This window comes from Deinococcus depolymerans, from assembly GCF_039522025.1.
GTDB lineage: Bacteria > Deinococcota > Deinococci > Deinococcales > Deinococcaceae > Deinococcus > Deinococcus depolymerans.
Map to the genome: position 1 here is coordinate 1 of NZ_BAAADB010000008.1, position 57284 is coordinate 57284.

Annotated in this window: 50 protein-coding genes (1 of these 50 running past the window's edge); 30 read left to right on the forward strand and 20 right to left on the reverse strand. The window is 70.2% G+C overall.

The annotated features are described in order from the left end of the window. Positions 1-134: 134 nt before the first annotated feature. Both ABDZ66_RS05220 and ABDZ66_RS05225 read right to left on the reverse strand, forming a co-directional pair. Positions 135-2189: a M3 family metallopeptidase gene (locus ABDZ66_RS05220; protein WP_343756868.1), complete on the reverse strand. Its 2055-nt coding sequence runs from the start codon at positions 2187-2189 to the stop codon at positions 135-137. A 118-nt stretch (positions 2190-2307) separates the two neighbouring features. After that, the gene (locus ABDZ66_RS05225) at positions 2308-2565 is read right to left on the reverse strand and encodes a cold-shock protein (protein ID WP_189063788.1); all 258 of its coding nucleotides are present in this window, start codon (positions 2563-2565) and stop codon (positions 2308-2310) included. Positions 2566-2755: 190 nt separating this feature from the next. Between ABDZ66_RS05225 and ABDZ66_RS05230 the strand changes: the two genes are divergently transcribed. From ABDZ66_RS05230 to ABDZ66_RS05255, 6 genes are all read left to right on the forward strand, one after another. Next, on the forward strand, positions 2756-3253 hold the full coding sequence (locus tag ABDZ66_RS05230) for an MgtC/SapB family protein (RefSeq protein WP_343756872.1): 498 nt from the start codon (positions 2756-2758) through the stop codon (positions 3251-3253). 59 nt (positions 3254-3312) lie between these two features. Beyond that, positions 3313-3972 (forward strand): GntR family transcriptional regulator, encoded by a 660-nt coding sequence (locus tag ABDZ66_RS05235; protein ID WP_343756874.1) that lies wholly within the window; start codon positions 3313-3315, stop codon positions 3970-3972. After that, positions 3969-4901 (forward strand): proline dehydrogenase family protein, encoded by a 933-nt coding sequence (locus tag ABDZ66_RS05240; protein ID WP_343756876.1) that lies wholly within the window; start codon positions 3969-3971, stop codon positions 4899-4901. The genes ABDZ66_RS05235 and ABDZ66_RS05240 overlap by 4 nt, the downstream gene beginning before the upstream one ends. A 6-nt stretch (positions 4902-4907) precedes the next feature. Beyond that, the gene (locus ABDZ66_RS05245) at positions 4908-5378 is read left to right on the forward strand and encodes a hypothetical protein (RefSeq protein WP_343756878.1); all 471 of its coding nucleotides are present in this window, start codon (positions 4908-4910) and stop codon (positions 5376-5378) included. Positions 5379-5389: 11 nt separating this feature from the next. Next, positions 5390-6961 carry an L-glutamate gamma-semialdehyde dehydrogenase gene (gene pruA / locus ABDZ66_RS05250; RefSeq protein ID WP_343756880.1) on the forward strand — a complete coding sequence of 524 codons (1572 nt, stop codon included), beginning with the start codon at positions 5390-5392 and terminating at the stop codon, positions 6959-6961. 432 nt (positions 6962-7393) lie between these two features. Then, positions 7394-9160 (forward strand): S8 family serine peptidase, encoded by a 1767-nt coding sequence (locus ABDZ66_RS05255; RefSeq protein WP_343756882.1) that lies wholly within the window; start codon positions 7394-7396, stop codon positions 9158-9160. A 370-nt stretch (positions 9161-9530) separates the two neighbouring features. On the opposite strand, the gene ABDZ66_RS05260 is transcribed toward ABDZ66_RS05255, so the two are convergent. Beyond that, complete coding sequence (locus ABDZ66_RS05260; RefSeq protein ID WP_343756884.1) at positions 9531-10874, reverse strand: phytoene desaturase family protein; 1344 nt, start codon at positions 10872-10874, stop codon at positions 9531-9533. Position 10875: 1 nt separating this feature from the next. Further along, positions 10876-11766 (reverse strand): UbiA family prenyltransferase, encoded by an 891-nt coding sequence (locus ABDZ66_RS05265; RefSeq protein WP_343756886.1) that lies wholly within the window; start codon positions 11764-11766, stop codon positions 10876-10878. Positions 11767-11865: 99 nt separating this feature from the next. Between ABDZ66_RS05265 and ABDZ66_RS05270 the strand changes: the two genes are divergently transcribed. Continuing rightward, on the forward strand, positions 11866-12843 hold the full coding sequence (locus ABDZ66_RS05270; protein ID WP_343756888.1) for a MerR family transcriptional regulator: 978 nt from the start codon (positions 11866-11868) through the stop codon (positions 12841-12843). After that, the gene (locus tag ABDZ66_RS05275) at positions 12840-13721 is read left to right on the forward strand and encodes a complex I NDUFA9 subunit family protein (RefSeq protein WP_343756891.1); all 882 of its coding nucleotides are present in this window, start codon (positions 12840-12842) and stop codon (positions 13719-13721) included. The genes ABDZ66_RS05270 and ABDZ66_RS05275 overlap by 4 nt, the downstream gene beginning before the upstream one ends. 181 nt (positions 13722-13902) lie before the next feature. Here the strand turns inward: ABDZ66_RS05275 and ABDZ66_RS05280 are convergent, their stop codons facing one another. Continuing rightward, a complete protein-coding gene (locus ABDZ66_RS05280) occupies positions 13903-14442 on the reverse strand; it encodes a phosphoribosyltransferase family protein (protein WP_343756893.1) in 540 nt (179 codons plus the stop codon). A gap of 449 nt (positions 14443-14891) precedes the next feature. Beyond that, complete coding sequence (locus tag ABDZ66_RS05285; protein WP_343756895.1) at positions 14892-15425, reverse strand: phosphoribosyltransferase family protein; 534 nt, start codon at positions 15423-15425, stop codon at positions 14892-14894. Positions 15426-15594: 169 nt separating this feature from the next. Between ABDZ66_RS05285 and ABDZ66_RS05290 the strand changes: the two genes are divergently transcribed. The 9 genes from ABDZ66_RS05290 to ABDZ66_RS05330 all read left to right on the forward strand — a co-directional run bounded on the left by ABDZ66_RS05290 (position 15595) and on the right by ABDZ66_RS05330 (position 24095). Next, positions 15595-16626, forward strand: a complete 1032-nt coding sequence (locus ABDZ66_RS05290) for an excalibur calcium-binding domain-containing protein (protein WP_343756897.1) — start codon at positions 15595-15597, stop codon at positions 16624-16626. 94 nt (positions 16627-16720) lie between these two features. Further along, a complete protein-coding gene (locus ABDZ66_RS05295; RefSeq protein ID WP_343756899.1) occupies positions 16721-17173 on the forward strand; it encodes a DUF4395 domain-containing protein in 453 nt (150 codons plus the stop codon). Positions 17174-17227: 54 nt separating this feature from the next. Beyond that, the gene (locus ABDZ66_RS05300) at positions 17228-18799 is read left to right on the forward strand and encodes a nitrite/sulfite reductase (RefSeq protein WP_343756901.1); all 1572 of its coding nucleotides are present in this window, start codon (positions 17228-17230) and stop codon (positions 18797-18799) included. Beyond that, positions 18796-19335 (forward strand): adenylyl-sulfate kinase, encoded by a 540-nt coding sequence (gene cysC, locus ABDZ66_RS05305; protein WP_343756903.1) that lies wholly within the window; start codon positions 18796-18798, stop codon positions 19333-19335. Before ABDZ66_RS05300 ends, cysC begins: the two co-directional genes overlap by 4 nt. A gap of 133 nt (positions 19336-19468) precedes the next feature. Then, on the forward strand, positions 19469-20152 hold the full coding sequence (locus ABDZ66_RS05310) for a phosphoadenylyl-sulfate reductase (RefSeq protein WP_343756905.1): 684 nt from the start codon (positions 19469-19471) through the stop codon (positions 20150-20152). Positions 20153-20251: 99 nt separating this feature from the next. Beyond that, on the forward strand, positions 20252-21418 hold the full coding sequence (sat, locus tag ABDZ66_RS05315; RefSeq protein WP_343756907.1) for a sulfate adenylyltransferase: 1167 nt from the start codon (positions 20252-20254) through the stop codon (positions 21416-21418). 97 nt (positions 21419-21515) lie between these two features. Continuing rightward, a complete protein-coding gene (locus ABDZ66_RS05320; RefSeq protein WP_343756909.1) occupies positions 21516-22466 on the forward strand; it encodes an ABC transporter substrate-binding protein in 951 nt (316 codons plus the stop codon). A 40-nt stretch (positions 22467-22506) separates the two neighbouring features. Continuing rightward, positions 22507-23340 carry an ABC transporter permease gene (locus tag ABDZ66_RS05325; RefSeq protein WP_343756911.1) on the forward strand — a complete coding sequence of 278 codons (834 nt, stop codon included), beginning with the start codon at positions 22507-22509 and terminating at the stop codon, positions 23338-23340. Beyond that, entirely contained in the window at positions 23337-24095 is a 759-nt protein-coding gene (locus ABDZ66_RS05330; protein WP_425544404.1) for an ABC transporter ATP-binding protein, read from the forward strand. The genes ABDZ66_RS05325 and ABDZ66_RS05330 overlap by 4 nt, the downstream gene beginning before the upstream one ends. Positions 24096-24170: 75 nt before the next feature. Here the strand turns inward: ABDZ66_RS05330 and ABDZ66_RS05335 are convergent, their stop codons facing one another. Beyond that, positions 24171-25574 (reverse strand): MATE family efflux transporter, encoded by a 1404-nt coding sequence (locus ABDZ66_RS05335; RefSeq protein ID WP_343756913.1) that lies wholly within the window; start codon positions 25572-25574, stop codon positions 24171-24173. Between the two features lie 179 nt (positions 25575-25753). Here ABDZ66_RS05335 and lysS point away from each other — a divergent pair, with 179 nt between their 5' ends. The 8 genes from lysS (at position 25754) to ABDZ66_RS05375 (ending at position 38395) form a co-directional block, all read left to right on the forward strand. Then, positions 25754-26941 (forward strand): homocitrate synthase, encoded by a 1188-nt coding sequence (gene lysS / locus ABDZ66_RS05340; protein WP_343756915.1) that lies wholly within the window; start codon positions 25754-25756, stop codon positions 26939-26941. Between the two features lie 58 nt (positions 26942-26999). Beyond that, the gene (locus ABDZ66_RS05345) at positions 27000-27869 is read left to right on the forward strand and encodes a PhzF family phenazine biosynthesis protein (protein WP_343756917.1); all 870 of its coding nucleotides are present in this window, start codon (positions 27000-27002) and stop codon (positions 27867-27869) included. Between the two features lie 94 nt (positions 27870-27963). Then, positions 27964-29019, forward strand: coding sequence for a dual-specificity RNA methyltransferase RlmN (gene rlmN / locus ABDZ66_RS05350; protein ID WP_343756919.1), 1056 nt, complete (start codon positions 27964-27966; stop codon positions 29017-29019). Between the two features lie 113 nt (positions 29020-29132). Further along, positions 29133-30746, forward strand: coding sequence for a tetratricopeptide repeat protein (locus tag ABDZ66_RS05355; protein WP_343756921.1), 1614 nt, complete (start codon positions 29133-29135; stop codon positions 30744-30746). Continuing rightward, the gene (locus ABDZ66_RS05360; RefSeq protein ID WP_343756923.1) at positions 30743-31771 is read left to right on the forward strand and encodes an SPOR domain-containing protein; all 1029 of its coding nucleotides are present in this window, start codon (positions 30743-30745) and stop codon (positions 31769-31771) included. The genes ABDZ66_RS05355 and ABDZ66_RS05360 overlap by 4 nt, the downstream gene beginning before the upstream one ends. A 1-nt stretch (position 31772) precedes the next feature. After that, complete coding sequence (locus ABDZ66_RS05365) at positions 31773-32471, forward strand: redox-sensing transcriptional repressor Rex (protein ID WP_343756925.1); 699 nt, start codon at positions 31773-31775, stop codon at positions 32469-32471. After that, positions 32468-33118, forward strand: a complete 651-nt coding sequence (locus ABDZ66_RS05370) for a hypothetical protein (RefSeq protein WP_343756927.1) — start codon at positions 32468-32470, stop codon at positions 33116-33118. Before ABDZ66_RS05365 ends, ABDZ66_RS05370 begins: the two co-directional genes overlap by 4 nt. Further along, on the forward strand, positions 33119-38395 hold the full coding sequence (locus ABDZ66_RS05375) for a beta strand repeat-containing protein (protein WP_343756929.1): 5277 nt from the start codon (positions 33119-33121) through the stop codon (positions 38393-38395). A gap of 323 nt (positions 38396-38718) precedes the next feature. Here the strand turns inward: ABDZ66_RS05375 and cpdB are convergent, their stop codons facing one another. The 4 genes from cpdB to glcF form a co-directional block, all read right to left on the reverse strand. Next, positions 38719-40605, reverse strand: coding sequence for a 2',3'-cyclic-nucleotide 2'-phosphodiesterase (cpdB, locus tag ABDZ66_RS05380; RefSeq protein WP_343757130.1), 1887 nt, complete (start codon positions 40603-40605; stop codon positions 38719-38721). 194 nt (positions 40606-40799) lie between these two features. Then, a complete protein-coding gene (locus ABDZ66_RS05385; RefSeq protein ID WP_343756931.1) occupies positions 40800-41447 on the reverse strand; it encodes an FAD-binding oxidoreductase in 648 nt (215 codons plus the stop codon). Positions 41448-41529: 82 nt separating this feature from the next. Beyond that, positions 41530-42963, reverse strand: a complete 1434-nt coding sequence (locus ABDZ66_RS05390) for an FAD-binding oxidoreductase (RefSeq protein ID WP_343756933.1) — start codon at positions 42961-42963, stop codon at positions 41530-41532. 43 nt (positions 42964-43006) lie between these two features. Beyond that, positions 43007-44284 (reverse strand): glycolate oxidase subunit GlcF, encoded by a 1278-nt coding sequence (glcF, locus tag ABDZ66_RS05395; protein WP_343756935.1) that lies wholly within the window; start codon positions 44282-44284, stop codon positions 43007-43009. 136 nt (positions 44285-44420) lie between these two features. Here glcF and ABDZ66_RS05400 point away from each other — a divergent pair, with 136 nt between their 5' ends. After that, positions 44421-45470, forward strand: coding sequence for an LLM class flavin-dependent oxidoreductase (locus ABDZ66_RS05400; protein ID WP_343756937.1), 1050 nt, complete (start codon positions 44421-44423; stop codon positions 45468-45470). An 86-nt stretch (positions 45471-45556) separates the two neighbouring features. Here the strand turns inward: ABDZ66_RS05400 and ABDZ66_RS05405 are convergent, their stop codons facing one another. Further along, positions 45557-46723 (reverse strand): MFS transporter, encoded by a 1167-nt coding sequence (locus ABDZ66_RS05405; protein WP_343756940.1) that lies wholly within the window; start codon positions 46721-46723, stop codon positions 45557-45559. A gap of 336 nt (positions 46724-47059) precedes the next feature. On the opposite strand from ABDZ66_RS05405, the gene ABDZ66_RS05410 reads away from it, so the two are divergent. After that, complete coding sequence (locus ABDZ66_RS05410; protein ID WP_343756942.1) at positions 47060-47596, forward strand: hypothetical protein; 537 nt, start codon at positions 47060-47062, stop codon at positions 47594-47596. Here ABDZ66_RS05410 and ABDZ66_RS05415 read toward each other — a convergent pair. The 7 genes from ABDZ66_RS05415 to trpC all read right to left on the reverse strand — a co-directional run bounded on the left by ABDZ66_RS05415 (position 47584) and on the right by trpC (position 53451). Then, positions 47584-48117 carry an isoprenylcysteine carboxylmethyltransferase family protein gene (locus tag ABDZ66_RS05415; protein WP_343756944.1) on the reverse strand — a complete coding sequence of 178 codons (534 nt, stop codon included), beginning with the start codon at positions 48115-48117 and terminating at the stop codon, positions 47584-47586. The two genes, ABDZ66_RS05410 and ABDZ66_RS05415, sit on opposite strands and share 13 nt — an antisense overlap. Continuing rightward, positions 48114-49079 carry a methylmalonyl Co-A mutase-associated GTPase MeaB gene (gene meaB, locus ABDZ66_RS05420; protein ID WP_343756945.1) on the reverse strand — a complete coding sequence of 322 codons (966 nt, stop codon included), beginning with the start codon at positions 49077-49079 and terminating at the stop codon, positions 48114-48116. The genes ABDZ66_RS05415 and meaB overlap by 4 nt, the downstream gene beginning before the upstream one ends. 113 nt (positions 49080-49192) lie before the next feature. After that, positions 49193-49906 (reverse strand): histidine phosphatase family protein, encoded by a 714-nt coding sequence (locus ABDZ66_RS05425; protein WP_343756947.1) that lies wholly within the window; start codon positions 49904-49906, stop codon positions 49193-49195. Continuing rightward, the gene (gene purM, locus ABDZ66_RS05430) at positions 49903-50958 is read right to left on the reverse strand and encodes a phosphoribosylformylglycinamidine cyclo-ligase (RefSeq protein WP_343756949.1); all 1056 of its coding nucleotides are present in this window, start codon (positions 50956-50958) and stop codon (positions 49903-49905) included. Before purM ends, ABDZ66_RS05425 begins: the two co-directional genes overlap by 4 nt. A gap of 84 nt (positions 50959-51042) precedes the next feature. Beyond that, a complete protein-coding gene (locus ABDZ66_RS05435) occupies positions 51043-51732 on the reverse strand; it encodes a TVP38/TMEM64 family protein (RefSeq protein ID WP_343756951.1) in 690 nt (229 codons plus the stop codon). A gap of 40 nt (positions 51733-51772) precedes the next feature. Continuing rightward, a complete protein-coding gene (locus ABDZ66_RS05440) occupies positions 51773-52666 on the reverse strand; it encodes an MBL fold metallo-hydrolase (protein ID WP_343756953.1) in 894 nt (297 codons plus the stop codon). Continuing rightward, positions 52663-53451 carry an indole-3-glycerol phosphate synthase TrpC gene (gene trpC, locus ABDZ66_RS05445; protein ID WP_343756955.1) on the reverse strand — a complete coding sequence of 263 codons (789 nt, stop codon included), beginning with the start codon at positions 53449-53451 and terminating at the stop codon, positions 52663-52665. The genes ABDZ66_RS05440 and trpC overlap by 4 nt, the downstream gene beginning before the upstream one ends. An 84-nt stretch (positions 53452-53535) precedes the next feature. On the opposite strand from trpC, the gene hpt reads away from it, so the two are divergent. Beyond that, the gene (gene hpt, locus ABDZ66_RS05450; RefSeq protein ID WP_343756957.1) at positions 53536-54063 is read left to right on the forward strand and encodes a hypoxanthine phosphoribosyltransferase; all 528 of its coding nucleotides are present in this window, start codon (positions 53536-53538) and stop codon (positions 54061-54063) included. 349 nt (positions 54064-54412) lie between these two features. Here hpt and ABDZ66_RS05455 read toward each other — a convergent pair whose 3' ends face one another. After that, positions 54413-55489, reverse strand: coding sequence for an endonuclease/exonuclease/phosphatase family protein (locus tag ABDZ66_RS05455; RefSeq protein ID WP_343756959.1), 1077 nt, complete (start codon positions 55487-55489; stop codon positions 54413-54415). A gap of 75 nt (positions 55490-55564) precedes the next feature. Here ABDZ66_RS05455 and ABDZ66_RS05460 point away from each other — a divergent pair, with 75 nt between their 5' ends. After that, positions 55565-56233 carry an ABC transporter ATP-binding protein gene (locus ABDZ66_RS05460; protein WP_343756961.1) on the forward strand — a complete coding sequence of 223 codons (669 nt, stop codon included), beginning with the start codon at positions 55565-55567 and terminating at the stop codon, positions 56231-56233. Next, positions 56230-57284: the 5' portion of a hypothetical protein gene (locus tag ABDZ66_RS05465; protein ID WP_343756963.1), read on the forward strand. 229 nt of this gene lie beyond the right edge of the window; only the first 1055 of its 1284 coding nucleotides appear in the window; its start codon is at positions 56230-56232; its stop codon lies off the right edge, out of view. The genes ABDZ66_RS05460 and ABDZ66_RS05465 overlap by 4 nt, the downstream gene beginning before the upstream one ends.

Here is a 57284-nt window from a genome sequence, read left to right on the forward strand (position 1 = left end):
CCTCCAGCGCACACCGGCGATGGCGATTGGGCTGACCGATCGCGTTTGGACGCTGCGAGCGTGGCTGTCACGGCCTCAAGGCGTTCCCTGTCGGGCATAGTTCCAGCCAACTACCCCTTTCGCCTGTCGGCGCTTTACTCCAGCAGGCCGCTGCGGCGCAGCAGGGCGTCCGCGTCGGGGTCGCGGCCCATGAATTCACGGTACAGGTGGGCGGGGTCGGCGCTGTTGCCGCGGCTGAGGATGCTGTCCACGTAGGCGCGGCCGGTGTCGCGGTTGAAGATGCCCTCGGCGGCGAAACGGCTGAACGCGTCGGCGTCGAGAACCTCGGCCCACTTGTAGCTGTAGTACCCGGCGCCGTAGCCGACGGGACTGCTGAACAGGTGGTTGAACGCGGCGATCATCGCGTAGTGCGCGGGCAGCGGGGTGGGGTTGAAGCGGGCCATCAGGTCGCGGGCGTACGCGATGTGGTCCGTGTCGCCTTCGGGGTCGAATTCGACGTGCAGGCTCAGGTCGGTCAGGCCGAAGGAGTACTGGCGCATGGCGGCGTTCGCGGCGCGGTAGTTGCGGGCGGCGATCATGCGCTCGAACAGCGCCTGCGGGATGGGCTCGCCGGTCTGGTAGTGGCGGGCGAACAGGTCGAGCGCCTCGCGTTCCATGACCCAGTTCTCCATGATCTGGCTGGGGAGTTCCACGAAGTCCCACGGGACGTTGGTGCCGCTCAGGCTGCGGACTTCCACGCGGCTCATGGCGTGGTGCAGCAGGTGTCCGAACTCGTGGAAGACGGTCTCGACCTCACGGATGGACAGCAGGGCGGGCGTCTGGGCGTCGGGGGGCGTCATGTTGCCGCACATCAGGCCCAGGTGGGGTGCCACGCCGCGCTCGCGGGGGCCGCCGGTGATGAAGGCGTTCATCCACGCGCCGGCGCGTTTGCTGTCACGGGGGAACCAGTCGGTGTAGAAGCTCGCGACGTGGGTGCCGGTCTCGTCGTGAATGGTGTAGTAGCGGACCTCGGGGTGCCAGCCGGGGGCGGCGCTCTCGGTGACGGTGATGCCGAACACGCGCTTCGTGATCTCGAACAGGCCTTTCAGGACGCCGTCCATGGGGAAGTAGGGCCTGAGGGCTTCCTCGTCGAAGTCGTACTTCGCCTGACGCTGCTTCTCGGCCCAGTACGCGACGTCCCAGGCTTCCAGTTCGGGGGCGTCTGCGCCGACCTGCGCGCGGTGGAAGGCGCGCAGTTCCTCGTTCTCGCGTTCGAAGGCGGGGCGGGTGCGGGCGTCCAGGTCCCGTTCGAAGGCCAGGGCGCGCTCGCCGCTGCCTGCCATGCGGTCTTGCAGCACGTAGTCCGCGAAGTTCTGGAAGCCCAGCAGCTGGGCCTTCTCGCGGCGGAGTTTCAGGATCTCGCGGATCAGGGGGCGGTTGTCCCGGCCGTCCTGCTGGCCGACCCGGCTGTTGGCGAGCCACAGGTCGCGGCGCAGGTCGCGGTCGTCGGCGTACGTCAGGACCGGCAGCAGCACCGGGGCGTGCAGGGTCAGGCGGTGGCCCTCCTTCCCTCTGGCCTCCGCGTCGCGGCGGGTGGCGTCCTGCACGCGCTGCGGCACGCCCGAGAGGCGCCCGGTGGGCACGTACAGTTCGAAGGCGGCCGTCTCGTCGAGCACGTTCTTGCTGAACTGGCTGGTCACCTCGGCCAGGCGGGTGTTCAGGGCCAGCAGGCGTTCCTGCTCGGCACCCTGAAGGTCAGCGCCCTCGCGGCGGAATTCGTCGATGGTGAGCTTCAGGTGCCGGGCGCGCACGGGGTCGAGCGCGGCGGCCGCGGGCGTGGCGGCGAAGGCTTTCAGCGCGGCCCACAGGCCGGGGTGCAGGCTGAGTTTGGTGTAGAACTCGCTGGTCCTGGGCAGGATCGCCATCTTCGCGGCGTGCCATTCGGGGCTGCTGTTCACGCTGTCGAGGTGGTGGACGATGGTGTTCACGGTATCCAGCTGCTCGGTCAGGGTGTCCAGGTCGGCCATGAAGGTCGCAAAGCCGCGCTCGCCGCTGCGGGCCAGCTCCTCGAGTTTCGCCTGTGTCTGCGCGAGCAGGGTGTCCACGGCGGCCTCGGCGTGTTCGGGCGCGATGCGGTCGAAGGGAATGCGGAAGCCGACGTTCAGCAGCGGGTTGCTGACGCCGGTCGGCTCGGTCTGGGTTGCAGTCATCACTGACGAGTATAGAAGGGTGGCGTGCGGCGAATGTAGGCACATTGGCGCAGGTGCGGAGGAGATGAAAAAACCGGAGGTGCCCAGGTGGGCGCCTCCGGTCAGGGATGGTGTGGGATTACCAGCGGTCGTCGCGGCGGCCACCGCCGTACTCGCTGACGGGCGCGGCCTTGGTGACCACGATGTTCTTGGCCTGCGGGCCCTTGCCGCGCTGACCTTCTTCCACTTCGAACTCGACTTCATCGCCCTCGTTGAGCTTCTTGAAGCCGGTGCTCTGGATGGCGCTGAAGTGCGCGAACACGTCGGGGCTCCCTTCCGTCTGAATGAAACCGAAGCCCTTCTCCGCGTTAAACCATTTCACTTTACCTACAGCCATGTTCAACTCCTTAGTCTCCAAAGGCACGAAGAGACGCACAGAAACCTTGTGCGCCCCTTACTCACTGCGTACCCAGGAAAACTATGGGGTCAGTGTAGGCCCCCGCCCCCCTCTCAATTGAAAGCCGCTTCACAGTTGATAGGGGTGGTGATGGGGGGCCGGGATCAGGCTGGGGCTTAGGCTGTGTTGCATGGGTGTTCTGAGCGAGTCGCTGAGCCTGCAGCTGCAGCTGCTGTTTCCCCTGCTGGTCGCCGCGCTGCTGGGAGGGCTGGTCGGCTGGGAGCGCGAGGGACCTCGGCGCGGCGCGGGCCTGCGCACCCACATGCTGGTCGGCGTGAGCGCCGCGCTGTTCGTGGAGCTGGCCGGGCAGATGATCCGGCTGTACCTGTCGGTGGGTGGGGGCGTGCGATTCGATCTGGCCGGGGTGCTGGGCGCGGTGGTGAGTGGCGTGAGTTTCCTGGGGGCCGGCACGATCTTCTTCGCGGGGCCGGAACGGGGAACGCGCGGCCTCACCACGGCCGCGAGCCTGCTCTCGACCGCCGGGGTGGGAGTCGCCTGCGGTCTGGAGCTGTTCGTGCTGGCGGGCGGCGCGACCCTGCTCTTCCTGTTCATCCTGCGCCCGCTGCACGCCGTGGAGCGCCGCTGGCTCGCGCGGGTCCGCGACGATGGTCCGGGCATGCCGGACTGAGCGGCGGGGCAGGCCGGTCCTGCCTTGCACCGCCCACAATATTGTATACAATATCCACAATGACCTCCTTCGAGCGTCCCACCCTGGTCCGCGACGGCGTCTACGAACACCTGCGCCGCGCCGTGCTGGACGGCGACCTCGCCCCCGGCGAACGCCTGGGCGAGGTTGAACTCGGCGCGCAGCTCGGCGTGTCCCGCACCCCCATCCGCGAGGCCCTGATGCGCCTCACGCAGGACGGCCTGCTCGTCGCCGAGGCAAACAAGGGCGTGCGCGTCCGCACCCTCAGCGCCACCGAGGCCCGCGACACCTACGTCGTCCGCGAGGAACTCGACGGCCTGGCCGCCGCGCTCGCCGCGCAGCACCACACCCCCACCGACGCCGCCGCCCTGCGCGCCGCCCTGGATGACCTGCACGCCGCGCCCGGCAGCGACTACCGCGCCCAGACCCGCCTGGACCTCGCCTTCCACCGCGCCATCACGCACGCCGCGCACAACGCCGCCCTGAACGACCTGAACCGCGACCTCGAACAGCGCGTCGCGCTCATCAAGCACCAGACCCGCACGTACAACGCCCACCCGCAGACCGACGCCCAGCACGCCGCCCTGCTGGACGCCATTCTCGCCCGTGACCACGACGCCGCGCGGAACGCCGCCCGCACGCACGTCCGCACCTTCGCCGCCCTCGTCCTGAACGACCTTCAACCCAGGAGCACCCCATGATCGACCAGCTGTACCGCAAAGCCGTCCTGACCGTCGCCGGGCAGAAAACCATCGAGAACGCCGTCCGCGCCCGCGGCTGGGGCATGGCGCAGCGTTTCGTCGCCGGGGAAACCCCCCAGACCGCCATCCAGGCCGTCCACGACCTGAAGAAAGACGGCATCATGGCGAACCTCGACCTGCTGGGCGAATTCATCGAGAGCCCCGCGCAGTGCACGCAGTTCGCCGACAACGTCATCACCATGCTCGACGCCGCGCACGCCGACGGCATCACGCCCTACGTCAGCATCAAGCTCTCCAGCGTCGGCCAGGGCAAGACCGTGGATGGTGAAGACCTGGGCCTCACGAACGCCCGGCGCATCATCCGCCGCGCCAGGGAGTACGGCGGCTTCGTGTGCCTCGACATGGAAGACCACCCCCGCGTCGACCAGACCCTCATGCAGTTCCGCACCCTCGTCGGCGAGTTCGGCGGGCAGCACGTCGGCACCGTCCTCCAGAGCTACCTCTACCGCACCGAGAAGGACCGCGCCAGCCTGGACGACCTGAAACCCAACCTCCGCATCGTGAAGGGCGCGTACCTGGAACCCGAAACGGTCGCGTACCCGCAGAAAGCCGACGTGGACGCCGCCTACCGCCGCCTCGTGTACGCCCACATGAGCGCCGGGAACTACGTGAACGTCGCCACGCACGACGAGAGCATCATCCACGACGTGCAGATGTACGCCCTGGCGCACGGCATCAGCAAGGACGCCTTCGAATTCCAGATGCTGTACGGCATCCGCCGCGACCTGCAACGCAACCTCGCCGCCGCCGGGTACCGCGTCCGCGCGTACATCCCCTACGGCCGCGACTGGTACCCCTACTTCAGCCGCCGCATCGCCGAAACGCCCCGCAACGCCATGTTCGTCCTGCGCGGCATGCTCAAAGGCTGAACGAACGTGATGAACCCGCTGGGGTACATCAACCTCTTCTGGCTGCATGAGGTCCTGAATTCGGCCGTTCATGTCTCAGACGACTGGTACCGGCAGACCTATCCGGACAAGGTGGATTTTGAGATGGACAGCTACGTGCTGGCCCCGTACACCGGCAATGCGCACAGCCTCCAGGCGTTTCTGGCACATGGACTCAGACCCGTCTTCGACTCGCTGAACGACTTCCAGAAGGTTCTCGTCCTCGACTGCCTTGCGCTTCTGCTCGCCAGAGACGAGCCTTCGCTGTGGGAGAAAGTCAACTTCTTCGACACCGTCATGAGCAACCGGATCGTGCTGGCCGACGAGCCAGTGCCTCTCTTCAGAGCGTTCTTCGACGTCCTCAGCGCGGGAACGGAACCGGAACTCGCCACCTACCGGGACATTTCAGCTCCCGTATTCAACCCAGCCGACCCCATCTCGCGCTACCAATTCTGTTAAGGAGACCCACCATGATCAAAGTTCAGGAGTACCGCCCGCAGAGCTTCATCGATTTCACCAAAGAGGAAAACGTCACCGCGTATCAGGACGCCCTCAAGAAAGTCCGCGCCGAGCTGGTCGGGAAGCACTACCCGATGGTCATCAATGGCGAGCGGGTGGACACGGCGGAGAAGCTGACCAGCCTGAACCCCTGCGACACCTCGGAAGTGGTGGGAACGACGGCGAAGGCGACCATCGAGGATGCCGAGCGTGCCCTGCAGGGCGCGTGGGCGGCGTTCGAGAGCTGGAAGAAGTGGGACATGGACGCCCGCGCGCGGGTGCTGCTGAAGGCGGCCGCGATCCTGAAGCGCCGCCGCCTGGAGGCGTGCGCGCTGATGAGCATCGAGGTCGGGAAGAACTACGCCGAGGCTGACGTGGAGGTCGCGGAGGCGATCGATTTCCTGGAGTACTACGCGCGCAGCGCCATGAAGTACTCGGGCTTCGGGAGCAGCGAGACGACGTGGTTCGAGGGTGAGGAGAACGGCCTGATGAGCATTCCGCTGGGCGTGGGCGTGAGCATCAGCCCGTGGAACTTCCCGTGCGCGATCTTCATCGGGATGGCGGCCGCGCCGATCGTGGTGGGGAACTGCGTGATCGTGAAGCCCGCCGAGGACGCGGGATTGATCGCGGGGTTCATGGTGGACATCATGCTGGAGGCCGGGCTGCCCGCCGGGGTGCTGCAGTTCCTGCCCGGTGTGGGCAGGGAGATCGGGGAGTACCTGACGACGCACGCGAAGACGCGCTTCATCACGTTCACGGGGAGCCGCGCGGTGGGCCTGCACATCAACGAGGTGGCGGCGAAGGTGCAGCCCGGCCAGAAGTGGATCAAGCGCGTGATCATGGAGCTGGGCGGCAAGGACGGCATGATCGTGGACGAGACGGCCGATCTGGACGTGGCGGTGACGGCGGCGGTGCAGGGCGCGTTCGGGTTCAACGGGCAGAAGTGCAGCGCCATGAGCCGACTGATCGTGGTGGACAGCGTGTACGACGACGTGGTGAATGCCTTCGTGGAGCGCGCCGGGGCCCTGAAGGTCGGCACGGGCGAGGAGAACGCGAACGTCACGGCGGTCGTGAACCAGATGAGCTTCGACAAGATCAAAGGCTACCTGGAGATCGCGCCCGACGAGGGCAAGGTGCTGCTGGGCGGCGCGGCGACCGGCGAGGCGAACGGGAAGCAGGGGTACTACGTGCAGCCGACCATCGTGGGTGACGTGAAGCGCGAGTCGCGTCTGGCGCAGGAGGAGATCTTCGGGCCGGTCGTGTCGGTCATCCGCGCGCGGGACTGGCAGGACGCGCTGGATATCGCGAACAGCACCGAGTACGGCCTGACGGGCGGCGTGTGCAGCGCCAGCCGGGAGCGTCTGGAGCAGGCCCGCGCGGAGTTCGAGGTGGGGAACCTGTACTTCAACCGCAAGATCACCGGGGCGATCGTGGGCGTGCAGCCATTCGGCGGCTACAACATGAGCGGCACGGACAGCAAGGCGGGCGGCCCGGACTACCTGGCGAACTTCATGCAGCTGAAGACTGTGACTGAGCGCTGGTAAAGCGTCCGTCGTCCTTTCCGGAGAGGCAGCGCCGTCAGGCCGCTGCCTCTTCGCCTTGCAGGTGGGGCCTTTCCACTGCAGCCCAGCGCAGCACTTTCTGCTTGGCGTGATAGAGGCGCTGAGCATATTCAACTGCCAGCCATATGAAGATCCAATCCTCTCATGCGTAATCCGGGGAGGGGAACTGTCCGCCGGTCAGCAGACCGCACTTACCTGACCGGGCGGAGAATTGCAAGCGGAAATGCGCGAATTAACTGAACTCGGTCCAGAGCTGTCTAGCCGAGCGATCCGGGTAGACCCCGGGAGCGCATTAGTATCCGCGCCAAGCTCAATTGCAATAGCGCCTGCCGGTGAATTCCACCCCCCTGCCACACGCCCACGTGCGGCCGGAGTCGTCTTCACATCACACGGCCAGACCGCACGGAGGCACGCATGAAACTGACCCACCCCCTGCTGGCAACCACCCTCGCCCTGACCCTGGCCGCCTGCGGACAGCAGACCGCCACCGTCACCCCGGAGGCCACCAGCCCCGCCGCCATCGCACCCGCCGAGGCGGGCAGCTACCTCGTGGGCTTCCGCCAGCCGCTCAGCGCCCAGAGCCTCGGCGCGCAGGAACTCGCCGCGCAGGCCGCCGTGCAGGCCCAGGCCATCACCGCGGCCGGGGGCGTCATGACCAGCCAGTGGGCCGACATCAGCGCCGCCGCCGTCCGCCTGAGTCCCGCCGCCCTGGCGAAACTCCGCGCGAACCCCAGCGTCGAGTACATCGAGCAGGAAGCCGTGCACCGCGCCCAGGGCATGCGCAGCGGCAGCAGCGACGCCCGCCCCGCCTCCACCCTGCGCGCCCAGGGCCTGAGTGCCCAGGCGCTGTACGCGCCGAGCGGCGAGTACACCTGGGGTGACAACGCCCTGCGCGTGCCCGCCCTGCGCGCCGCCGGGTACACCGGGGCCGCCACCACCAGGGTCGCGGTGTGCGTCCTGGATACCGGCATTGACGGCAACCACCCGGAATTCCAGCGGAAACTGACGGGCTTCAAGAACTTCGTGACCACCGAAGCCAACCGCAACGACCCCTACGCCCTGAACGACGTCTCCCACCACGGCACGCACGTCGCCGGAACCGTATTCGCGCAGTACGGCGCGGGCACCGGCGCGGCCGGCCAGCAGAGCGGCATGGACCCGAACGGCGTGGTCGGCGTGGCGACCGGCGCGAACCTGTACATGGGCCGCGTGCTGGGCGACACCGGGTCGGGCAGCAGCAGCGGCATCATCAACGGCGTGAACTGGTGCACCTCCCTGCTCAAGAGCCAGGGCGGCACCGAGGACAAGGTGGTCGTGTCCATGAGCCTGGGCGGCGGCGCCCGGAGCACCACCGAGCAGCGTGCCTACACCGCCGCGTACAACAAGGGCGCCCTGATCATCGCGGCGACCGGGAACGACGGGGCGGCCGTGTCCTACCCGGCCGCGTACACCGAGGTGGTCGGCGTGGCCGCCGTGGACAGCGACCTGAACAAGGCCAGCTTCAGCAACTTCGGCACGCAGGTCGACCTGTCCGGCCCCGGCGTGGCGGTCCTGAGCAGCGTGCCGCTCGGGCAGGGCACCGCCGCGAGCGCCTCGGGCGGCGGCGTGACCTTCAGCAACGTGCAGGCCGCCGACAAGACCGGCCGTGGCAGCTTCACCGGGAACGTCGTGAAGGCCGGCGACGGCACCGGCACGGCCGGCGCGAACGAATTCTGCGGCACCAGCACCCGCAACAGCGCCCTGGCCGGGAACATCGCCCTGATCGCCCGCGGCACCTGCTCCTTCGAGGAGAAGACCGCGAACGCCGTCGCCAGCGGCGCCAAGGGCGTCATGATCTACAACAACGCCGCCGGGGCGCTGGGCATGACCCTCACGAACACCTACACCGTGCCTGTCGTCGGCATCCAGCAGGCCGACGGGCAGGCCCTGCTGACCAAGCTCCCCACCACCGGCACGGTCGCCGTGACCGGCGCCGACTACGAGTACCTCGACGGGACCAGCATGGCCACCCCGCACGTCAGCGCCGCCGCCGCCGTCGTCTGGGCCGCCAAACCCACCCTCACGAACACCGGACTGCTGAACCTGCTGACCAGCACCGCCAAGGACCTCGGCGCCGCCGGGAAGGACAACAACTTCGGCTACGGCCTCGTGGACCCCTACAAGGCCATCACCGGCCAGTAATGCGGACTCCGATTGAAGGGGCTGCAAAGCCCGCTGGGTCCGAGCGAAGCGAGTGGGAGCTGGGCGGGTTCCGGACGTGGAGGCGGCAATCCGGTGAAGTTCCGGATTGTCGGCGAAACAAACGGAATCCGTATCATACGGACTCGGCTTGAACGGTTGACCCACACCGCTCAAGCCGGGCGGAGCGACCCGGAGAGCGACCCCGCAAAGTCCGAGCAAAGGAGGACTGTCGGGCGTGGAGTGGGCAACCCGGTGGTGTTCCGGGTCGTGAACAGACCGTACGGCAGTCCGTAGACCCCCTCGGCGCGACCGGCACCCCTTCCACATGGAGGGGGTGCCTCCTGTGGGTCCGGCGGGCTGGCAGGGACGCCTACCAGCCCGCCTCGCGCAGCAGGCGGTCCACGATCAGCGCGCCGCCCAGGATGGCGGGCAGGCCGCCGCCGGGATGCACGCCGGTGCCGACCTGCCAGAGCGTGGGCGACAGGCGGTACGGCTGCGGGTGCAGCGGCCCGCCGCGCCAGGCAGGCAGGGCCGCGCCGTAGATCGCGCCGCCCGGATGGCCGCCCCGCGCGTAGTGCGCGGGCGTCAGGGTGAACGTGTCGAGGGCGCAGTCCAGCAGGCCGGGCACGTTCAGGGTGCGTTCCACGCGCCGCAACTGCGCCCGGACCCAGGGGTGGTCGGCGGTCAGGGAGCGGCCGGTGGGGGGCGCGGTCAGCAGCACGGCGAGGCGCGGGCCGTCCGCATGAACGAGCGCCAGGGTGGTCTCCGGGAGGGCCCCGACGCGCAGCGCAGCCCGGAAGCTCCGGAAGGACTCCGGCGGGAGGACACTGGTGGCGGGCAGCGCGGCGGGAGCGGGCAGCGCGGCGTACAGGGCGACGCCACTGACCGTGCGGGGACCGGGCCGGGGCGAGTTCCCGCGCAGCCGGGCGAGACGGGCCGGGTCGATGGCACTGACGGTCAGGTCGTGCCGGCAGACCTCTCCCCCGTCCAGGGTGAGGGTGCTGCCGGTCAGTGCGCGGACGCCCACGCCCTCGCGGAGGGTCACGCCGCGCGCCTCGCCGAAACCGCGCAGGGCGTCCAGCAGCGCGCCCATCCCCCCGGCGGGCCGGTATACCCGGTCGCCCACCAGCGCCGGGATCAGCGCGTACAGGGCCGGAGCGTCGGCCGGACTGAGGCCCGCGTTCAGGGCGTGCGTGGCGAGCGCGTGTTCCAGCGCGGGCGGCAGGGTGCGGGCGCGCAGCCACGCAGCGGCGCTGGCGTGCGGGCCGGTCACGCGCAGCAGCGCCGCCGACGCCCGCAGGAACGCCGGGTCGTTCAGGCGCGGCGGGGTGGTCAGCAGCGTGGTCAGGTGCGCCCGCAGCGGGTGGGCGGCCTGCACGTACCGCTGCCAGTGCGGGAACAGCGCATGCCGGGGCGGCACGGGCAGCGGCACCGGTCCGTGCGGGGTGTGGTGCACGCCCAGCGCGCCCGGCAGCGGGCGAAGGTCGAGCGGGTCGGGTTCGTGCAGGCGGTTCAGGACGGCGTGCCACACGTCCGGGAAGGTGAAGAGGCTGGGGCCGGTGTCGAAGCGCAGGCCGCCCGCCTGTTCGCGGCGCAGCTTGCCGCCCGCGCGGTCCTGTTCGTACACGGTGACCGCGTGTCCACGCGCGGCCAGCAGGGCGGCCAGGGTCAGTCCGGCGATCCCGCCCCCCAGGATGCCGACGGTGCGGGTCACCTCAGAAGCCGGCCCACTGGCCGCGTGCGAGGAGGTACACGAGCTGCACGCCCGCCACCGCGCCGACGATCCAGGGGGTGACGATACTCAGCGGGTACAGCCGCGCGGCCTGTTCCGGGGTGGGGCGGCGCAGCAGCCTGAGGGCCATGCCGCCGCAGGTCAGCAGCAGCGCCAGCGCGGTCAGGCCCGACGCGGGCAGCAGCAGCGCCGCCGCGAGGACGAACCACGCCAGGGCGTAGGCGGCGGCGCCGCGTACACCCAGGGTGGTGGCGACGGTGCGGGTTCCGGCGGCGCGGTCGGCGGGAATGTCCTGCGCGGCATCGAAGGCGTGCTTCCCGACCGAGTAGCTCATGAGGGCCAGCAGCGGCCCCCACGGGACGGGCGTGCCGAGGGCCAGCGCGGGCAGCGCGAGCGGCAGGGCGTAGGCGACGTTGCTCAGGCCGTCCAGGAACGGGCGGGCCTTCAGGCGCAGCGGCGGGAGGCTGTACGCGGTGAACAGCAGCGCCGCCGTCAGCAGCAGCAGCGTGGCCGGGAGTGGCAGCAGCGCGCTCAGCAGGGCCAGGAGGGGGACGTTCCACCAGAGGGTGGCGCGCAGCAGCGGCGCGGCCTCCTGCGCCCTCAGGCGCGCGCCCTGCCAGCCCCCCTTGCGGGACGAGCGGGCGTCCTCCTCCTGGTCCCACAGGTCGTTCAGGCCGTAGATCAGCAGGTTGAACGGCAGCGTCAGGTACGCCAGCAGCGCCAGCAGTCCGGCGTCCAGGGTGTACAGGCGGCCCGTGAGCCACACGCCCGTGACCAGCGTTCCCACCGTGTTCACCCACAGCGCGGGCCGGGACACGGTCAGCAGTCGCCGCAGCGGCAGGCGGAGGGTTCGGGGGGTGACGGCGCCTGACATGAGCAGTCCGCATTGTAGGCACGGGCCCGGCCGGGCAGATGACCCTTGGGCGTAATCCTTACCATCCGTCCGCCCGGCGGGGCGCCACAATGGAGCGAGATGAAGCCCACTGCCGGACGGTCCCAGACCGGAATGTTCACCGCCTCGGAAGTCGAGGCGCAGACCGGCGTTCCCGCCACCACCCTGCGCCAGTGGGAACGCCGTTACGGCTTCCCGCACCCCAGCCGCAACGCCAGCGGTTACCGCCTGTACTCGCCCGAGGACGTGGCCGCCATCCAGTACATGCAGTCACAGCTGCAGTCGGGCGTGCCGGCCGGCCGGGCGGCCGAACTGACCCTGCAGGCCATGACGGCCGGCAGCGGTCCGGCTGCGCCCACCGACCGGGCCGCGCCCGAGCCGCCCGGCGGCCGCAGCGGCCCGCAGTGGTCGGCGCTGCTGACGCAGGCCCTGATCGATTCCGACACCGACCGCGCGGCGGCCGTCCTGTCGGAAGTGCACGCGCAGATGCCGGTCGAACTGGTCATGACCGACGTGATCAGCCCCACCATGATCGAGATCGGCGCGCGCTGGGAACGCGGGGAGATCACGGTCGCGCACGAGCATCAGGCGACCGCGTTCCTGCGTTCCCGCATCTCCGGCCTGATGGACGTGGCGGGCGTGCAGGCGGGGTTCGGGCCGCTGGTCGTGGCGGCCTGCGCCCCGCAGGAACAGCATGAGCTGGGCCTGATGATGCTGACGCTGGCGCTGCGCCGCCGGGGCGTGCGGGTGGCGTACCTGGGCGCGAACGTCCCGCTGGGCGACCTGGCGGTGTATGCCCGGCAGCGCAACGCCAGCGCGGTCCTGCTGGCCCTGAACGGCCCCTGGGCGCTGGACGCCACGCTGGAGCACCGCCGCGACCTGGACGGCCTGCAGGTGCCACTGTTCGTGGGCGGCGCGCTGCTCAACAGCCAGCCGCACCTGGCCCGCACCCTCGGCGGCGAGTACGCCGGTCCCGACGCGCCCAGCGCCGCGCAGCAGATCGCCGCCACGCTGCTGGGCGGCGTCCCCCCCCGCCCCTCACCTGGAGGTTCAGCATGAATGTACTTGTCACGGGAGCCAGCGGCTTCGTCGGAAAGGCCGTCGTGGCCGAACTGCTCAGGCGTGGTCACACTGTCGCGGCCGGCAGCCGCCGCGGCGGGAACGTGGGCGGCGCGACCGGCGTGCCGCTGGACGTCACGGACCCCGGCAGCGTGCAGCGCGCCGTGGGGCAGACCGACCCGCAGGTGGTCGTGCATCTGGTGGGCATCATTGCCGAGAAGGGCGACCAGACCTTCGCGCGCGTGCATGTGGACGGCACCCGGAACGTGCTGGCCGCCACGCCCAGGCACGCGCGGTACGTGCACATGAGCGCGCTGGGTGCGCGGCCCGGCAGTGGCAGCGCCTATTCCAGCAGCAAGGCGCAGGCCGAGGCGCTCGTGCGGGCCAGCGGTCTGAACTGGACGGTGTTCCAGCCCAGCCTGATCTTCGGTCCCGGTGACGACTTCTTCGGGCGGGTGCTGCGGGAACTCGTGAGCGCCGCGCCGGTCGTGCCGCAGATCGGGGACGGCCGCTTCCCGTTCCGGCCGGTCAGCGTGCAGGACGTCGCGCAGGCCTTCGCGGCGGCGGCGGAATCGGACGTGGGCGCCGGGCAGACCCTCGTCCTGACCGGCCCGCAGGAATTCACGTTCCGGCAGCTGCTGGAACTGGAACTCGCGGCCCTGAACCGCAAGAAACCCATCCTGCCGGTCCCGCTGGCGCTGATGGACCTGGCGGTCCCGCTGATGCAGGTCCTGCCGAACCCGCCGATCACCCGTGACCAGTACGCCATGTTGAAAGAGGGGAACACGGCGCCCAACGAACCGGCCCGCACGCTGTTCGACCTGCCCATGCGCCGCCTGCAGGACGACCTGCCGGGCCTGCTGCGCGGGGCCCACTGACCCGGACCGCCCGGCAGGGCCTGCGGACTGCCGCCTGTCTCGTTCACTTCCGCCCGCGCGGGAGGTGGCCCGCTCCACGCCCGGCAGTGCCCGGCAGTCCTCTCTGCTCGCACGCTGCGGGGCCGCTCCGATACGGACGCCGGTTGAGCGGGGTTTGCCTCCCGTTCAACCGGCGTCGGGACTACAGGGAGCGGGGCAGGTCCTGAAGGGCCGTGACCGGCATGGGCGGGTTGCCCTGCCGGAACGCGGCGAGGTACCCGGTGACGGTCCCGCCGGCGCGTTCCACCAGTCGCGCCAGCGCCTGCGCCGTCCCGCCGGACGCCACGACGTCCTGCACGATGGCCACCTGCCGGCCGCGCAGGCGTTCGGCGTGCGGGCCGTCCAGCCAGAGGGTTTCGGTGACGCCCAGGGTCATGCTGGGCACCTCCTGGATCAGCGGGGACTGCATGTAGGTGCGGCGTTTCTTGCGGGCGCAGACGTACGGCAGGCCGCTGCGGTCGCTCAGTTCGTGCGTGAGCGGCAGGGCGTTCGTGACGACGGTCAGCAGCACCTCGGTCTGCGGGGGGATCAGGGCGACCATCTCCTGCGCGGCGGCGTTCGTGAAGGCGCTGTCACCGATGAATTCCACCAGTGGCACGCGGCCCAGGTTTCCGGCGCGGACGGTGGGCAGGGTGCGTTCCAGACTGCCGATCCTGACGGTCAGTTCGTTCGGGTTGTTCATGGCCCACACCCTATCCTGCCCGCGTGCGGGGACTTTCAGGTCCGCCCGGCCGGCACGCGCGGTGTCCAGCCCGGCGGAACGCGGGAGCCGGCCAACGGAGCGGGCCGCCGCCCCCACCGGAACGGGAACGGCGGCCCGCGGCGCGGCGACGCTCATACGGACGGCCGCGTGGTCCGTTCACCCCCAGGGACAGCACCGGGTTGCCAAGGTCACGCCCGACAGTTCTCTCTGGTCTCACGCTGCGGAGCAGCTCTCCGGGTCGCATCCGCCCGGATTGAACGGCTTACAAAGCCGTTCAATCAGAGTCCGTATCATACGGATTCCGTTTATTTCGTTGACAGATCGGAACACCACCGATCTGCCAACTCCACGTCCGGAGGGGCGTTTCTCTCCTACTCGCATTCGCTCGGATTGAATGGTCTTTGCAGCCCATTCAATCGGAGTCCGTATCAGTTCTCGAACAGGGGCAGGTGCCCCAGCGCGGTCACTTCCGGGCGTTCCTGTCCCTCGGTGAACACGGCCACGACCGCCGCGACTTCCCCGCCGACCTCCTCGATGATCTGACGGATGGAGTGCAGGGTACCGCCGCTGGACACCACGTCGTCCACGATGGCGACCTTGCGGCCCCGGATCTTCTGCACGTCGAAGCCGTCCAGGACCAGCAGCTGCGGTTTGCCGGTCGTGATGCTGACCACCTCGCGCGCCACCGGGTCCACCATGTACGGCTTCTGCGTCTTGCGGATCACGATGTACGGCTTGCCACTCTCGCGGCTGATGACATGCGCGAGGCTCAGCGCCTTGACTTCCGGCGTGACCAGCACGTCGATATCGGCGGGCAGCAGGCGGGCCAGTTCGGCGCCGGCGGCCTCGGTGACCTCGGTGTCACCCAGCATGTTGAACAGGGCGACGCTGACACCGGGGGCCACGGGAACGATGGGAAGGTCGCGGGTCACGGCGCCCACTTGAACTTTGAACGTGTTCACTCTGAGCAGTGTAGAGCATCGGCCGCTCTCCCCACCCCCGGACCGCCCGGCCGGACCCGCCCGATTCGGCGTTCAGCGCAGCGAAAACAGGGCCGCGGCGGGTGCGCGGAACGCCACCTGCGCCCGGACGGTCACCCTGCGCGGCCGGACGGTGGCCTAGAGTGGAGAGGTGCGCGCCCCTTCCCGGTGGTTCTCTCTGCGGTTTCCACTCACGCCCGGCCGGTGGGGCCGGGGGCGAGCGGCTTTCCTGCGCGGCCTGCTGGCCGGGCTGCTGTGCGGGCTGACCGTGGCCGGGGCCGCGCCGGCCCAGTCGCCTTTCCAGATCGAGCTGCGCCTGCTGGGCCGCCCGCTGACCGCCGGGCAACAGGCGACGGTCCGCGAGGCGGCCCGGCAGGTGTCGGGCCTGATCGCCTCGCCGTTCGTGCCGGTGCGGGTGAACATCCCGGCCGGGGACTGTGACCGGCGGCTGCCGGCCGTGCAGGGCACCGTGCGGAACCTGATCGTGTTCGTGGTCGTCCGGGACCTCGGTGACGACGTGTACGCGACCGGGATGCCCTGCGACCTGCAGGACCGCACGTACCTGCCCATCTACGGGGTGGTGGACCTCAACAGCCGCGGCCTGACGGACCTGCCGCGCGTGGACCTGCTGGACACCATGCTCCATGAGCTGCTGCACGTGCTGGGCGTGGGCACGCTCTGGGAGGCGGACTCCCGCGTGTCCCGCAACGGCGAGACGGATGGACGGTCCTTCATTCGCCGCGACGGGCGCAGCCTGGTGTATACCGCGCCGCGTGCCGTGGCGGCGTACCGGGCGCTGGGGGGGCGGGGCCGCGGGATTCCGCTGGACCCGGACGGCGGCCACTGGGACGGGAGGGCCGTGTGCGCCGAGATTCTGTCCGGCTCGGCGGGGAATTTCACGGGTCGGGTGAATCCGGTCAGTCCGGTCACGCTGGCGGCGCTGGAGGACCTGGGGTACCGGGTCAATCTGCTGGCGGCCAGCCGGTACGCCCTGCCACGGGGCTCCTGCGCCGCGCAGCTGAGGGACGGGTCCGGGCCGCTGTGGGTCCCGACCGGCGGGTTCGCGGGGTGCGCCGCGGCCCGCAGTGCCGGCGCGACCCTGCCCCTGCGGCGGGGTGAGCCGGCGTACCGTCCGGAGCTGGACGGGGACGGCGACGGGCTGGCCTGTGAGGGTGGACGGTAGCGGGACGCCGGGTGACGGGCGTGTGGGGTGGGTGAAGCACCTGTCTGGATAGTTGACTTGTTTTGTCGCCCATAAAGGTTTACCTTTTTTGTCAATGATTGCCTCCGCCCCCACCCACCAGCCGGCCCGCACGGACCTCAGCGCCCTGAAATTCAACCAGCTGACCGTGGTGTTCGTGACGCTGCTGGCCGTGATCCTGACCCTCCCGGCCCTCACGCTGATCCTGGGCGCGGCCATGCTGATCGGCGCCGCGCAGCCCCACCTCTCCCCCATGCGGGCCGCCTACCGCCTGCTCGGCCGCCCGCTGGGCCTGCAGCCCGAGGTCGTGGACGAGGACCCCCGCGCGCATCACTTCGCGCAGGGCGTGGGCGGCACCTTCCTGCTGGCCTCCGCCGCGTTCACCCTGGCTGGCCTGCCGCTCGTGGGGGCGCTGCTGGGCGTCGCCGTGATCGCACTGGCCGTCCTGAACCTCTCCCAGAAGATCTGCGTGGGCTGCATCATGTACTTCCAGTACCGCCGTCTGCGCTACCGCTTCCTCGGCCGCTGACGTCCGGACCGACCAGATCCCACCCGCGCGCCGCGCCGACCAAAAGGACCCACCATGAGCGACATTGAAGCCCTGAAGAAAGAAGTGCCCCCGTTCCAGATCTTCGACCTGATCCCCCAGTACGCCGAGCAGGGCTTCATCGACCCCGAGCGGATCGACCTGCTCAAGTGGGCCGGGGTGTACCCGCAGCGCCCGCAGGAGGACGGCTTCCTGATGATGCGCGTGCGCGTGCCCGCCGCCGAGTTTTCCAGCGCCACCATGCGCGAGGTGGCGAACATCGCCGAGGAGTACGGCCGGGGCTTCCTGGACGTCACGGACCGTCAGGCGTTCCAGTTCCACTGGCTGACCATTCAGGACATTCCCCGGATCTTCGAGCGGCTGGAACCGCTGGGCCTGCACCCCAAGGGAGCGTGCGGCGACACCGTGCGCGCCGTGATCGCCAGCCCCCTGGCCGGCCTGGACGCCCGCGAGATCATCGACGTGCGCCCCCTGGCCCACGCCATGGAAGGCACCCTGACCGGCAATCCCGATTTCCAGGACCTGCCGCGCAAGTTCAAGATGAGCATCACGGCGGTGCCGGAACTCGAAGGCATCCACATGATCAACGACATCGGCTTCCTGGCACACAGGGTGAACGGCGAGGTCGGGTTCGACGTGTGGGTGGGCGGCGGTCTGGGTGCCGTGGCGCACCTGTCCAGGCGCCTGGGCGTGTTCATCCGCCCCGAGGAGGTCGTGGCGGTCGGGCAGGCCATCACCGCCGCGTACCGCGACCACGGCTACCGCCAGAACCGCAAGAAGAGCCGCCTGAAGTTCCTGATCAAGGACCTGGGCGTCGAGAAGTTCCGCGAGATCGTCGAGAACGACTACCTGGGCCGCAGGTTGCAGGACGGCCCCGCCGCGCCCGTCGCGCGGTTCGGCGGGAACGACGTGCTGGGCGTGAACCCGCAGGCGGACGGCCTGAACTACGTGGTCGTGGCGACCACCGTGGGCCGCATCGACCCCACCAAGGCCCGCGTCCTGGCCGATCTGGCCGACCGCTACGGCAAGGGCGTGCTGCGCACCACCGCGTTCCAGAACATGGTGATCCCCCACGTCGCCTCTGAGAACGTCGAGGCCCTGAGCGCCGAGCTGGCCGCCATCGAACTCGCGCCGAAGGCGACCATCCGGGGCACGACCATCGCCTGCACCGGCAACCAGTTCTGCCGCCTCGCGCTGACCGAGACGAAGGCCCGCACCGCCGATCTGGTCGATCACCTCGAACCGCTGACGCTGGCGATGGACGTGCCGTTCACCATCAACCTGACCGGGTGCAGCAACGCCTGCACGCGCTACCAGGTGGCCGACCTGGGCTTCATGGGCGCGAACAAGACCGACAAGGACGGCACCGTCCACGAGGTCTTCAACGTGCACCTGGCCGGGAGCATCGGACAGGCGCAGCGCACCGGCACCAAACTGAAGGGCGCGGTGCCCGCCGAGCAGCTGAACGCGTACGCGGCGGCCGTGCTGGCCGGGTTCCAGGCGAACAAACTGCCGGGCGAGAGCTTCGTGGAGTACGCCGACCGCACCGGGCACGAGCACTTCGCGCCGGACGCCGTGCTGGGCGCGCGTGAGGCGGTCACCGCATGACCGCCTTGGCCGAGCAGCAGGCTGTCGGGACGGGCCGCGTGGTGTGGCTGACCGGCCTGAGCGGCGCGGGCAAGAGCACCCTGGCAAGCGCCCTGCACGAGGAACTGCTGGCGCGTGGCGTGGCCGTCGAACTGCTCGACGGCGACGCGGTGCGCGAGAACCTCAGCAAGGGGCTGGGCTTCTCGAAGGCCGACCGGGACACGAACGTGCGCCGCATCGGCTTCGTGGCGGGCCTGCTCGCCAGACACGGCGTGACGGTGCTCGTCAGCGCGATCAGCCCCTACGCCGACACGCGCCGCGAGGTGCTGGACAGCCTGCCGAACGCGCTGGAGGTCTTCGTGGACGCCCCGCTGGACGTCGTGACGGCGCGGGACGTGAAGGGCCTGTACCTGAAGGCCATCGCCGGGGAGATCCCGCACTTCACCGGGGTCAGCGACCCCTACGAGGCGCCCGAGAGCCCGGACCTGCACCTGCGTACCGACCGCATCAGCGTCGAGGACGGCGTGCGGCAGCTGCTGGAGAAACTGGGCGTATGAGGCGGAGTCCGTCTGTTGCGTTGACAACCCGGAACACCGCCGGGTTGCCCACTCCACGTCCGGACGCCGCCCGACTCCTGCTCGCATCCGCTCGGGTGGAACAGTCCTGGCGAACCATTCCACCGGAGTCTGCGTGACCGCCACCTCGCCCCGACCCGGCTTCACGCCGGACAGCGACCCGCTGGACGTGATCCGCTGGACGCTGGAGGCGCACGGTGATGTGCTGATGCCCAGCGCGTTCAACCTGAACGGCGTGGTACTGCTCGATCTGGCCGTGAAGGCCGGGTACCGGGGCGAGGTGGTGTTCGTGGACACCGGGTACCACTTCCCCGAGACGCTGGCGACCCGCGACCGGCTGGCCGCCCGCTACCCGGAACTGACGTTCGTGACCCTGAACGACGGCGCGAGTCCCGAGGACGGGCAGACCGACCCGGCGCTGTATTCAAACGACCCGGACGCCTGCTGCGCGGTGCGGAAGGTCGCGCCTCTCCAGGCGTACCTGCGCGAGCGGGCCCCGTCGGCGCTGCTGAACGCCCGCAGCCGCGATCAGGCGAGCACCCGCGCGGACATTCCGTTCATCGAGGACGGCGCGCGTGTGAAGGTGAACCCGCTGGCCCACTGGACGCGCGAGATGCTGGAAACCTACGCGCGGGAGCAGGACCTGCCGGTGAACCCGCTGTACTGGGACGGGTTCCTGAGCGTGGGTTGCTGGACGTGCACGCGCGCCGTGCGTCCCGGCGAGGACGCCCGCGCGGGCCGCTGGGCCGGGAAGGGCAAGACCGAGTGCGGCCTGTGGGCCGGGGAGAACAGGCTGTGACGCGCCGCTGTTGACGCCCGACCATCTGTCCGCCGCCCGAGTTCCGAGCGGCTTTTCCTGCCCCGAATAGTTGAGTCTTTTCATCAAGAGGTCCGACCCATGACGATCCTGCTGCCCACCACCTCCACCCTCCCCAGCCCCCTCGGCGGCACCCTCGTCAACGGCGTGCGCCGCGCCGGACACGACTTCGACCCGGCGGAACTCGCCGCGCTGCCCCGCCTGAGCATCAGCGAGCGCACCCTGGCCGACCTGGAGATGCTCGCCACCGGCGCGTACTCCCCCCTGACCGGCTTCGTGAACGAGGCGGACTACCTCTCGGTCATCGAGCGGCTGCGCCTCGCGGACGGTACCCCCTGGAGCATCCCGATCACGCTGCCCGTGGATGCCGGGCACGCCGGGCTGCGCGGGCGCGTGGTCCTGAGCTTCGAGGGTCAGGACGTGGGCTGGGTGGACGTGCAGGAGGCGTACGCGGCCCGCAAGGCCTGGGAGGCGCGCGAGGTGTACCGCACCGAGGACGAGACGCACCCCGGCGTGGCCGCGCTGTACGCGCAGGGTGACTTCAACCTGGCCGGGCCGGTGGCGCTGTTCGAGGTGCCCCGCGGCGCCTTCCCCCGCCACCACCGCACGCCCGCCGAGGTGCGCGAGGTGATCGAGGCGCGCGGCTGGCGCTCCACGGTGGCGTTCCAGACCCGCAACCCGATCCACCGCGCGCACGAGTACCTGCAGAAGGTGGCGCTGGAACTCGTGGACGGGCTGCTGCTGCACCCGCTGGTGGGCACCACCAAGGGCGACGACGTGCCCGCCGACACCCGCGTGCAGGCGTACGAGGTGCTGCTGGAGAAGTACTACCCGCAGGCCCGCACGCTGCTCAGCGTGTACCCGGCGGCCATGCGCTACGCCGGGCCGCGCGAGGCGATCCTGCACGCCCTGTCGCGGCGCAACTACGGCGTGACGCACTTCATCGTGGGCCGCGACCACGCGGGCGTCGGCAGCTACTACGGCACGTACGACGCGCAGGAGATCTTCAGCGCGTACACGCCAGGGGAACTGGGCATCCAGATCCTGAAGTTCGAGCACACCTTCTACTGCAACTCCTGCGGGCAGCTCGTCAGCCCCCGCACCTGCCCGCACGACAGCTCGCATCACCTCGTGCTGAGCGGCACGCGGGTCCGCGAGAAGCTGCGCGCCGGGGAGAACCTGCCCGCCGAGTTCACCCGGCCCGAGGTGGCCGAGGTGCTGCGCGCCGCGTACGCCGACCGGGCGTAAACCACGAGCTGAAGGAACCCTGAAGGGACGGTGGGCGCCGTCACACGCACGCGCCCCCCGTCCCGCTTGAAATGCAGCATCCCAACCCGGAGGGCCCATGACCCGACTGACCATCCCCACCCTGCTGACGCTGACCCTGCTGACCACCGCCGCCGCCCAGGACGTCCAGACCGTGCGCCTGGGCTTCTTCCCCAACCTGACGCACGCACCCGCCCTGGTGGGCCTGGAACGTGGCACCTTCCAGAAAGCCCTGGGCAAGGTGAAACTGGACGCCAGGGAGTTCGTGTCCGGCACCACCCTGACCGAGGCGTTCGCCGCCGGGCAGATCGACATCGCGTACGTGGGGCCGGGCCCGGCCATCAACGCTGCCGGGCGCGGCATGCCCGTGCAGTTCCTCGCGGGGGCCAGCGAGGCGGGCGCGGTGCTCGTCGTGCGCAAGGACAGCGGCATCCGGTCGTACCGGGAGCTGGCCGGGAAGACTGTCGCCGTGCCCAGCCTGGGGAACACGCAGGACATCAGCCTGCGGCACCTCCTGAACGAGAACGGTCTGAAATCCAGGACGGACGGCGGAAACGTCACCATCACGCCCATCGCGCCCGCCGACGTGCTGGCCGCCTTCGCCGCGAGGCGCGTGGACGCCACGCTGGTGCCCGAACCGTGGGGCGCGGCGCTTGAAGCCCAGGGGCACCGGGTCATCGGCAGCGAGAAGACCGTCTGGCGTGACGGGAAGTACCCCACGACCCTCGTGATCGTGAACGCGAAGTTCGCGCAGGCCAACCCGCAGCTGGTGACGGCCTTCCTGAAGGCCCACACGGACACCGTGGCGTTCATCAACCGCTCTCCGGCGGCGGCGCAGACAGCCGTGAACGCCCAGCTGCTGAAACTGACGGGCACGAAACTCGACCCGCGCGTCCTGCAGCGGGCCTTCGCCCGGACACGCTTCACGACCAGCCTCGATCTGGCGGCCCTGACCGAGTACGCGAGGCTGAACGTGGAAGCCGGGTACGCCCGCAGCGCCCCGGACCTCACGCCCTTCCTTCGCCGGTAATGTCCGCGCGCCGCAATCCGCCGATCTGTTCAGGAGTTCCATGACCATTGCCAAGCATTCGACCGATCTTTCCCCCGCCGGGCAACCGTCCCGCTGGCGGGTGCTGTCCTGGCAGGTTGCCGGCCTGCTGCTCATCCTGGGCCTCTGGTGGCTTGTCACAGACGTCCTGAAACTGTACCCGCCGTACGTGTTCCCCGGCCCGAAGGCCGTGTGGACGGAAGTCAGTTACGGCCTGTGGGGCACCGGCCCGCAGGACGGCAAACTGCTGGGCGCCATCGGCGGCAGCCTGCGCCGCGTGCTGACCGGGTACCTGCTGGCCGTGCTGCTGGGCGGCGTGGTGGGCCTGCTGATGGGCGCGTGGCTGCCGCTGCGGGCCACGCTGGGCGCGTACCTGACCGGCATTCAGAGCGTGCCCAGCATCGCGTTCGTGCCGTTCGCGATTCTGTTCTTCGGCCTGAACGAGCGGGCCGTGCTGTTCGTGGTGATCCTCGAAGGGTTCATTCCGGTGGCGCTGGCCGTGTCGGGCGCGCTGCTGAACGTGCCCCCGGCGCTGCGCGTGGCGGGCCGCACGCTGGGCGCCCGCGGGCTGGGCCTGACCCTGCGGGTGCTGCTGCCCGCCAGCGTCCCGAACGTCCTGACGGGACTGCGGACCGCGTGGAGTTTCGCGTGGCGGGCCCTGGTCGGCGGTGAGCTGCTGATCGCGGGCGTCAAGAGCCTCGGCGAGCAGCTGGAGATCGGGCGGAACACCGCGAACGTGGCGCTGGTCCTGGCGACGATCATCATCATCGGCGTGATCGGCGGGCTGTTCGACACGCTGCTGCGCGCCGCCGAGACCCGCGTGCGCCGGAACTACGGCCTGGAGGTGCCACAATGACCACCACCATGAACGGCGCCACTTCCCTCGGTTCCCGGTCCGTGCAGGGCGGCGCCCCGCTGTCCCTGGACGGCGTGACGTACCGCTACCAGAATCGCGCGGCAGGCGGGGCGGGGGTCGGGCCGCTCACGCTGAACGTGCCGGCCGGGGAGTTCCTGTGCGTGGTGGGGCCGTCCGGCAGCGGCAAGAGCACCCTGCTGAGCCTGCTGGCCGGGTTCCTGCGCCCCCAGGCGGGGCAGATCACGCTGGGCGGCGAACCTGTGCGCGGCCCGCACCCGCGCCTGACGCTGGTGCAGCAGGAGGCGGCGCTGTTCCCGTGGCTGACGGTCGCGGGGAACGTGGGCTTCGGCCTGCGCGGCCTGAACCGCGCGGACCGGCAGGCGCGCGTGACCGACGCGCTGCGGCAGGTGGGTCTGGCGGGCTTCGAGACGCGCCGCCCGCACGAACTGAGCGGCGGGCAGCGCCAGCGGGTCGCCCTGGCCCGCGCGCTGGCCATCCAGCCGGGCCTGCTGCTGCTCGACGAGCCGTTCAGCGCGCTCGATCACGCCACCCGCACCTCCCTGGCGGACGAGCTGCTGGCCCTGTGGTGGCAGCACAAGGTGACGGTCGTGTTCGTCACGCACCAGCTGGAAGAAGCCCTGCACCTGGGTCAGCGGGTCGTGGCGCTGCGCGGCGGTCAGGTGGCCCTGGACGCCCCTGCCAAGAACGTCAGCCTGGAAGACCTGCGCCGCACACTGGGAGACGAGGCGCCGTAACCCTCGACGAGCGGGAAACGGGGAGTGGGAACCGCCGGTCGGCTGGCTCCCCCTCCCCGTTTCCCGCGGCGCTGTTCAGTGGGCGGCGGCCACCTCCCTGCCGCGCTGTTCGGTGGCGAGGCGGTCCCAGTTGATGCGGCGGCGTCTCCATTCGAAGATCAGGACCTTCACGACTTCCTCGGCGCCGCGGGCGAGGAACACGCCCCAGACGCCCAGCGGGGAGTACAGGCCCAGGCCGATGGCGAGGGGCAGTCCGACGACGAACGCGCCGATCACGTCGCCGATGATGACGCCCTTGCCGTCGGCCGCGCCGGGCAGGACGCCGCCGCCGATGATCATGTTACGCACCTTGAAGATCTGGAAGAACGCGCTGATCAGGATGCCGGTCAGTGCGATGTGGTGCACGTCACTGCCGACGCGGGGGAACAGGCCGGGGACCAGGACGGCGCTCAGGGCGAACAGCAGGCCGAAGCCCAGGCCGGTGACGATCCCGGCGCGGCTGATTCGTCCGAGCCACAGCTGCGCGGCGGCGGCGTCCCCGGCGCCCAGGGAGCGGCCGATGAAGACGGTGGCGGCGCTCATCAGGCCGAAGGAACCGACGATGAAGATGCCTTCGAGCGTGCCGACGATCTGGCTGGCGGCGAGGGCGGCGGTGCCGACGCGGGCGAACACGGCGGCGTACAGGAACCCGCCGAGACTCCAGGCGAATTCGGTGAACGCGATGGGGGCGCTGATGGTCAGCAGGGGCGCGGCGATGGACCGCCACGCGGGGCGGGGGGGCAGGGTGAGCGCGGCGAGGTGGCGGGGGCCGTAGATCTGGTAGGCGAGGAGCGCGACTTTCAGGGTGTTGGCGATCACGATGGCCCAGGCGGCCCCGACCACCCCGAGTTGCGGGAGGGGGCCGACGCCGAACACCAGGCTGTACGCCAGCAGGCTCTCGACGATCACGGTGATGACGGTGGCGACCAGGGGGGTGCGGGCGTGGCCGAGGGAACGCAGGGCGCCGCTGAGGATCCAGGCGAGGCTGCCGGGGATCAGGGCGAGCATGGTGACCTGCATGTACGGGGTGGCGGTGCGGGTGACGGCGTCCTCGCCGCCTGCGAGGCTCAGGAGGGGTCCGGCGAGCAGCACGACCGGGATGGTGAGCAGCCCTGCGAGGAGGAGGCTGGTGGCGACGCTGACGGTGAGGGTCTGGTTGACGCCGGTCTGGTCGCTGGCCCCGGCGCGGCGGGCGATGAGGATGGAGGTGCCGCTGCCCAGGGCGCCGAGGGTGACGAAGAACAGGAAGCCGAGGCTGCCGCTGAGGCCGACGGCGGCGACGGCGACGGCGCCGAGCGTGCCGACGATGATCTGGTTGATGAAGGTCAGGACGAGCTGGATGACCATTTCCAGGCTGACGGGCACGGCGATGGCGGCGATTTCACGGCCCGGACTCTTGATCGATTCAGTTGGTGGGATGGTGGCGGGCGTGGCAGACATGGTGTCCACGGTACACCGCCTGCCCCGGCGGGGAATCAGCCGTTGTGCGGATGCGGAGCGCCGCTCGGCTGGTCACGTCAGACTGATCGCCAACTTCTTATCAATTGATACCTATTTAGCCTATTTGATTGACATTCATCAGGCAGACGCGCAGAATACCGCACGAGAGGCAGCCCCCCATGACCCAGGACCCCACCGCGACCGCCGAACACCCCGCCCCCCTGATCCCCGCGACCTCGTGGGCGATCATCGACTCCACCCTGCGGGAGGGCGAACAGTTCGCGCGCGGGAACTTCAGGACCGACGACAAGATCGAAATTGCCCGCGCCCTGGACGCCTTCGGCGCAGAATTCATCGAGGTCACCACCCCGATGGTCAGCGCCCAGACGCACGCCGACATCCGCCGCCTGACCGGCCTGGGCCTGAAGGCCAAGTTCCTCACGCACGTCCGCTGCCACATGGACGACGTGCAGCGCGCCGTGGACACCGGCGTGGACGGCCTGGACCTCCTGTTCGGCACCAGTTCGTTCCTGCGCGAATTCAGCCACGGCAAGAACATCGGGCAGATCATCGAGGCCGCGCAGGAGGTCATCAGCTGGATCAAGACCAACCACCCGGACCTCCAGATCCGTTTCAGCGCCGAGGACACCTTCCGCAGCGAGGAAGCCGACCTGATGGCCGTGTACAGGGCCGTGTCCGACCTGGGCGTGCACCGCGTCGGACTGGCCGACACGGTCGGCGTCGCCACGCCCCGGCAGGTGTACACGCTCGTGCGCGAGGTGCGCAAGGTCATCCACGCCGAGTGCGGCATCGAATTCCACGGGCACAACGACACGGGCTGCGCCGTCAGCAACGCCTACGAGGCGGTCGAGGCGGGCGCCACCCACATCGACACGACCATCCTCGGCATCGGCGAACGCAACGGCATCACGCCCCTCGGCGGCTTCCTGGCCCGCATGTTCACCTTCGACCCGCAGGGCCTGATCGACAAGTACAACCTCGACATGCTCCCGGAACTCGACCGCATGATCGCCCGCATGGTCGACCTGCCCATCCCCTGGAACAACTACCTGACCGGCGAATTCGCGTACAACCACAAGGCCGGCATGCACCTGAAAGCCATCTACCTGAACCCCGGCGCGTACGAGGCCATCCCGCCCGGCGTGTTCGGCGTGGGCCGCCGCATCCAGGCGGCCAGCAAGGTCACGGGCAAGCACGCCATCGCCTACAAGGCCCGCGAGATGGGCCTGCACTACGGCGAGGACGCCCTGCGGCGCGTCACCGACCACATCAAGGCGCTGGCCGAGCACAACGAACTGGACGACGAGCACCTCGAAACCCTGCTGCGCGAATGGGTCAGCGCGTAAGGCAAGGTGTCGAGACGGCCCGGTCGGTGGCGCACAGTCGGTGGGACAGAATGACGGCATGAACGCCGAACCCACTCCGGTCACCGACTCCGAGACTGCGCCCGTGCCAGACCTGCGCCGGGTGTTCGCCGCGCCGGACGGCAGCGGTGGAAAACAGGTGGTTGTCTTTCCGGACGGGGGCAACGAGCAGGCGCGGGCGGCCGCCTCGGGTGCGCCCCTGAGCGTGTTCGTGCAGGCGGCCGACCCGACTGGTCTGAGGCTGTGGGTGTTCACGCCGACCCGCGAGAAGGGCAGCAGTGACAGCGCCGCCATTGCCGCGCTGAGCGCCGTGCAGGGCAGCGCGGGCCTGCTGGACGTGGTGGAGGTCACGCAGGGCGACCCGGAGGCAGGCGGCGAGGTGCAGATGGCGCAGCTGTGCGGCGGCGAGTGGCTGCTGCGTCAGGGCGTGGTGACGGTGCAGGCGGTCACGGCGGACCTGTCGGCGCTGAAGTTATCGGCGCTGGGCCTGTCGGGATCGGGCCTCTCCCCTGCCTGGGTGGCCGGGACGGGCCGTCCGAATCTGGTGGCGGAGGTCGCGGACCTGGGCGCACTGGACGCCTTCGTGCCGGACGACGCGGCCGTGAGTGGCGTGAACCGCGCGACCGGCACGACCGGCCTGATCCTGTTCTGCATGGGCGGCCCGGCCCGCGCGGACGTGAGTTTCCGGGCGTTCGGGCCGCTGAAGGGCTTTAGCGAGGACGCCGCGAGCAGCAACATGCTGGCCTGCCTGACCGGCGTGCTGGGCCACCTGGGTCGCCTGCCGGCAGACAGTACCCTGATCCGCGCGGCGCAGCGCCGGCCCGGTCAGCCTGCCCGCCTGAGCGCCCAGTACGCCCCGGCGGACGGCGGCACCGAGGTCTGGGTGGGGGGCCGGGTCACGCCGGTCTGACCGGGGGGCGCGGGAGGGCCGGTGCTGGCGGTGCGGTGCTGGCGGTGCGGTGCGCCTCACGGAAGGGGAGCCGCCCGCCCCGTACACTGTCTTCATGGAGCTTTTACTGGACCTTCACCCCGACGCCTACCCGCTGCAGGGCTTCCGCCGCAAGCAGCTGCTGGAGTGGGTGTTCGAGCAGGGCGTGGGCACCTTCGACGCCATGACCAACCTGCCCGCCCAGGCCCGCGCCCAGCTGGAGGCCTCGTACCAGCTGAACCCGTTCAAGCTGATCGAGACGGTCCGCAGCGCCGACGGCAGCGTGAAGTACCTGTTCACGCTGATGGACGGCCGGCAGATGGAAGCGGTGTACATGCCGTACCTGGACCGCAAGACCATCTGCGTGTCCACCATGGTCGGCTGCCCCGCCAAGTGCGCATTCTGCGCGACCGGCGCGATGGGGTTCGGCCGGAACCTGACGCCCGGCGAGATCGTGGGGCAGGTGCTGGCCGTGGCGGGCGGCGAGGGCTTCGCGCCGCGCGAGATCCGCAACCTGGTGTTCATGGGCATGGGCGAGGCCATGCTGAACTACGACAACACCATGCTGGCCGCCCGCATCCTGCTGCACCCGGACGCGCTGGACATGAGCAAGCGCCGCGTGACGCTCTCCACGGTCGGCATCGCCAAGGGGATTCAGCGGCTGGCGACCGAGGACGACCTGGGCATCAAGCTGGCGATCAGCCTGCACGCCCCGGACGAGGAGACGCGCCGCCGTATCATCCCGACCGGCGCGGTGAACTCCATCGAGGAGATCATGGCCGCCGCCCGGGAGTACCAGTCGGTCACGGGCCGCCGCATCACCATGGAGTACACCATGCTGAAGGGAATCAACGATCACCTGTGGCAGGCGGAACTGCTGGCGGACCTGCTGCGCGGCATGGTCAGCCACGTGAACCTGATTCCCATGAACCCCTGGCCCGGCTCGGACTTCGAGAGCACCACCGAGGAGCAGCTCCAGGCCTTCTACGACACCCTGGAGGCGCGCGGCGTGGACGTCAGCGTGCGCCGCTCGCGCGGTCGGGACGCCGGGGCCGCCTGCGGGCAACTGGCGCTGAAACGGCCGTACGCCGTCAGTGGCGGGCCGGCCGCCGGGACACCCGCCGGGGCCTGAACGCCGCAGCGCGCCGCCCGGTCCCGGCGGGGCGGCGCGGGCACATGAGTAAGGGTTCCGATAGAGGTTAATGCTACGCTACTCGCGTTTCCGAACACCAGGAGGCCATCAAGGTGACGCAATACACACGTTCCGTTCTGCTGGGCCTGACGCTGGCCCTCGCCAGCCACGGCGCCGCCCAGACCATGATCGAGACGGTCGGTGCGGCCGGCATCCAGAACACGCTGCAATCCGCCGGCACGTCCGCCATCCCGAAAGTGAATCTTCCCACCGTGCCCGGCGCCGCCAGCGACGCGGGCGGGGCGGCCACCCCCGCCCCGGCAGTCACCGTCACCCCCCTGAGCGCCGAGCAGGAAACCCAGTTGCAGGCCGCTCAGGCCGCGTTCCGCGCCGGGAACCTCGCGCAGGCACGCGCGGCCTTCGAGACGCTGGTCACGCAGAACTACACCAATCCCGCGCCGCACTTCGGGCTGGCCCTGGTGCTGTTCGCGCAGAACGACGACCGGGGCGCCGCCTTTGAACTCACGCAGTTCACGGCGCTGGCCCCCACCCGCTTCGAGGGGCCGTACAACCTCGGCGTGATCGCCAGCCGGCAGGGCAACCACGCCGAAGCGCTGCAACTGTACGCCAGGGCCGCCACCCTGATGACCGACCAGGCAGGACCGGCCGCACGCCGCCAGGTGCTCGAAGCGCTGGCCGCCGAACAGACCCGCAAGGCGGACTTCGCGGCGCTGAGCGGCACCCTGGCCGCCATCGCCACGCTGGACCCGCAGGACCTGGACGTGCAGTACCGGCTCGCTCAGGCCCGCACCCTGAGTGGGCAGGGCGCCGCCGCGCTGCCCGGCGTGTACGCCCTGCTGCAGCAGGCCCCCGCCCGTGCCGACGCCGCGCTGCTGCTGGCCGACATCTACGTCGCGCAGGGCCTCCCGGACCGCGCCGTGCGTGAACTCGACGCGGCCGCCACCCGCATCACGAACGGCAGTGACCGCGCGGCGCTGCTGCTGCGCAAGGCCGACGTGCTCGCCCAGGCCGGCGACACGCGCGCCGCCGTGTTCGCCGCTCAGGACGCCACCCGCGCCGACAGCCGCAACGCCGCCGCCTTCGCCCGCGTGGGCGAACTGCGCGCCCTGCGCGGCGACCGGCCCGGCGCCCTGAGCTTCTACCAGAACGCCGTGAAGCTCGCCCCGCAGAACGCCGCCTACCGCGCCGCGCTGGCCGGCGTGCGCCTCACCCTGAACCAGAACGCCGAGGCCGCCGCCGACGCCGCGCAGGCCCTGACCCTGCGGCCCGACGACACCACCCTGGCCCGCGCGCTGTTCGTGCAGGGCGTCGCCGCCTACCGCCAGGGTCAGTACGCGCAGGCCACCCGCGCCCTGAGTTCCAGCCAGACCCGCGCGCCCAGCGCCGACACCAGCCTGTGGCTGGGCCTCAGCGCCTACGCGCAGAAGGACTACGCGGCCGCCGCGACCGCCCTGAGCGAGAGCGTGAAACTCAGTCCCACCCCCACCGCGCGCCTGAACCTCGCCAGCGCCCTGCTCGCCAGCGCCCGCTACGCGGAAGCCGAGGCGATCCTGCGCGGCCTGGTCAGCGACGACCCTAAGAACGCCGAGGCGTGGTTCCAGCTGGGCCTGTCCCAGCGCGCCCAGGCGCGTGAAACCGACGCCCGCGCGTCCCTGAAGACCGCCGCCGCGCTGGGCAGCGCCCGCGCCGCCGGAGCCCTCAAATGAGCCGCGCGAACACCGGACCGCGCCGCTGGCCGGACCTGATGATCGGCCTGCTCGTCCTGCTGCTGCTGGGCGGGTTCGGCACGCTGCTGCTGCGCGGCACCCCGCAGAACGCCACCACCGCCGGCACCCCCACCACGCAACCCACCAGCGAGGCGAGCATCCCCGGCGCGCCCGGCACCGCCGACACGGGCAGCGTCGCCGCGGCGCCCATCACGCAGGCGCCCACCACGGAGCCCGTGGCGCCGCCCACCCAGGACAGCGCCGCCACCACCGACCCCAGCACCGACACCACTGCTGCCGCCCCGGCCGCCACCGACGCACCCATCATCGAGGCGGCCCCCATCGGCACCGCGCCCGTCACGGACCCGGCCAGCACCACCGACGCCACCACCGACCCGGCCACCGAGCCAGCTGCCGATCCGGCCGCCACGCCGGGCAACCCGGCCCCCCGCCCGGAAGGCGCCGTCCCCACCAGCGAGCAGCGCGTCCCGCTGCGCAGCGACTACCGCATCACCCTCGGCACCTTCAGCAGCGAGGCCGCCGCGCAGAGTGCCGCCGCACCCGTCCAGGGCATCGGGTACACCGTCTACCCCATCGACGTGGGCTCGCAGGTCGTCGCGCAGGTCGGCCCCTTCGCAGACGAGGCCAGCGCCCGCCAGGCCCTCGCCGACGTGCAACGCGCCTACCCCCGCGCCGTCCTGTACCCCCCCCGTGACCGCGCCGCCAGCACCGACAGCAGCGGCGCCAACCCCGGCGACCGCGCCGCGCCGGCCCCCGACACGGCCAGCGCCCCCGCCCCGGCACCCAGCGGCCCCACCTACCTGCAGGTCGGCGCGTTCGACCGCGTGGAGAGCGCCCAGAACCTCGTGCAGCAACTCCGGGATCTCGGGTACAACCCCACCGTGAACGCCCCCGAAGGCAAGAAGGTCACGGTGCTCGTCGGCCCCTACGAGAACCCGGCCGCCCTGACCCGCACCGAAACCCGCCTCGCCGACAACGGCCTCGACAGTTTCCGGGTCCGCTAACGTGGCCGAAATACCCACCGCCGCCATCAGCCGCCTCGTCACCTACCTGCGCATCCTCGAACAGCTCGAGACGCAGGACGTCAGCCGCACCAGCAGCAACGACCTCGCCGAACGCGCCGGGGTCAGCGCCTTCCAGGTCCGCAAGGACCTCGCTTACTTCGGGCGTTTCGGCACGCGCGGCATGGGCTACACCGTCCCGATCCTCAAACGCGAACTCGTCCGGGTGCTCGGCCTGAACCAGACCTGGAACGTCGTGATCGTCGGCGTCGGCCGCCTCGGGCAGGCCATCGCCAACTACCCCGGCGCCAGCGACTACCAGTTCCAGTACGTCGGCCTGTTCGACGTGAACCCCGCCCTGGTCGGCCAGCAGGTCCGCGGCCTCACCGTCCGTCACACCGACGAACTGCGCGACTTCACGCGCCACAACACCGTCGACATGGGCTTCCTGGCCGTTCCGCCCGAACACGCCCAGGACGCCGCGCAGGCCCTCGCCGACGCCGGGGTCAAGGGCATCCTCAACTTCGCGCCTGTGGTCATCCAGCCCCGCACCCTTGAGCGCGGCGGCCCGCAAGAAATCAGTGACGAATGGCGTGGTCTGATCGTCGAAAACATCGACTTCCTCGCCGGCATGAAACGCCTCGCCTTCTACATCCTCAACCCTCACCTCAAAGACGCCCCCACCCCGGAGGACCCCGCATGAAGAAACTCCCCCTACTCGCCCTCCCCCTCCTTCTTGCAGCGTGCGGTGAAACCGGCGTGAACGTCGGCCAGGGTGTCAGCATGACCGCCGCTCTGACCGGCACCGAGGTCGGCGCCGACGTGGTCAACGTCTACGCCAAAAATGCCGACGGCACGCGCGGCGCGTACATGGGCAGCGAGGTCAAGGTCTACCGCCCCACCCAGGGCGCCCTGAACTTCCAGGTGAAGGCCGGCAGTCTGGGCGTGACCATCACGGCCGCCAAGGTCGTGTACACGGACGCCTCCGGCACCCCCTTCGCCGCACCCTCGAACACCTTCAACACGACCCTGAACATCAAGGTGCCGGAAGGCTACGTCTGCGCGGGCGGCGCCACCAACTGCACCTTCACCGAGAAGACCGCCGCCCCCATCAGCTTCACCGCCCCCACCACCGGGCTGTACCTCCTGAGCGAGCAGGCGGCCATCGCCGCCGCCGACAGCTGCGTGGACGGCTCCGCAGCGCTCGCATCAGGCCAGGGCGCCTGCGCCGAAGTCCGCATGAACATCACCCTCACCGGCCAGGACACCCTCGGCGCCACCCGCACCATCACCATCCCGCAGGCCCAGGTCCGCGTCTACGTCGCCAACGTCACCGAAGAGGTCCGCTGAATGAACACTGTCCCCCGTAATCCCCTGCTGCTGCTGCTCACCGGCACCCTCGTCGCCTGCGGTGGCGGCAGCAACACTCCCAGCCCCAGCACGCCCGGCAACACCGCGCCCGCCGTGAACATCAAGGCGAACGGCCGCGCCATCACCGCCGACACCTACCTGCCCACCCGCGGGCGACTGGACGTCAGCGTCTCCGACCCGGACATCGGCGGAAGCATCAAGAAAGTCGTCTACGCCATCGACAACGGCCCCAGGACCGACCTGAGCCCCGCAGCAGCGATGACCGTGGCCCTGCCCAGCCTGAGCGGCGGACAGCACGAAGTGACGGTCGAAGCCACCGACAACGCCGGCGCCGTCACCACCGTGAAAGCGCCCTTCCTGATCGACGCGGCGGCGCCCACGCTGACCACCGTCAACCTGAACGGCCAGGCCGCCGCAGACACCGCCACCTTCACGGTCGGTGACGCCGCCCTGCTCAGCGTCACCGCACAGGACACCCGCGGCGACACCCAGAAAACCCCGGGGCCCGTAACCATCCGCGTGCTGGAAAGCGGGACCCTGGTCAAGTCCGTCAGCGGCAACACCCTGACCGCCGACCTCACCAAGGACGTCAAGGGACAGGCCCGGGCCGCCGGAACCGTGATCTTCACCGTCGAAGCCGAGGACAGCGTGGGCTTCGTGACCAGCCGCAACATCGCCGTCACCTTCAACGCAGCCAGCACCGGCGACAACGGCGGCGTGACCGCGCCCACCTTCACGTGGCTGAGCCCCGCCAGCGACTTCGTGAAAGGCGGCGGCACCGTCACCCTGCGCGCCACTGCCACCCGCAACGGCCAGGACCTGAGCAGCCAGATCACCTACACCGCCACCTGCGGCGACATCAAGGGCAACATCTGGACGCTGGACGCCACCTGCGCCGACGGCAGCAAGCAGAGCGTCACCGCCACCGTCACCGACGGCGGCCGCAACTTCAGCAGCCCCGCCAAGGTCATCACGGTCGACGCCAGCGACCCCACCGTGCAGATCACCAACCCCCAGCAGGGCCAGACCTTCACGCAGAACCCCATCAAGATCGGCGTCACCGGCACCGACGCCGTCAGCGGCCTGGACCGCATCCTCGTGGAAGCCAAAAAGGACGGGGACGCCAATTACACGCAGGTGGGCGTCGTCACCGCCGCCAGCGGTGACGTCACCTGGGCCCCCATGAACGGCACCTACACCCTGCGCGCCACCGCCACCGACAAGACCGGCCGCACCAACACCACCACCCTCAGCGGCATCAAGGTCAACCTGACCAGCAGCGACGCCACTCCCCCCACCGTCGCCCTCTCCCCCATCCCCGCCACGCCCCAGCGCGCGACCGTCACCGTCACCGCCACCGCCAACGACAACGACAGCGGCGTCGCCAAGGTCGACCTGTACGACGGCGGCACCCTGATCGAATCCAAGGCGACCGGCGTGGGCGGCAAGTACACCTTCAGCCTCGACACCACCAAACTCAGCGACGGCCCCCACACCCTGCGCGCCATCGCCTTCGACAACGCCGGCCTGAGCAGCGAGACCAGCGCCAGCCTGACCGTCGACAACACCGCCCCCGTCGTCAACTGGATCAGCCCTGCCGACGGAGCCGTCACGCGCGGTGAAGTCACCCTGAACGCCACCACCAACGAGGGGACCGTCACGTACACCGTCGACGGCATGCCCCTGACCGGAAACAAGGCCACCTTCAGCAGCGACGGGACCCACACCATCACCGCCACCGCGCAGGACGCTGCCGGGAACCGCACCAGCAGCACCATCCGGGTCACCAGCGACGCCACCGCGCCCATCGCGCAGATCACCGGCCCCACCGCTGGCAGCACCCTGACCAGCAACCCCGTGACCATCACCGTGACCGGCAACGACACCGGCAGCGGCGTGAGCAGCCTGGAAGTCTTCGCGCGAGACACCGCCACGAACACCAGCACCAGCGTCGGCACCGTCAACGGCGCCAGCGGCACCGTCACCTGGACGCCCACCAGCGGCACCTACGACCTGACCGTCATCGCCACCGACAAGGCCGGCAACAAGGGCGCCGCCAGCACCCCCGTGAACGTCACAGTCAAGCTCGCCACGGCCGACATCTCCCCCCCCGAATTCGACAAGACCGCCCCCACTGCCACCTTCTCACGCGGCGTGATCACCCTCGACGGCTTCGTGAAAGACCCGGAAAGCGGCATCAGTCAGGTCACACTGTTCAACGGCGGCGTGCGCCTGAACGCCACGCCCAGCCTCAGCGTCCAGCCCGACGGCCGCACCCGCTACGCCCTCACGCTGGACAGCAAGACCCTCGCCGACGGCACCTACACCCTGACCATCCAGGCCACCAACGGCGTCGGCCTCGTCAGCAACCAGGACGTCCCGGTCAATGTGAATAACGCCGCACCGACCGTCACCATCAGCAACCCGCAGAACGGCGCGCTGCTCGGAAAGAACAGCGACCTCACCGTCAAAGCCACCGGCACCGATACCACCCCCGGTGACACCCTCACCTATGAGTACAGCGTCGACGGTGGCGCCTTCGCCACGTTCGACCCTGCTCAAACTCAAACCCCCTTAAAACTTCCCACGCCCACCGACGGCACGCACACCCTGACCGTGCGCGCCACCGACAAGGCCGGGAACACCGGCACGACCACCTCCACCTACACGTACGACGGCACCGCCCCGACCGTGCAGATCACCAGCCCCACCCAGGGTCAGATGTTCACCAGCACCCCCGTGACCATCAGCGTGATCGGCCAGGACAGCGGCACTGGCATTGCCAGTATCAACGTGTACGCGAATGACGGCACCAGCCCCGACGAACTGATCGGTACGCTCGGCGGGAACGGCAGCGTCACCTGGTACCCCCGCAAGACGGACGGCAGCCCTTACACCATCAAGGCCATAGCAACCGACCGGGCCGGTAACCTGTCCGCCACCGCCGACGCGACCGTGAGCGGCGTGAAGGTGAAAACTGCCAGCACCGTTCAGGTCACGGGTGGGCCTGCGATCACACCGCCCAACGCCGATCCCAAGGGCCGCACCTATGTCAGCAACGGACGTACCTACGCTCGTGGTCCCCTGACAGTCAGCGCCACGGCCATCACCGATGCCCCCAACATGACGCAGGCGGAACTCCAGGCGGATGGTCAGACCCTGCTCACGACCACTACGACCCCTGGTACCCCTACCTTCACCTTCGACTTCGACAACCTGAACGAAGGCCTGCGTGACATCGGCGTTCGCTTCACCGACTCGCTGGGCACCGTAGGCATCACGAAAACCACCGTCTACGTGGACAAGACCGCGCCCATCATCAACTGGAACACCACCCTGAACGGCAGTCTGTCCAGCGCGCCTGTCACCCTGGACGCCACTGCGACGGACAGTGCCTCCGGCGTGTCCGGCAACGTCACCTACACTGAAAACGGTCAGTCCGTCACCAACCCCGTCTCGGCTGACGGCCAGCACACCGTGACCGCCGCCGCGACCGATAACGTCGGCAATGTGGCCACACGCAACGTTACGTTCACGATTGACTCCACCGCACCAGACGTCATCCCGGCCCTCACTGTCAACCCACAGGAGTTCACGACTGCGCCCATCACGCTCACCGCCACGGCCACTGATGCAACCAGTAGTGTTGCAAACATTGAAGTGCTCGTGGGGTTACAGGGCCAGTCCCTCACAACCCTGGGCCGCCAGAACGGAGCCTCGTACAGTACAGTCTTCACGCCGTCTCAGGCAGGGACGTATGCAGTTCAGTACATTGCGCGGGACGCCGCAGGCAACGTGCGCACCGTTGACCGCACCTTCACTTACGTTGTCACCACCGCCCCTGTGGAACAGGCGCCCAAGCCGGTCCTGGAGGTCGTAGGCAGCGCCCCTTACTCCGGGAACATGAGCGTCAATATTTCGGGTAACTATGACGCCGCCAGTCAGGTGGATCGCATGATTCTGCAGGTGACCGACTCGAAAGGAGTGATCGACAACAGCACCTACGTCACGCCGCAAGCCCGCGCCACTCTCAGCGTGGACACCACCCGGTTCGCCAATGGTCCTCTGAAACTCCAGGTCATCGCCTACACCAAGACTGGTCTGCGTGGACTCAGTTCTGAAACCAGTGTTCTCGTGCAGAATCTGACCAGCCCTGACTTCAAGATTGCTTCTCCCAGCGACGGCGCGAGCGTCACGACCCCCAGCGTACCCGTCCAGATCACCCTGACCAAACGCAGTGCGGACTACACCATCAGTCAGCCCATCCAGGTAGACCTGCTGGACTACCGCGGCGTCACGGTGGCTTCCAGAACGCTCGACAGCAGTGATCGCAACGTTTGCAGTGGCAGTACGGAATCACTGACCTGCAACACCACGTTCGATGTGGCCGCTCTACCAGCAGACATTTACACTGTGCGTGCCCGCACGACCGTGCTGGTTGACCCGGCAGGTGCAAACATCTCACGCCCCCTGGAAACCAGTAGCCAGTTCAAGCACAACACGACCAGCGTTCTGCCGCCGGCGTCCACCATCCGCTTCCCTGCCATCACGGACTCGCAGAAACCCGGTCAGATTGACAGCAGTTCCGGTGTGCTGATCTCGGTCAGCGACAACACTGGCGTGAATGTCGTGGAAGCACGCATCGTGGGCCCGTTCGACGCCAACCAAGCACTGACGCTGAACGGAACGACGCAGTGTGACGCGAGCAAACCTGTCGTGGGTCGCTCGCCGGTCGACGTCCTGATGTTGAACTACGGATACAGCCCTGCGATTGCCGTCGGTGACGTCGTTCTGACCAACCTGGACATTGATGGGTCGGCATATGTGCCTGACAACAACCTCAACGAACGCTACGACCTGCGTGTCACGGTTCAGGATACGGAAGGCAACCGCAACATCCAGTGCATTCCGATCACCATTAACCGGGCGGCCATCCGCGCTAATCGTCCCTCCTACTCCATCAGTACCATCACCAGCCCGACTCCCCCCAACAGCGGCTCTGGAGAACTGAACTACACGACGGGCACCTGGACCCTTGGCGGTATGACAAACCGTAGCCGCGTGGCAGCCGTGCTGTATCAGAACAGTGTTCAAAAGAACATCACGTTCAGCAGTGACGTGACGGGCAGCAGGAGTGTCACTGTGGCCTTCGGCGATCCTGGCACCTACCAGATCGTCTGGCTTATCGAAGACATGACGACTGGAATTGTCACTTCCGTGGGTGGCGACACCGTCTCGGTTGTGAAGAACCCCTGATAAGGACTCGGATTGAACGGTTTATCAAAACCGTTCAATCCGCGCGAAGCGGCCCGGCGCCTGCTCCGCAGCGTGGCAGCAAAGAGGATTGTCGGGCGTGGAGTTGGCAATCCGGTGAAGTTCCAGGTGGAGGGCGAAGCCGACGGAATCCGTATGCCACAAACGCCCGGTCACTTCGTTGACGGATCGGAAGAGCATCAATCTGTCAACGTCATGCCTGGGACCCGTTCGACTTCACACTTCTGCACAGCCTATTCAAGTTGCATCTGTCAAGGAGGCCCCCCACCGGTGCGGTGGGGGGCCTCCTTATGTGTTGCTCTCGTTCAGTACTTGATGTTGTATTCGGCGAAGCCGTCTTCGCGTGTTTTGATGAGGGTGGCGCCTGCGGGGAGGTATTTCTGGGCGTTGGGGCTGCTGGTGTAGAGCAGGGTGGCGCCGGGGATGGGGGTGAGTTTCCAGTTGCCGTCGGCGGTGGGGTTGATGGTTTTCTGCTGGTTGAAGTAGCCGATGAGGGCCTGGCGGGTTTCGTCGGGGGCGGCGAGGATGATGTTCTTGCCGTTCAGGCCGGGGAAGCTGCCGCCGCCGCTGGCGCGGTAGTTGTTGGTGGCGATCACGAACTGCTGGTTGGGGTCGATGGGTTTGCCCTGGTAGGTGAGGTTCTTGATGCGGCGTGCGCCGGCGTTGGCGACTTCGCCCTTGTTGTTGTAGCGGTTGGGTTGGGTGACGTCGATTTCGTAGTTGACGCCGTCGATCACGTCGAAGTTGTAGGTGGGGAAGCTGGTGTCGACGAGGTCCTGGGGTTCGGTCTTGGTGGGGTCGATCTGTTTGAACTGCCCGGCGCTGCGTTCGAGCCATTCCTGCACCTGCGCGCCGGTGACGAGGACGGCCTGGACGGTGTTGGGGTACACGTAGAGGTCGGCGACGTTCTTGATGGCGAGGGTGCCGGCGGGGATGTCGGTGTAGTAGCTGGCGCCGGCGCGTCCGCCGGCTTTGAAGGGTGCGGCGGCGGCGAGGACGGGGAGGTCTTTGTACTTGGTGCTGGCGAGGGCGGCCTTGACGTAGGCGGTCTGGGCGCTGTTGACGAGTTGCACGCTGGGGTCGTCCTGCACGAGGGCCCAGTAGGAGTTGATGGGGGCGGTCAGGTCGGCGACCTTGCCGCGGACGTAGGCGAGGGTGCCTTCGTGGGCGGTTTTGACGGCGCGGGCGATGCGGGGGTCGGGCGTGACGAGGTTTTTCTTGGCGGCGGCGTCCCAGATGGGGCGGACGAGGGCGGCGCTGTCCTTGATGGTCCACTTCTGGGTTTTGCGGTCGTAGTCGAGTTTCAGGTCGACGATGCCGAGGTCGTTGCCCCAGAAGCCGGCCATGACGACGGGTTTGCCGTTGATGGTGCCTTTGGTGATGTCGGCGCCGGGGATGCTCTTGTAGACGGGTCCGGGGAACACCTGGTGGCTGTGGCCGGAGAGGACGACGTCGATGCCGGGGATTTTGGTGAGTTCGGTGGCGACGTTTTCCTGGCCGGGGGTGTAGTCGGCGGTGATGCCGCTGTGGGCGATGGCGACGATGATGTCGGCGCCCTGGGCTTTCATCTGGGGGATGAATTTGCGGGCGGTCTGGACGATGTCGGCGGTGACGATCCGGCCGTCGAGGTTGCTCTTGTCCCACTGGACGATCTGGGGGGGCAGGAGGCCGATGATGCCGACGTTGATGACGTAGGGGCGGCCGTTGGTGTCGTAGACGGTGTGGCGCTGGATGAGGTAGGGGTTGAAGGCGTTTGCGCCGGGTTTGCCGGTGCCGTCGTCGACGTAGGTGTTGGCGCTGACGATGGGCATGGGGGCAGTGTCGATGATCTGCTTGAGGAAGGGCAGGCCGTAGTTGAATTCGTGGTTGCCGAGGTTGGCGGCGTCGTACTTGAGGATGCTCATGGCGGCGTGCATGGGGTGCATCTGGCCGGCCGTGAGGGGTTTGATGCGGGCAACGTAATCGCCGAGGGGGTTGCCCTGGATCAGGTCGCCGTTGTCGAACAGCAGGCTGTTGCGTTTTTCCTTGCGGGCGTTGTTGATGAGGGTGGCGGTGTACTCGAGGCCGAATTCGCCGGTGGGTTTGTCCTGGTAGTAGTCGTATCCGAGGGCGCTGGTGTGCAGGTCGGTGGTTTCGAGGATGCGGAGTTCGACGGTCTGGGCGCCGGCTGCGCCGAGCAGCAGGGCCGTCATCAGTGAGATATTTTTAAGCACGTCGTCAAGAATAGCGAAAAGATTCAGGGTTGTATCTGCTGGCCGCAGGTGGTCGGCCGGTCACCGAAGGATCATGCTGGAGGGCCGCTGCCGGAGGGTGCGTGGTGACGTCCGGGCGTGGCGTCGGCAACCCGGCGTGGGTGGGGTGTGGAGGGGACAGACGGCAGTCCGGGTTACAGGCTGGCGGCCAGCGTGCGGAACAAGGCGGGTGGGGTGGGGTGGGCGGCGCCGTCCTGCCAGGTGAAGCGCAGGTCGCGCAGGGGGCCGCCTTCCGCGACGCCCATTCCGTTCGGGAACAGCGGGGCGTAATCGGGCGGGGTGGTGACGGGGACCGCGCCGGGCAGGTCGAGGGCGGCGCGGACCTCGCGTTCGTGGCCGAAGTGCACCGCGTGCGTGCCGTCCGGGGCGGCCCAGGTGAAGCGGGCGGCGGTGGGTGCCAGCGGGCCGGGGTGGACGACGTGCCCGGCGCTCAGGCCGGGGCGCAGGCGCAGCGTGACTTCCAGTGCCTCTCCCAGCAGGCCGAAGCTGCCCACGAAGGGGCGGGTCAGGTCGTAGCCCTGCACGTTCTTCACGGTGCGGCCGCCCGCGCGGATCACGCGGCCGCTGGGGGCGCGGAAGGTGACGCCCAGGATGTCGGACGCGAACGGGAACGTCTGCCCGAAGCCGCCGCGCGTGATCAGGTCGCCGACCGTGCCGGGCAGGTTCACGCGCGGAAACGGTGGGTAGAGTCCGGCGGGCAGCGCGGCGAACACCTCGGGGAGGGTGGTGTCGCCGCTGACGGTGATGGTCTGGTCGCCGGGGGACAGGTCAAGGATGGTCATGGGGTGCCTCCGGCGGGGTGAATGGTTGATGGTCGATGGTTGATGGAACCAGCGCGGCCGTTCGTCCAGCTCCTTTCAAGCATCACCGGTCCACTCCTTCCGCAGGAAGGATCTTGCCGGGGTTCAGGGCGTGGTGCGGGTCGAGGGCGCGTTTGACGTTCCACAGGGCCTTCAGGGTGGCGGGGTCGACGGCGTCGGTCATGAAGTCGCGTTTCATGGAGCCGATGCCGTGCTCGCCGCTCAGGACGCCGCCGTGGCGGATGGCGACGAGGGCGATGTCGTGCGCGAGGTCGTGAACGGCGTGGGTGTCTTCCTTGCGGGGGTCGAACAGGATGTTGGGGTGCAGGTTCCCGTCCCCGATGTGCCCGAACTGCACGAGGTGGAAGGGGCTGGCGTCGCCGAGAGCGCGGATCTCGCGGACCACGTCCGGGAGGGCCGAGCGGGGCACGACGATGTCCTCGTTCATGCGTTGCGGGCGGATGCGGCCCAGGGCGGGGCTGACGCTGCGCCGCGCGCGCCACAGGGCGGCCCCCTCGGCGTCGGTGGCGGCGCGGCGCACGGTGCCTCCGGCGCGTTCGCAGGCGTCGGCCACGAGTTGCAGTTCGCCCTGCACGGTGTCCAGGTCGTCTCCGTCAGTGTCGACCAGCAGCACCGCCTCGGCGTCACGGGGCAGGCCGAGGTTCAGGTAGTCCTCGACGGCGTTCGTGCAGGCGCGGTCCATGAACTCCAGTTTGCTGGGCACGGCCCCGGCGGCGATGGCAGCGCTGACGGCCTCGGCGCACGCGCCGACCTCGGGGAAGTGCGCCATGAGGGTGCGGGTGTGCGGGGCGGGCGGGATCAGGCGCAGGGTGGCCTCGGTGATCAGGCCCAGGGTGCCCTCGGAGCCGATCAGCAGTCCGGCGAGGTCGAAGGCGTCGCGGGTGACGTGGTGCTCCTCGCCGTCGGCGTCCACGAAGCTGAGGGCGCGGACGTAATCGCCGGTCACGCCGTACTTGAAGCACATGGGGCCGCCCGCGTTCTCCGCGAGGTTCCCGCCGATGGTGCTCGTGCGGAAACTGGCGGGGTCCGGCGGGTAGATCAGGCCGTGCGGTCTGGCGGCCTCGGTGACGGCCAGGGTGATCACGCCCGCCTGCGCCTGCGCCTCACGCCGCTCGGGGTGGATGGTCAGGCGGGTCATGCGCGTAAAAGAGATCACCAGTCCGGGTTCCGTGGGGGCCGCGCCGCCCGACAGGCCGCTGGCCGCGCCGCGCCCCACGATGGGCACGCCCGCTGCCCGCGCTGCCCGCACGGCCGCCACCACGTCCCCGGTACTTTCAGGCAGTACGACCGCCAGCGGCGTGGCACCGAACTGGATGGCGTCGTAGCGGTAGTTCAGGCGTTCGGACAGGTTCGACAGAACCTTGCGCGGCCCCAGCAGGCGCGTGAGGTCGGCGGCCAGGGCATTGTGCGCCCCCCCTGCCGGGGCAGGCTTGCGGGCATCCGAATTCGTGGTCAGCGCGAGTTTCTCCGTGCTCACGAGCCCACCCCTCCATCAACCATCAACCATCCCCTCTCCCCTTTCACAGTTCCCCCCGGTACGCCAGGTCGAGAATCTCGATGGTGTGCATGACGGGCGCGCGGTCGCCCTGGCGGCGCACGTGGCTCTGGATCTGGGTGTGGCAGCCGATGTTGCCGCTGGCGATCAGGTCGGGCTGCGTGGAGAGGATGTTCTTTGCCTTGCGTTCGCCGAGTTGCGTGGCAAGTTCGGGCTGTTCGAGGTTGTACGTGCCGGCCGAGCCGCAGCACAGGTCCCCCTCGGGGACTTCGAGGACGGTGACGCCGGGAATGGCACGCAGCAGGTCACGCGGCTGGGCGCGCACACCCTGCGCGTGGGCGAGGTGGCAGGCGTCGTGGTACGCGACCTTCAGGGGTCGGCTGGCAGGCAGGGTAGGTTCCAGCGTGCCGCCCTGCAGCAGGGCGCCCAGGTACTCGCTGATGTCCATGACCTTCGCGGCGAAGGCCTGCGCGCGGGCCTCGTCAGGCTCGCCGTGCAGGACCATCGGGTACTCCTTGAGGCCCGCGCCGCACCCGGCGGCGTTCGAGAGGATCGCGTCGAAGTCGTCCGGGTTGAAGGCGTTCAGGTTGGCGCGGACCAGCTTCAGCGCCTCGTCCCGCGCGCCGGTGTGCAGCGCGGCGGCGCCGCAGCAGCCCTGCCCGTCGGGAATGACGACCTCGATGCCGTTGCGGCTCAGGACGCGCAGGGTCGCGGCGTTGAAGTTGGGCGTCAGGGCCTGCTGGGCGCAGCCGACCAGGAACGCCACCCGCCCCCGCCGCTGCCCGCGCGCGGGCGTGAGCTTGGCGCTGGGCTGCATGGCGGGCACCGATTCCGGCAGCAGGTCCAGCGGGCTGCGCAGCGCGGCGGGCAGCACGGGCGCCAGCGGCTTGGCGAACTGGCCCAGGCGGGCGGCCACGCTGAACACCTTCGGGGCGGGCAGGATCTTCAGGATCGCGGCCCGCTTGGCCCGGTCGAACGGACTGCGCTGGCGTTGCGGCTCGCTCCAGCCACGGAAGGCCGTGATCAGTTCCCCGTACGGCACGCCGCTGGGGCAGGCGGTCACGCAGGCCTGACAGCCCAGGCAACGGTCCAGGTGCGGCGCGGCGTCCATCAGGGGCAGGCCGCCCTCCAGCACCTCCTTCATCAGGACGATCCGGCCGCGTGGGCTGTCCATCTCGTCGCCCAGCAGCGCGTAGGTGGGGCAGGCGGGCAGGCAGAAACCGCAGTGCACGCAGGCGTCCACCGCGTGCGCCATGACCTCGCCCTGCCCGCCGAGGGTCTGCACGGGAATGTCGTTGTTCAAGCGTGGAACCTCATGCCCTACAGGATAGGCGCGGCCGGACGGGACGACCGGGCGTGTGGGCGCTGTGGGCTAGGGGGGTGCCGGTTCGTGACCACGCGCAGCTTTTCCGTGTGCGCTCAGGCGCAGACTGCCGGGCATGAGTGCTTCCTCTCCCCTGCCGCTGTCCGTGCTCGACCTTGTTCCCGTGCCGCTGGGGTCCAGCGCGGCCGGGTCGGTGGAGGCGGCGCTGGCGTACGCGAAGGCCGCCGAGGACGCCGGGTTCACGCGGTACTGGGTGGCCGAGCATCACAACATGGGCGCACTCGCCTCCAGCGTGCCGCTCGCGGTGCTGGCGGCAGCGTCGCAGCGCACCACGCGCATCCGCCTGGGGTCGGGCGGCGTGATGCTGCCCAACCACGCGCCGCTGAGCGTGGCGGAAGGTTACCGGCTGCTCTCGGCCCTCGCGCCGGACCGGGTGGACCTGGGCCTGGGGCGCGCGCCGGGCACGGACGGTCGCACGGCCCGCGCGCTGCGGGGCGCGCAGGGAATGATGGAGGAATCCTTCGAGCGGCAACTCTCGGACCTGATCGCCTTCGGCACCGGGCAGTACCCGGCCGGGCACCCGTTCGCGGGCACCGTCGCGGCCCCGGCGGGCGAGGGGCTGTTCCCGCCGCTGTGGATCCTGAGCAGCAGCGGCTACGGCGCGCATGTGGCGGCGAAGGCCGGGGCGGGGCTGGCGTTCGCGTGGCACATCAACCCGGACACCGCGCAGGCCCGCGCCGCCGCCGACGCGTACCGCGCCGCGTTCCAGCCCTCGGAAGCCTTCCCGGAACCGCGCGTGATCGTCGCCGCGAGCGTCGTGACCGCCCCCACCGCCGCCGAGGCCGAGGAACTCAGCCTGCCGCTGGGCCTGATGTTCCTGCGCCTCACGCGCGGCGAGAGCGCCCCCTACCCCACCGTCGCCGAGGCGAAAGCCTACCCGTACACTCCGCAGGAACGCGCGCTGGCCGACTCCATGCGACGGCGCGCCATCATCGGCGACCCGCAGAGTGTGGCCGCGCGCCTGCACGCCCTGGCCCGCGACGCGGCCGCCGACGAGGTGATCGTCAGCCTGAACATCCCCGACGCCGCCCAGCGCCGCGACACCCTGAAACTGGTCATGGACGCCGTCCGAGCGCAGGAAACGCGGGAACTCGCGCCCGCCTGACAGCCGGGAGAACAGGGTGGGTCCCGAGGAATGTCTCAGGAGCCACCCTGCTGTCATATGGAATCCGTATCCAGCCTGGCCGCAGCTCAGCTGAACTGCACTTTCCGCGGTTCCGGGAGGCGCGCGGCGATGAGGGCGCTGGGGATCAGCAGGCTCAGTGCGGCGAGGGCGGCGGTGGTGGGGCTGGTGGCGTCGGCCAGGGCACCCACAAGGAAGACCAGCAGGCCCGCGAAGCCCCACGAGAAGCCCATCATGATCGAGCTGGCGACGGCGACGTGGCCGGGCGCGTACTCCTGCGCGGTGACGACGCCGACGGGGATGCTGGCGTTCACGGCGGCCCCGACGATGAAGGTCAGGGGGTAGAACCACCAGTTGGCGGGGCTGGAGAGGATCAGCAGCGCGAAGAAGGGAATGGTGGTGAGGATCGCGCCGCGCAGGACGGTCACGCGGCCCAGGCGGTCGCTGAGCCGCCCGCCGACGATGCCGCCGATGGCGCTGGCGACCGAGTACACGGCGAGCGTGATGGCAACCTCGCGCGCGCCGTACCCGCGTGCCAGCAGCATGAACGGCAGCATGGCGTTGTACCCCATGCTGGCCAGTGAGCGCAGGACGGCCATGGCCCACAGCCACACCAGCGGCCCACGGAAGATGCCGGCGTAGTCGCGCAGGGGGATGCGCTTTGCCTTCTGCACGCCGCCCGGTGTGACGGCGAAGGTGATGGCGGCGATGACCACGCCGATCAGCGCGAACCACGGCAGGTGCGTGAGGCCCACCCCGGCGAAGACTGGGCCGAGGGCCATCCCGGCCGTGCCGCCTGCGCTGAACAGGCTGGCCCACAGGCCGCGCCTGTCGGGGGGGCTGTGCTGCGCGACGTAGGCGGCTCCGGCCGGGTGGAAGAACCCGCTGCCGAGTCCGGCAACCGCGACGAGCAGGATCAGCGCGCCGAACCACGGCACGAAGCCCATCAGGGTCAGGCCGACGCCGGTCATGAGGGGGCCGAGCGCGGCGGCGTAGCGGCGGTCCAGCCGCTCGCCCAGGATGCCCAGCAGGGGTTGCAGGACACTGCTGGTCAGCGAGTACACGCTGGACAGCAGGGTGACGGCGGCGATGCTGACCCCGTACTTGCTCTGAAGGGCGGGGGTCAGGGGTGTGAGCATGGCGCTGTACGCGTCGTTGATGAAGTGCCCGGCGGTGACAGCCACGGCGATGGCGGCGGCGTGGCGGGTGGCGGTGGCGGAGACGCTGGCCTGCATATGGGCTGCACGGTACTGCGCGGCCGGCGGCAAGGGCGGGGGGTTGGGAACGAAGTGGCCCGGGATGTCCGGACTGACGGGCCGGCTGCGGCGCACCTCCCCCGACGGGTCAACGTTGAATGAAGGCGTCGGGCGGCGCTGTGACAGCCGCGCAAGAGCAGGCTGTCTAGCCTGAACGGATGATACGGATTCCGTCTGCTTCGTTCACAACCCGGAACAGCACCGGGTTGCCAGTTCCACGCCCGGAATCCGCCTGGCTCCTCCCCTGCGGAGCAGCTCTCCGAGTCGCTCCGCCCGGATTGAACGGTCTTTGCCACCCGTTCAATCGGAGGCCGTATGACTGATCAGTTCCGCACCCTGATTGCCCGCGCTCTTCCCAGTCCGGAACGGGTGCAGGAATCCCTGCGGCAACTGAGTCCGCTGGAACTGCAGGCCGCCGCTGACTTCTTCAGCGTGACCCTGCCGGAATTCGACGTGGCGGTGGCGTTGCCCGGCGCACAGGGGCTGGCGCAGGCGGCGGCAGAGCTGCGCGGCGCGTTCCTGGTGACGGCCGGGCGCACGGCGGCGGGCCGCTGGGAGCTGTTCGCGCCGGACCTGGCCGGCATCACGCGGGAGCTGGGGGCGGGGCGGCGGCCGGCGCGGGCCGCGCTGTTCACGCCGCAGCTGAAGAGTGGCCTGAAGGAACTGGAGGTCCTGCTCACCGTCGCCCGGCCCGGCTGGCTGGTGCCGGCGCTCGCGGCGGGCGTGGCGCGCACCGACGCGCTGGGCCGCGCCCGCCTGGAATTACAGGGCGTGCGGGTGGTGACGCCGGTCATGCTGGCCGACACGCCCACCGGACTGGTGTTCGAGCGGCGCTATCCTCACTCGGCCTGACGCGCCTGCAGCCCGGCGCGGTAGTGCGCCAGGGCGCGTTCCTCGGCGGGAATGCGGAGGCCCAGCAGCAGCGCGGCGTTCAGCAGCGTGAAGGCCAGCGCGGTGCGCCACGCGCCCACCGCGAGCGGCGCGGCGGCGAGTTCCAGCGCCACGACCGCGTAGTTCGGATGCCGCAGGAACCGGAACGGGCCGCCCGTGACGCGCTGTCCACCGGGCACGATCAGGATGCGGGTGTTCCAGTAGCGGCCCAGCGTGCGGATCACCCAGTACCGCAGCGGCTGGGCCAGCAGGAACAGCAGCAGCGCCGGGACGTTCACGCGCCGACCATTGCGGCCTTCCAGGAACGTGAACAGCATCCAGGCGGGGTGCAGCACGAAGAACAGCGGGTAGTGTTCCTGGCCGTATTCCGCGGCGCCCTGCTCGCGCGCCCAGGCCTCGTTGCGGCGCGCGACCCGCAGTTCCAGCAGGCGCTGCGCGGTCAGGAACGCCAGGAGCCAGCCGGCCAGCGACCGGGCCTTCACGCGGGTTCCAGCAGGGTGTCGGCGGCCTCGTCGGCACTCAGTTCGCCGCGGGCCACGCGGGCGTACAGGTCGCCGCTGCGTTCACGGGCCAGCCTCAGCAGCCGCTCCTGCACCAGGGACCGGACCTCGAATTCGGCGCGGGCCTCGCGGCGGGCCAGCAGGCCAGCCTCGCCCAGGTGCGCGCGGTGCGCCTCGACGGCGTCGATCAGGGCGTCCAGGCCGTCGGCCTTCGAGGCGATGGTCTGCCGGATGGGGGCCATCCAGGTGTGCTCGTCGTGCGCGCCGAGGCCCTGCGCGGCCATCAGTTCCCGGACGGTCCGGGCGGCGCCGGGCAGGTCGGCCTTGTTCACGGCGATCACGTCCGCGATCTCCATGATCCCGGCCTTGAAGGCCTGCACGCCGTCCCCGCCGGCCGGCGTGAGGACCAGCAGGGTGTGGTCGCAGGCGGCGGCGACGTCCACCTCGGACTGCCCGACGCCCACGGTCTCCAGGATCACCCAGTCGAAGCCCGCGCCCTCCAGCAGGGACAGCACGGACATGGTGCGGGCCGACAGGCCGCCCAGCGCGCCCCGGCTGGCGAGCGAACGCACGAACACGCCCGCGTCGGCGTGATGGCGCAGCATGCGGATGCGGTCCCCGAGGATCGCGCCGCCGCTGTACGGGCTGCTGGGGTCCACGGCCAGCACCGCGACCCGCTGCCCGCGCGCGCGGAGCGTGGCGATCAGCGCGTCGGTCAGGGTGCTCTTGCCGCTGCCGGGGCTGCCGGTCACGCCCAGCACCACGGCCCGCCCCCCCTGGCGGGCGGTGCGTTCACGGGCGGCGCGCAGCAGCGGCCGGGCGCCCGGCAGGCCCGCCTCGGCCAGCGTGACGGCGCGGGCCAGGGCGCGCAGGTCCCCGGCGCGGTAGCGGGCGAGCAGGTCGCCGGGCGGCGGACTGCCCGCCGGGGGAAGCGGGACGGTCACGGCCTGCCCCGGCCGGAACGGGTGGATGGAAGGGAAGGCATGTGCCTCTCAGGCTAGCGCATGGGCGCGCGGCGGGGTTCAGCCGCGCAGGACGCCGTTCCCGCGACCGCTGCTCAGGGGGCCTGCCCGAGCACGTCGTCCGCCTCGGTGGCTTCCAGCAGGCTCTCGAGGTGCGCGTCGTCGTTGAAGCCCAGCAGCATGCCGCTGCCCGCTCCCAGCAGGACGCGCGTGACCGAGGTGTTCGACACGCTCAGGCGCGCCCAGGCGTTGGCGGGCACGCCGCCCAGCGCCAGACCGACCGCCACGCGGACCACGCCGCCGTGCGTGAACACCAGCACCCGCTGGCCGGGGTGTCGCGCCTGGATCTGCGCGAAAGCGTCGCCGCTGCGGGCGTACAGGTCCTCCATGCTCTCCCCGCCGGGACGGCGGGTACTCCAGGGTTCGGCACTCAGGGCCTGCAGGTACTCGGGGAAGCGGGCGCGGATCTCGTGGATGGTCAGCCCCGCGAGTTCCCCGACGTGAATCTCGCGCAGGCCCTCGTCGGTCTGCACCGGGGGCGCGCCGTGCAGGCGCTCGGCGACGATGCGGGCCGTCTGCGCGGCGCGGGCCAGGTCGCTGGTGTACACGGCGTCGAAGGGTTGCGCGGTCAGACGTTCCGCGAGGCTGGCCGCCTGCAGCACGCCCACCGGGCTGAGTGGCACGTCCGTCTGCCCCTGGTAGCGGCCGTCGGCGTTCCAGGTGCTCTCGCCGTGCCGGACCACCCAGAATTCGGTGGCGGTGGCGCGGTCCGGCGCGGCGAAGCCGGTGGGGGCCAGCCGCCTGGTCAAACGGCTCCCGTGAAGGTCACGCCCTGACCGGCCGTCATCTGGCCGATCACCCAGGGCTGCTCTCCGGCGGCCCGCAGGGCGTCCAGCGCCGCCTCGCCCTGCGCGGCGGGCAGGATGAACAGGAAGCCCACGCCCATGTTCAGCGCCCGGAACGCTTCCTGACGTTCCACCCCGGCACGCGCCACGATCAGTTCGAAGACCGGCGGGACGGTCCAGCTGCCGGTGTCGACCTGCATGCCGATCCCGGCGGGGAACACGCGGGGCGGGTTGTCGATCAGGCCGCCGCCCGTGATGTGCGCCATGCCGCGCACGTCCACCCCGGCGGCCTGCAGGGCGTCGAAGGCCGGCAGGTACGGGCGGTGCGGGACGGGCAGCAGGTCCGCGAGCGTCTGGCCGTTCAGGTCGTCGCGCGCCTCGTTCCAGTCGAGGTCGTCCAGGGCCATGCGGGCCAGCGAGAAGCCGTTGGTGTGCAGGCCCGAGCTGGGCAGCGCGATCACGGTGTCGCCCGCCTCGATGCGCGCGCCGGTGATCAGGGCGGGGCGGTCCACGACGCCCACGATGGTGCCCACGATGTCCAGTTCGCCATCCACGTACACGCCGGGCATCTCGGCGGTCTCGCCGCCCAGCAGGGCCACGCCCAGCGCCTCGCAGGCCTGCGCCGCGCCGGTCACGACCTCCGCGACCCGTTCGGGCGAGAGTTTGCCCATGGCGACGTAATCCAGGAAGAACAGCGGGCGCGCGCCCTGCACGAGAATGTCGTTCACGCAGTGGTTCACGATGTCGCCGCCCAGCCCGCCGAAACGGCCGGTGCGGACCGCGACCTTGGTCTTGGTGCCCACGCCGTCGGTGCTGGCGACCAGGACCGGGTCTTGCATGTGGCCGAACGCGGCGCGGAACAGGCCGCCGAAGCCGCCCAGGCCGCCCAGTACGTTGGGCGTGTGGGTGCGGGCCACCGCGTCTTTCATCAGGTGAACGGCGCGGTGGCCGGCGTCGATGCTGACGCCCGCGCGTTCGTAGGCCGACGCCTGGGCGCCTTGCTTGCTTTCAGTCATGTGCTCCTGCCTCCTGCGGTCCGCTGAGCGGATGTTCAGTGCAGTGTAACCAAAGTCGCGCGGATCGGGGCCGGGCGGGCAGCGTCAGGGACGGGCGGCGCGGCGGGCCAGCAGCCAGCGGGTCAGGCCGATCACGCCCACGGTGGCCGACAGCAGGCCCAGGCCCCACAGCATGCGCTGCGTGTCCCCGCTGAGCCACACGACGAGCGCCGTGACCGGCAGCGCGCCGGCGGCCGTGGCGACCATGAACGGCCGGAAGCCCATGCGGGCCGCGCCCGCCACGAGGTTCATGACGTCGGCGGACAGGACCGGCATCAGGCGCACCATCAGCACACCCTGCAGGCCGTAACGGGCGGCGAAGTCGTGCGCGGCGCGGCGGGCGGTCTCACCGGCCAGGGTGCGGACCAGGGTGTCCCCCAGCGTGCGGCCCAGGCCGTACCCGGCGGCCGCGCCGAGCAGCGTGCCGGCGTACACGATCAGGAAGCCCTCGTATGGCCCGTAGGCGCGGGCGGTCACGGCGGTCATGACCAGCGCCGGCAGGACCGGCAGGACTGCCTGCAGCACGAATCCTGCGATCAGCGCGAGCGGCCCGGCCCACCCCAGGCCGTCCACGAAGGCGTGCGTGACGCGCGGATCACGGCTGGTCAGGGCGGCGTAGGCGCGGGCCAGGAAGTCACGCACGTCGGGCAGCAGGGCCAGACCGATCAGCAGCAGCAGGGCGCCGCCCAGGATCAGCCAGCGCAGGTAACGGGGTGGATGCACGGCGGCGGTCATCGCGGCCCAGTGTAGGGGCGGGAGATGTGAGCGGCGACCATCAAAGGTTGGGGGTCGCGGGGGGACGCGCCAGGGGAACGGTCAGGTCGTCGCGGGCATACCCCCAGCCGGGCGGCAGGTGCGCGGCGCGGCGCACGTCCACGCCGTGCGACAGGTGCGTCAGGATCACCTGCCGGGCGGCCCGCGCCCAGGGCAGGGCCAGGGCCTCGCGCACGTCGTACACGCTGCGGCCGGTCAGGGGCACGCCGGACTCGTCCTCGAAGGACGTGCCGAGCAGCAGGGTGTCCAGGCCAGCGCCGCCGGGACCGCGCAGCCACGTGCGGGCCAGTTCCAGCGGAATGCCGATGGCGTCCGTGACGACCGCCGCCGACCAGCCCTGCTCCCCGGCCCCGGCGGGACGGTCGAGGCGGTAGGCGTGGCTGTGGCCGTTCGCGCCGTGCGGCACCCGGAAGGCCCGCACGGTCACGCCGCCCACCGGGACGCCCCGCGGCGGGATGGGCCGCACCGGCCCCGCCTCGCCCGCCGGGAAGGCGTACGGGAAGCGCGCGGCGATCTGCGGCACGACCTCCGGCGGGGCGTACACCCGCAGCCGCCCGTCGGCGTAGCGCACGTAGTCGAGCAGGTCACCCAGGCCGAGCAGGTGGTCGTTGTGCGCGTGCGAGATGAACACCGCGTCCGGCACGAGCGGACCACTCAGGCGGGCCAGTCCGGCGTGCGTGTCCGGCCCGGCGTCCAGCAGCGCCGACTGCCCGCCCGAGCGCAGCAGCGTGGCGGTGCGGGTGCGGCGGTTCACGCCGGGCTGCCCGTGTGCGCCGCGCGCCTCGGCGCACACGGGGCAGGCGCACCAGAAGCGCGGCACGCCCTTGCTGTCGCCCGTGCCGAGCAGCGTCAGGGTGTCGGGCCGTACCGGGCCGGGCGGGTGGGGGCCGGTCACGGGGTCATCAGGTCACGCGCGGCGCGGGCGAGGTCGCCGCTGCCCGCCAGACTGCTGCCCACCAGCACGGCGTCCGCCAGTCCGCGCACGGCGGCGATGTCCTGCGGGGTGCGGTAGCCGCTCTCGGCGACCAGCACGCCCGCGAAGCCCGCGTCACGCGCCCGGTGGATCAGGCGCGGGCTGACGTTCAGGTCGATCTCCAGGGTGGTCAGGTCGCGGTTGTTCACGCCGATGATCCGCGCCCCGGCCTCCAGCGCGATGTCCAGTTCGCGTTCGTCGTGAACCTCGACCAGGGCGTCCAGGCCCAGGTGGTGCGCCGCGCCCAGGTACTCGCCGGTGTGTTCGTGCAGCACGCTGACCATCAGCAGCGCCGCCGACGCGCCCCAGTCGGCCGCCTCGCGCAGCATGGCGGGGTGCACCACGAAATCCTTGCGCAGCGCCGGAAGGTCCGTGACGGCCACGACCTCCAGCAGCGCCTCGCGGTTCCCGTCGAAGTACCTCGGTTCGGTCAGGACGCTGATGGCAGCCGCGCCGCCCGCCGCGTACGCCCGCGCCGCGTCGGCCGGGTCGAGCGGCGCGATGGCCCCCTGGCTGGGACTGGCGCGTTTCACCTCGGCGATCAGACCCAGCGCCGGGGCGCGCAGGGCCGCCTCGAAGCGCCGCGCGGCGGGACGGGCGCCGCCCAGGGTGGGGTCGGCGTCCCGGTAGTCCCCGGCGCGGAGGTCCACGATGCGGCCCAGCACGCCCGGAACGCGCTTCAGGTCAGGGGTGCTCAGAACAGACATGCGCCGAAGCATAGAGCATTTGCCCGTCGGTTCAGGAGCCGGCCGGGACGGACCGCTGCGCCCGGCGTGTTAGCCTGAGCCCCTATGAGTCTCGCCCCCGGCAACGGCCCCGTACAGATCACGCAGGACCAACTTCAGGCCCGCATTCACGAAATCGCCGCGAAAATCCGCGAGGACTACCAGGGCATGGAACCGCACCTGATCTGCGTCCTGAACGGCGCGTTCATGTTCCACGCCGACCTGGTGCGCACCATCGACATGCCCTGCACCATCGACTTCCTGCAGGCCAGCTCGTACGGCAACGCCAAGCAGAGCAGCGGCGAGGTCCGCATCGTCAAGGACCTGCAGTTCCCGATCAGCGACCGGCACGTGATCCTGGTCGAGGACATCGTGGATACCGGCATCACCATGAACTACCTGCTGCACTACCTGGAGGGCCGCGGGCCCGCCAGCCTGAAGATCGCCGCGCTGCTCAGCAAACCCAGCCGCCGCAAGGTCGAGATTCCCGTCGAGTACCTGGGGTTCACCATTCCCGACGCCTTCGTGTACGGGTACGGCCTGGACCGCGCGCAGTTTGACCGGAACCTGCCGTACATCACCAGCCAGGAATGATTACGGACTCGGATTGAACGGCTTACAAAGCCATTCAATCCGAGCGAAGCCAGTAGGAGCAAAACGGATTCCGGACGTGGAGTTGACAGATCGATGGTGGTCCGATCTGTGAACGAAACAAACGGAATCCGTATGATACGGACTCCGATTGAATGGGCTGCAAAGACCATTCAATCCGAGCGGATGCGAGAAGGAGAGAAGCGGGTTCCGGACGTGGAGCCGGCAATCCGGTGAAGTTCCGGATTGTCGGCGAAACAAACGGAATCCGTATGATACGGGCTCGGAGAGCTGCGCCGCAGCGCGAGGGAGCGCAGAGCGGACGGCCGGCTGTTTCGCCCTCCCGCCGCTGTCAGGGCAGGGTGACGGTACTCAGCAGCGCGTAGTGGTCGCTGATCTTCGGCCGGTCCTGCCGCACCCGTTCGTCGCCGCGTTTCAGGCCCGGCGAGTACAGGAAGTAGTCGATGGTCCGGTCCGGTTTTCCCACGGCCGGATCGTTCGGTTCATGCGTGATGAAGGCCGGGTCGCCACTGTCGATCTGCGCCGGGCTGGGGAACGACCCGAACCTCGCGAGCAGCGGCGTCAGTTCGGTCTGCGGGTTGAAGTACGCCCGCTCGCGCTCCCGCAGGCGGTCGTACGCGGCGCGGGTGCCGAGCAGGTTGAAGTCCCCGCCCATCACCCAGGGGGCCGGCGTGGCGCCGAGCAGGTCGTTCACGAACGCCACCTGCCGCCGCATGGTGTCGCAGCCCTGCGCGAAGGCGTCCATGTGCGTGTTGAAGGCACTCAGGGGCGCGCCGTCCTGCACGGGCAGCGTCACGCCCAGCACCGCCCGCTTGAAGTTGAACGCGACGGTGAGCGGGTCCCCGCAGATGCGCGGCAACTGGTAGCGGGTGGCGGTGTCCAGGCGGTAGCGGCTGAGCGTCACGAGACTCAGGCCCACCCGGCCCATGATGGACGGGTGCGGCACGAACGCCGCCCGGTGGTAGTAGGTGGTGGCCGCGCAGGGGAACGCGCCGCCCAGCCTCGACTGCAGCAGGGCCAGCTGGTCCTGGTAGTCGGTGCGGCGGCTGTCCCGGTCGACCTCCTGCAGCAGGATCAGGTCCGGGCGCTCCTGCCCGATGGCGCTCGTCACCTCGTCCAGCGTCCGGGCGATGCTGTCGGCACTGGGGCGGGTGTCGGGGCCGTCGCCGTCCAGGGTGTCGTAGAAGAACACGTACCCGCGGCCCGCGAGGTACTGCACGTTCCAGTTCATGACCCGCAGGGTCTGGCCGGCCCGCAGCGTGGGGGCCGAGTCGGGGCAGCTCAGGTCGGCTGCCTGCACGGGTTTGGGATGGTCGGTCAGGGCGTACACCACACCTGCCAGGACGCCCGCGAGCAGCAGCAGTCCGGCCAGCAGGCGCGGTAGCCACCGCGTCAGGATTCGTTTCATGGTGCGAGCAGCATAGCCCCCGGGCGGGCTGGACGTGGGAACCTCTTCCCCGCCGGGACCGTACCGTCCTTTCAGATGTCCCCGTCATCCCTGACCGCGCCGCCCCCCGCTGCGCCGCCCCCGTCTGAGTGGCCCCTGCCGGCCCTGTTCCTGCCGCCCGGCCCGCTGGTGGTGGCCGGGCGTCCGCTGGCGCAGCTGCCCGGCCTGACCCTGCAGGCGGGCGAGGTGCTGCACCTGCAAGGCCCGAACGGCGCCGGCAAGACGACGCTGCTGCGCGCCCTGGCCGGCGAGCGGGAGGGCGTGGACGGCGCGCGGGTCGCGGGCGGCGTGCCGGGCAGCCGGACGGCGCGGGCAGCGACGGCGTGGGTGTCCACCGACGCGCCGCTGCCGGACGACCTGAGCGCCGGGGAGTTCCTGCAGTTCACGGCGGCGCTGTGGTCCCGCCCGGCCGGGCCGCTGCTCGCGCTGGCCGGGACGCTGGGACTGGACCGCTGGCTGGACGCGTGGCCGCAGGACCTGTCGCGCGGCACCCGCCAGAAGGTCGCGCTGAGCGCGGCGCTGGGCCTGGGTCTGCCGCTGACGCTGCTGGACGAACCGTTCGGGACGCTGGACACGGCCGCGCGGGCGGCGCTGCTGCGGGCCGTGCGGGATCGGGCGGAGGCGGGCGGGGCGCTGATCGTCACGACGCACGGGGACGAACTGGCCCCGCTGCGGCCCCGCACGCTGACGCTGGACCTGGCGTGAACGGCCGACCCGGGCGGCCAGAACGGGTGGTGTGGGCCGCGCAGGCCCTCACGGCCCGCCGCGCGTGGCGGCAGACCTGGGGAGCGTGGCGGGCCGCCGGGCTGCCGCTGATGGCCGCGTACCTGGGCGGCGCGGCCCTGATCGCGCTGGTCAGCCTGTGGCAGACGTACCGGCCCGCGCCGTTCGACCTGCCGCTGGCGCTGCTGCTTCCGCTGGTCTGCGCGGGCCTGCTGCTGGCCGCCCTGGGCGCCCGGTCTGGCCGCCCGCCGCTGGTCCTGTCCGGCGCGGACCTGAACTGGCTGCGGCCGCCCGCCGCGCCGTGGGCCGCGCTGCTGTGGCCGCTGCTGCGCACCGCCGCGCCGTGGCTGCTGGCCGGACTCGCCGGCGGGAGCGTGCTGCTGGCATGGCACCCCGGAAGCTGGGCGTTCGCCGCGGCGCTGCCCCTGCTGACGCTCGGGGTGCCGCTCGTGCGGGCCGGGGCGCACGCCGCCCGCCTGACCGGGCGGCCCGCGCCGACCCTGCTGGCCGGAACACTGCTCCCCCTGGCGGGCCTGCTGCATCCGGCACTCCTGCCGGTGGGCGCGGCCCTGACCGGCGTGGTCGCCGCGTGCACGTGGCGGCGCTCCCTGCACGCCGACCTGCCCCCGCGCCTGCACCGGCAACTGGAGATCCAGGCGCTGCGGGCCGGCGCGCGCCGCCTGGGACTGCCCGCGCCGGTCATGACGGCCGACGGGCGGCGCGCGCCCCGCACGTGGTCTCCCCCACTGCGGCGGGCCACGCCTGCACGCGCGCTGCTGTGGCGTGCGTCCCTGACCCTGCTGGACCGGCCGCATCGGCTGCTGCCTGCGGTGCTGGGCGGCGCGGCCCTGGCCGCCGGACTGCCGACACTGGCGGCGCTGCCCCTGGCCGTCACGCTGGCCCTGCGTCCGCCTGCCCTGCCCGTGGGCGCGCCGGTCAGTGCCCGGTGGGCGCGACTCCTCACGTTCCTGCCCGCTGGCCTGAGCCTGGGCGCACTGAGTCTGCTGGGCGCGCTGCTGGTCGGGGCGGCGCC

Coding starts and splice junctions, on each gene's coding strand:
- hpt (WP_343756957.1), top strand. CDS start 53,536: ATGAGTCTCGCCCCCGGCAACGGCCCCGTACAGATCACGCAGGACCAA.
- ABDZ66_RS05295 (WP_343756899.1), top strand. CDS start 16,721: ATGATTGCCTCCGCCCCCACCCACCAGCCGGCCCGCACGGACCTCAGC.
- trpC (WP_343756955.1), bottom strand. CDS start 53,451: ATGTCTGTTCTGAGCACCCCTGACCTGAAGCGCGTTCCGGGCGTGCTG.
- purM (WP_343756949.1), bottom strand. CDS start 50,958: ATGACTGAAAGCAAGCAAGGCGCCCAGGCGTCGGCCTACGAACGCGCG.
- ABDZ66_RS05275 (WP_343756891.1), top strand. CDS start 12,840: ATGAATGTACTTGTCACGGGAGCCAGCGGCTTCGTCGGAAAGGCCGTC.
- ABDZ66_RS05345 (WP_343756917.1), top strand. CDS start 27,000: ATGAACGCCGAACCCACTCCGGTCACCGACTCCGAGACTGCGCCCGTG.
- ABDZ66_RS05225 (WP_189063788.1), bottom strand. CDS start 2,565: ATGGCTGTAGGTAAAGTGAAATGGTTTAACGCGGAGAAGGGCTTCGGT.
- lysS (WP_343756915.1), top strand. CDS start 25,754: ATGACCCAGGACCCCACCGCGACCGCCGAACACCCCGCCCCCCTGATC.
- ABDZ66_RS05375 (WP_343756929.1), top strand. CDS start 33,119: ATGAACACTGTCCCCCGTAATCCCCTGCTGCTGCTGCTCACCGGCACC.
- ABDZ66_RS05300 (WP_343756901.1), top strand. CDS start 17,228: ATGAGCGACATTGAAGCCCTGAAGAAAGAAGTGCCCCCGTTCCAGATC.
- ABDZ66_RS05230 (WP_343756872.1), top strand. CDS start 2,756: ATGGGTGTTCTGAGCGAGTCGCTGAGCCTGCAGCTGCAGCTGCTGTTT.
- ABDZ66_RS05410 (WP_343756942.1), top strand. CDS start 47,060: ATGACTGATCAGTTCCGCACCCTGATTGCCCGCGCTCTTCCCAGTCCG.
- pruA (WP_343756880.1), top strand. CDS start 5,390: ATGATCAAAGTTCAGGAGTACCGCCCGCAGAGCTTCATCGATTTCACC.
- ABDZ66_RS05435 (WP_343756951.1), bottom strand. CDS start 51,732: ATGACCGCCGCCGTGCATCCACCCCGTTACCTGCGCTGGCTGATCCTG.
- ABDZ66_RS05455 (WP_343756959.1), bottom strand. CDS start 55,489: ATGAAACGAATCCTGACGCGGTGGCTACCGCGCCTGCTGGCCGGACTG.
- ABDZ66_RS05255 (WP_343756882.1), top strand. CDS start 7,394: ATGAAACTGACCCACCCCCTGCTGGCAACCACCCTCGCCCTGACCCTG.
- ABDZ66_RS05385 (WP_343756931.1), bottom strand. CDS start 41,447: ATGACCATCCTTGACCTGTCCCCCGGCGACCAGACCATCACCGTCAGC.
- cpdB (WP_343757130.1), bottom strand. CDS start 40,605: ATGACGGCCCTGCTGCTCGGCGCAGCCGGCGCCCAGACCGTCGAACTC.
- ABDZ66_RS05405 (WP_343756940.1), bottom strand. CDS start 46,723: ATGCAGGCCAGCGTCTCCGCCACCGCCACCCGCCACGCCGCCGCCATC.
- ABDZ66_RS05360 (WP_343756923.1), top strand. CDS start 30,743: ATGAGCCGCGCGAACACCGGACCGCGCCGCTGGCCGGACCTGATGATC.
- ABDZ66_RS05370 (WP_343756927.1), top strand. CDS start 32,468: ATGAAGAAACTCCCCCTACTCGCCCTCCCCCTCCTTCTTGCAGCGTGC.
- ABDZ66_RS05400 (WP_343756937.1), top strand. CDS start 44,421: ATGAGTGCTTCCTCTCCCCTGCCGCTGTCCGTGCTCGACCTTGTTCCC.
- cysC (WP_343756903.1), top strand. CDS start 18,796: ATGACCGCCTTGGCCGAGCAGCAGGCTGTCGGGACGGGCCGCGTGGTG.
- ABDZ66_RS05320 (WP_343756909.1), top strand. CDS start 21,516: ATGACCCGACTGACCATCCCCACCCTGCTGACGCTGACCCTGCTGACC.
- ABDZ66_RS05265 (WP_343756886.1), bottom strand. CDS start 11,766: ATGTCAGGCGCCGTCACCCCCCGAACCCTCCGCCTGCCGCTGCGGCGA.
- ABDZ66_RS05235 (WP_343756874.1), top strand. CDS start 3,313: ATGACCTCCTTCGAGCGTCCCACCCTGGTCCGCGACGGCGTCTACGAA.
- ABDZ66_RS05270 (WP_343756888.1), top strand. CDS start 11,866: ATGAAGCCCACTGCCGGACGGTCCCAGACCGGAATGTTCACCGCCTCG.
- sat (WP_343756907.1), top strand. CDS start 20,252: ATGACGATCCTGCTGCCCACCACCTCCACCCTCCCCAGCCCCCTCGGC.
- ABDZ66_RS05460 (WP_343756961.1), top strand. CDS start 55,565: ATGTCCCCGTCATCCCTGACCGCGCCGCCCCCCGCTGCGCCGCCCCCG.
- ABDZ66_RS05325 (WP_343756911.1), top strand. CDS start 22,507: ATGACCATTGCCAAGCATTCGACCGATCTTTCCCCCGCCGGGCAACCG.
- rlmN (WP_343756919.1), top strand. CDS start 27,964: ATGGAGCTTTTACTGGACCTTCACCCCGACGCCTACCCGCTGCAGGGC.
- ABDZ66_RS05220 (WP_343756868.1), bottom strand. CDS start 2,189: ATGACTGCAACCCAGACCGAGCCGACCGGCGTCAGCAACCCGCTGCTG.
- ABDZ66_RS05330 (WP_425544404.1), top strand. CDS start 23,337: ATGACCACCACCATGAACGGCGCCACTTCCCTCGGTTCCCGGTCCGTG.
- ABDZ66_RS05335 (WP_343756913.1), bottom strand. CDS start 25,574: ATGTCTGCCACGCCCGCCACCATCCCACCAACTGAATCGATCAAGAGT.
- ABDZ66_RS05240 (WP_343756876.1), top strand. CDS start 3,969: ATGATCGACCAGCTGTACCGCAAAGCCGTCCTGACCGTCGCCGGGCAG.
- ABDZ66_RS05280 (WP_343756893.1), bottom strand. CDS start 14,442: ATGAACAACCCGAACGAACTGACCGTCAGGATCGGCAGTCTGGAACGC.